The organism is Marinobacterium sp. xm-a-127 (assembly GCF_013283425.1).
Taxonomy (GTDB): Bacteria; Pseudomonadota; Gammaproteobacteria; order Pseudomonadales; family Balneatricaceae; genus Marinobacterium_E.
Genome location: NZ_WBYH01000003.1, coordinates 172802 through 230472, shown reverse-complemented (window position 1 = coordinate 230472; position 57671 = coordinate 172802). Strand labels below are relative to the sequence as shown.

Annotated in this window: 55 protein-coding genes and 4 tRNA genes (1 of these 59 cut by a window edge); 26 read left to right on the top strand and 33 right to left on the bottom strand. The window is 48.3% G+C overall.

From position 1 onward, the window contains the following. Positions 1–130 precede the first annotated feature (130 nt). The 5 genes from XMA127_RS07070 to kdsA all read left to right on the top strand — a co-directional run bounded on the left by XMA127_RS07070 (position 131) and on the right by kdsA (position 4654). Positions 131–589, top strand: a complete 459-nt coding sequence (locus XMA127_RS07070) for an Lrp/AsnC family transcriptional regulator (protein WP_173481004.1) — start codon at positions 131–133, stop codon at positions 587–589. A 47-nt stretch (positions 590–636) separates the two neighbouring features. After that, positions 637–1599 carry an MBL fold metallo-hydrolase gene (locus XMA127_RS07065; RefSeq protein WP_173481005.1) on the top strand — a complete coding sequence of 321 codons (963 nt, stop codon included), beginning with the start codon at positions 637–639 and terminating at the stop codon, positions 1597–1599. Next, positions 1596–3329: a DEAD/DEAH box helicase gene (locus XMA127_RS07060; RefSeq protein ID WP_173481006.1), complete on the top strand. Its 1734-nt coding sequence runs from the start codon at positions 1596–1598 to the stop codon at positions 3327–3329. Before XMA127_RS07065 ends, XMA127_RS07060 begins: the two co-directional genes overlap by 4 nt. A 75-nt stretch (positions 3330–3404) precedes the next feature. Next, complete coding sequence (locus tag XMA127_RS07055) at positions 3405–3611, top strand: DUF2788 domain-containing protein (protein ID WP_173481007.1); 207 nt, start codon at positions 3405–3407, stop codon at positions 3609–3611. Between the two features lie 191 nt (positions 3612–3802). Continuing rightward, complete coding sequence (gene kdsA, locus XMA127_RS07050; protein ID WP_173483998.1) at positions 3803–4654, top strand: 3-deoxy-8-phosphooctulonate synthase; 852 nt, start codon at positions 3803–3805, stop codon at positions 4652–4654. A gap of 208 nt (positions 4655–4862) precedes the next feature. Here the strand turns inward: kdsA and XMA127_RS07045 are convergent, their stop codons facing one another. From XMA127_RS07045 to XMA127_RS07035, 3 genes are all read right to left on the bottom strand, one after another. Further along, the gene (locus XMA127_RS07045) at positions 4863–5330 is read right to left on the bottom strand and encodes a tetratricopeptide repeat protein (protein WP_173483999.1); all 468 of its coding nucleotides are present in this window, start codon (positions 5328–5330) and stop codon (positions 4863–4865) included. Next, on the bottom strand, positions 5330–6235 hold the full coding sequence (locus tag XMA127_RS07040; protein ID WP_173481010.1) for a Dyp-type peroxidase: 906 nt from the start codon (positions 6233–6235) through the stop codon (positions 5330–5332). The genes XMA127_RS07045 and XMA127_RS07040 overlap by 1 nt, the downstream gene beginning before the upstream one ends. 80 nt (positions 6236–6315) lie before the next feature. Then, the gene (locus XMA127_RS07035) at positions 6316–7599 is read right to left on the bottom strand and encodes a tryptophan--tRNA ligase (protein ID WP_173481011.1); all 1284 of its coding nucleotides are present in this window, start codon (positions 7597–7599) and stop codon (positions 6316–6318) included. A gap of 136 nt (positions 7600–7735) precedes the next feature. On the opposite strand from XMA127_RS07035, the gene XMA127_RS07030 reads away from it, so the two are divergent. Both XMA127_RS07030 and yaaA read left to right on the top strand, forming a co-directional pair. Beyond that, positions 7736–8005 (top strand): hypothetical protein, encoded by a 270-nt coding sequence (locus XMA127_RS07030; protein ID WP_173481012.1) that lies wholly within the window; start codon positions 7736–7738, stop codon positions 8003–8005. Positions 8006–8053: 48 nt separating this feature from the next. Further along, positions 8054–8830: a peroxide stress protein YaaA gene (gene yaaA / locus XMA127_RS07025; RefSeq protein WP_173484001.1), complete on the top strand. Its 777-nt coding sequence runs from the start codon at positions 8054–8056 to the stop codon at positions 8828–8830. A 146-nt stretch (positions 8831–8976) separates the two neighbouring features. Here yaaA and clpX read toward each other — a convergent pair whose 3' ends face one another. The 10 genes from clpX to XMA127_RS06975 form a co-directional block, all read right to left on the bottom strand. After that, complete coding sequence (gene clpX, locus XMA127_RS07020; RefSeq protein ID WP_173481014.1) at positions 8977–10248, bottom strand: ATP-dependent Clp protease ATP-binding subunit ClpX; 1272 nt, start codon at positions 10246–10248, stop codon at positions 8977–8979. A gap of 19 nt (positions 10249–10267) precedes the next feature. Further along, the gene (locus XMA127_RS07015) at positions 10268–10933 is read right to left on the bottom strand and encodes an ATP-dependent Clp protease proteolytic subunit (protein WP_173483693.1); all 666 of its coding nucleotides are present in this window, start codon (positions 10931–10933) and stop codon (positions 10268–10270) included. 113 nt (positions 10934–11046) lie between these two features. Then, positions 11047–12351 (bottom strand): trigger factor, encoded by a 1305-nt coding sequence (gene tig / locus XMA127_RS07010; RefSeq protein ID WP_173484002.1) that lies wholly within the window; start codon positions 12349–12351, stop codon positions 11047–11049. 221 nt (positions 12352–12572) lie between these two features. Further along, positions 12573–12657, bottom strand: a tRNA-Leu gene (locus XMA127_RS07005). 54 nt (positions 12658–12711) lie between these two features. Continuing rightward, positions 12712–12796 (bottom strand) — tRNA-Leu (locus XMA127_RS07000). A gap of 25 nt (positions 12797–12821) precedes the next feature. Then, positions 12822–12897, bottom strand: a tRNA-His gene (locus tag XMA127_RS06995). Positions 12898–12924: 27 nt separating this feature from the next. Further along, positions 12925–13001, bottom strand: a tRNA-Arg gene (locus XMA127_RS06990). 421 nt (positions 13002–13422) lie between these two features. Continuing rightward, positions 13423–14808, bottom strand: coding sequence for a cysteine--tRNA ligase (gene cysS / locus XMA127_RS06985; RefSeq protein WP_173484003.1), 1386 nt, complete (start codon positions 14806–14808; stop codon positions 13423–13425). A gap of 12 nt (positions 14809–14820) precedes the next feature. Next, on the bottom strand, positions 14821–15714 hold the full coding sequence (locus XMA127_RS06980) for a hypothetical protein (RefSeq protein WP_173484004.1): 894 nt from the start codon (positions 15712–15714) through the stop codon (positions 14821–14823). Beyond that, complete coding sequence (locus XMA127_RS06975; protein ID WP_173484005.1) at positions 15715–17391, bottom strand: glutamine--tRNA ligase/YqeY domain fusion protein; 1677 nt, start codon at positions 17389–17391, stop codon at positions 15715–15717. Between the two features lie 130 nt (positions 17392–17521). Here XMA127_RS06975 and XMA127_RS06970 point away from each other — a divergent pair, with 130 nt between their 5' ends. Next, positions 17522–18016 carry a peptidylprolyl isomerase gene (locus XMA127_RS06970; protein ID WP_173483688.1) on the top strand — a complete coding sequence of 165 codons (495 nt, stop codon included), beginning with the start codon at positions 17522–17524 and terminating at the stop codon, positions 18014–18016. Positions 18017–18018: 2 nt separating this feature from the next. Continuing rightward, positions 18019–18759 (top strand): UDP-2,3-diacylglucosamine diphosphatase, encoded by a 741-nt coding sequence (locus XMA127_RS06965; protein ID WP_173484006.1) that lies wholly within the window; start codon positions 18019–18021, stop codon positions 18757–18759. Here the strand turns inward: XMA127_RS06965 and XMA127_RS06960 are convergent. After that, a complete protein-coding gene (locus XMA127_RS06960) occupies positions 18756–19370 on the bottom strand; it encodes a tRNA-(ms[2]io[6]A)-hydroxylase (RefSeq protein WP_371731436.1) in 615 nt (204 codons plus the stop codon). The genes XMA127_RS06965 and XMA127_RS06960 overlap by 4 nt on opposite strands. Positions 19371–19671: 301 nt before the next feature. On the opposite strand from XMA127_RS06960, the gene acnB reads away from it, so the two are divergent. Then, positions 19672–22269, top strand: coding sequence for a bifunctional aconitate hydratase 2/2-methylisocitrate dehydratase (gene acnB / locus XMA127_RS06955; protein ID WP_173484007.1), 2598 nt, complete (start codon positions 19672–19674; stop codon positions 22267–22269). Positions 22270–22566: 297 nt separating this feature from the next. Here acnB and XMA127_RS06950 read toward each other — a convergent pair whose 3' ends face one another. From XMA127_RS06950 to XMA127_RS06890, 13 genes are all read right to left on the bottom strand, one after another. Further along, complete coding sequence (locus XMA127_RS06950) at positions 22567–23112, bottom strand: DUF1415 domain-containing protein (RefSeq protein ID WP_173484008.1); 546 nt, start codon at positions 23110–23112, stop codon at positions 22567–22569. A gap of 354 nt (positions 23113–23466) precedes the next feature. Next, positions 23467–23745, bottom strand: a complete 279-nt coding sequence (gene yfaE, locus XMA127_RS06945) for a class I ribonucleotide reductase maintenance protein YfaE (RefSeq protein WP_173481025.1) — start codon at positions 23743–23745, stop codon at positions 23467–23469. Positions 23746–23760: 15 nt separating this feature from the next. Next, entirely contained in the window at positions 23761–24891 is a 1131-nt protein-coding gene (nrdB, locus tag XMA127_RS06940) for a class Ia ribonucleoside-diphosphate reductase subunit beta (protein WP_173483685.1), read from the bottom strand. A gap of 64 nt (positions 24892–24955) precedes the next feature. Next, complete coding sequence (nrdA, locus tag XMA127_RS06935) at positions 24956–27223, bottom strand: class 1a ribonucleoside-diphosphate reductase subunit alpha (RefSeq protein WP_173481027.1); 2268 nt, start codon at positions 27221–27223, stop codon at positions 24956–24958. 313 nt (positions 27224–27536) lie between these two features. Next, positions 27537–28490: a sensor histidine kinase gene (locus tag XMA127_RS06930; protein ID WP_173484009.1), complete on the bottom strand. Its 954-nt coding sequence runs from the start codon at positions 28488–28490 to the stop codon at positions 27537–27539. After that, the gene (locus XMA127_RS06925) at positions 28483–29025 is read right to left on the bottom strand and encodes a heme NO-binding domain-containing protein (RefSeq protein ID WP_173484010.1); all 543 of its coding nucleotides are present in this window, start codon (positions 29023–29025) and stop codon (positions 28483–28485) included. Before XMA127_RS06925 ends, XMA127_RS06930 begins: the two co-directional genes overlap by 8 nt. A 91-nt stretch (positions 29026–29116) precedes the next feature. Next, positions 29117–30466, bottom strand: a complete 1350-nt coding sequence (locus XMA127_RS06920) for a Do family serine endopeptidase (protein WP_173497999.1) — start codon at positions 30464–30466, stop codon at positions 29117–29119. 171 nt (positions 30467–30637) lie between these two features. Further along, positions 30638–31855: an FAD-dependent monooxygenase gene (locus XMA127_RS06915; RefSeq protein WP_173484012.1), complete on the bottom strand. Its 1218-nt coding sequence runs from the start codon at positions 31853–31855 to the stop codon at positions 30638–30640. A 20-nt stretch (positions 31856–31875) separates the two neighbouring features. Beyond that, positions 31876–33156, bottom strand: coding sequence for a serine--tRNA ligase (gene serS, locus XMA127_RS06910; protein WP_173481032.1), 1281 nt, complete (start codon positions 33154–33156; stop codon positions 31876–31878). A 22-nt stretch (positions 33157–33178) separates the two neighbouring features. Continuing rightward, positions 33179–33550: a fluoride efflux transporter CrcB gene (gene crcB / locus XMA127_RS06905; RefSeq protein ID WP_173481033.1), complete on the bottom strand. Its 372-nt coding sequence runs from the start codon at positions 33548–33550 to the stop codon at positions 33179–33181. Next, a complete protein-coding gene (locus tag XMA127_RS06900; RefSeq protein WP_173484013.1) occupies positions 33550–34902 on the bottom strand; it encodes a replication-associated recombination protein A in 1353 nt (450 codons plus the stop codon). Before XMA127_RS06900 ends, crcB begins: the two co-directional genes overlap by 1 nt. Then, a complete protein-coding gene (lolA, locus tag XMA127_RS06895; protein WP_173484014.1) occupies positions 34899–35534 on the bottom strand; it encodes an outer membrane lipoprotein chaperone LolA in 636 nt (211 codons plus the stop codon). The genes XMA127_RS06900 and lolA overlap by 4 nt, the downstream gene beginning before the upstream one ends. Before the next feature lie 4 nt (positions 35535–35538). Beyond that, positions 35539–38052 (bottom strand): DNA translocase FtsK, encoded by a 2514-nt coding sequence (locus tag XMA127_RS06890; protein ID WP_173484015.1) that lies wholly within the window; start codon positions 38050–38052, stop codon positions 35539–35541. 143 nt (positions 38053–38195) lie between these two features. On the opposite strand from XMA127_RS06890, the gene trxB reads away from it, so the two are divergent. The 4 genes from trxB to infA all read left to right on the top strand — a co-directional run bounded on the left by trxB (position 38196) and on the right by infA (position 40942). Further along, the gene (trxB, locus tag XMA127_RS06885) at positions 38196–39152 is read left to right on the top strand and encodes a thioredoxin-disulfide reductase (RefSeq protein WP_173481037.1); all 957 of its coding nucleotides are present in this window, start codon (positions 38196–38198) and stop codon (positions 39150–39152) included. Positions 39153–39156: 4 nt separating this feature from the next. Next, on the top strand, positions 39157–39870 hold the full coding sequence (gene aat / locus XMA127_RS06880) for a leucyl/phenylalanyl-tRNA--protein transferase (protein ID WP_173481038.1): 714 nt from the start codon (positions 39157–39159) through the stop codon (positions 39868–39870). After that, the gene (locus XMA127_RS06875) at positions 39848–40573 is read left to right on the top strand and encodes an arginyltransferase (RefSeq protein ID WP_173481039.1); all 726 of its coding nucleotides are present in this window, start codon (positions 39848–39850) and stop codon (positions 40571–40573) included. The genes aat and XMA127_RS06875 overlap by 23 nt, the downstream gene beginning before the upstream one ends. Positions 40574–40723: 150 nt before the next feature. Next, complete coding sequence (gene infA / locus XMA127_RS06870; RefSeq protein ID WP_169450742.1) at positions 40724–40942, top strand: translation initiation factor IF-1; 219 nt, start codon at positions 40724–40726, stop codon at positions 40940–40942. Positions 40943–40966: 24 nt separating this feature from the next. Here the strand turns inward: infA and clpA are convergent, their stop codons facing one another. Continuing rightward, positions 40967–43231 (bottom strand): ATP-dependent Clp protease ATP-binding subunit ClpA, encoded by a 2265-nt coding sequence (clpA, locus tag XMA127_RS06865; protein ID WP_173483680.1) that lies wholly within the window; start codon positions 43229–43231, stop codon positions 40967–40969. A gap of 11 nt (positions 43232–43242) precedes the next feature. Continuing rightward, complete coding sequence (gene clpS / locus XMA127_RS06860) at positions 43243–43599, bottom strand: ATP-dependent Clp protease adapter ClpS (RefSeq protein ID WP_217362057.1); 357 nt, start codon at positions 43597–43599, stop codon at positions 43243–43245. A 195-nt stretch (positions 43600–43794) separates the two neighbouring features. Between clpS and XMA127_RS06855 the strand changes: the two genes are divergently transcribed. Both XMA127_RS06855 and XMA127_RS06850 read left to right on the top strand, forming a co-directional pair. Further along, on the top strand, positions 43795–44004 hold the full coding sequence (locus XMA127_RS06855) for a cold shock domain-containing protein (RefSeq protein ID WP_173481041.1): 210 nt from the start codon (positions 43795–43797) through the stop codon (positions 44002–44004). A gap of 76 nt (positions 44005–44080) precedes the next feature. After that, a complete protein-coding gene (locus XMA127_RS06850) occupies positions 44081–44710 on the top strand; it encodes a pseudouridine synthase (RefSeq protein ID WP_173481042.1) in 630 nt (209 codons plus the stop codon). Here XMA127_RS06850 and XMA127_RS06845 read toward each other — a convergent pair. Continuing rightward, complete coding sequence (locus XMA127_RS06845) at positions 44670–45128, bottom strand: molybdenum cofactor biosynthesis protein MoaE (RefSeq protein ID WP_173483679.1); 459 nt, start codon at positions 45126–45128, stop codon at positions 44670–44672. The two genes, XMA127_RS06850 and XMA127_RS06845, sit on opposite strands and share 41 nt — an antisense overlap. A gap of 86 nt (positions 45129–45214) precedes the next feature. Here XMA127_RS06845 and XMA127_RS06840 point away from each other — a divergent pair, with 86 nt between their 5' ends. The 5 genes from XMA127_RS06840 to XMA127_RS06820 all read left to right on the top strand — a co-directional run bounded on the left by XMA127_RS06840 (position 45215) and on the right by XMA127_RS06820 (position 49945). After that, the gene (locus tag XMA127_RS06840; RefSeq protein WP_173481044.1) at positions 45215–45685 is read left to right on the top strand and encodes an NUDIX hydrolase; all 471 of its coding nucleotides are present in this window, start codon (positions 45215–45217) and stop codon (positions 45683–45685) included. Positions 45686–45689: 4 nt separating this feature from the next. Continuing rightward, positions 45690–46811 (top strand): tRNA 2-thiouridine(34) synthase MnmA, encoded by a 1122-nt coding sequence (gene mnmA, locus XMA127_RS06835; protein ID WP_173484016.1) that lies wholly within the window; start codon positions 45690–45692, stop codon positions 46809–46811. After that, positions 46812–47486, top strand: coding sequence for a high frequency lysogenization protein HflD (gene hflD, locus XMA127_RS06830; RefSeq protein WP_173484017.1), 675 nt, complete (start codon positions 46812–46814; stop codon positions 47484–47486). 296 nt (positions 47487–47782) lie between these two features. Further along, a complete protein-coding gene (gene purB, locus XMA127_RS06825) occupies positions 47783–49147 on the top strand; it encodes an adenylosuccinate lyase (protein ID WP_173481047.1) in 1365 nt (454 codons plus the stop codon). A 69-nt stretch (positions 49148–49216) separates the two neighbouring features. Next, positions 49217–49945, top strand: coding sequence for an RNA methyltransferase (locus XMA127_RS06820; RefSeq protein WP_173484018.1), 729 nt, complete (start codon positions 49217–49219; stop codon positions 49943–49945). A 189-nt stretch (positions 49946–50134) separates the two neighbouring features. Here XMA127_RS06820 and XMA127_RS06815 read toward each other — a convergent pair whose 3' ends face one another. The 3 genes from XMA127_RS06815 to XMA127_RS06805 are packed head-to-tail and all read right to left on the bottom strand — an operon-like array spanning position 50135 to position 52063. Further along, complete coding sequence (locus XMA127_RS06815; protein WP_173481049.1) at positions 50135–50557, bottom strand: heme-binding protein; 423 nt, start codon at positions 50555–50557, stop codon at positions 50135–50137. Positions 50558–50573: 16 nt separating this feature from the next. Further along, on the bottom strand, positions 50574–51557 hold the full coding sequence (locus XMA127_RS12065) for a VTT domain-containing protein (RefSeq protein WP_173481050.1): 984 nt from the start codon (positions 51555–51557) through the stop codon (positions 50574–50576). Continuing rightward, positions 51554–52063, bottom strand: a complete 510-nt coding sequence (locus XMA127_RS06805) for a GNAT family N-acetyltransferase (RefSeq protein WP_371731437.1) — start codon at positions 52061–52063, stop codon at positions 51554–51556. The genes XMA127_RS12065 and XMA127_RS06805 overlap by 4 nt, the downstream gene beginning before the upstream one ends. Positions 52064–52167: 104 nt before the next feature. On the opposite strand from XMA127_RS06805, the gene XMA127_RS06800 reads away from it, so the two are divergent. The 5 genes from XMA127_RS06800 to XMA127_RS06780 form a co-directional block, all read left to right on the top strand. After that, positions 52168–52524 carry a hypothetical protein gene (locus tag XMA127_RS06800; RefSeq protein ID WP_173481051.1) on the top strand — a complete coding sequence of 119 codons (357 nt, stop codon included), beginning with the start codon at positions 52168–52170 and terminating at the stop codon, positions 52522–52524. Positions 52525–52549: 25 nt separating this feature from the next. Continuing rightward, positions 52550–53680, top strand: a complete 1131-nt coding sequence (locus XMA127_RS06795; RefSeq protein ID WP_173484019.1) for a cupin domain-containing protein — start codon at positions 52550–52552, stop codon at positions 53678–53680. 451 nt (positions 53681–54131) lie between these two features. Then, positions 54132–55736 (top strand): isocitrate lyase, encoded by a 1605-nt coding sequence (locus tag XMA127_RS06790; protein ID WP_173483676.1) that lies wholly within the window; start codon positions 54132–54134, stop codon positions 55734–55736. 226 nt (positions 55737–55962) lie between these two features. Further along, entirely contained in the window at positions 55963–57039 is a 1077-nt protein-coding gene (locus XMA127_RS06785; protein WP_173484020.1) for a hypothetical protein, read from the top strand. Positions 57040–57081: 42 nt separating this feature from the next. After that, positions 57082–57671 carry the beginning of an ATP-binding protein gene (locus XMA127_RS06780; RefSeq protein ID WP_173484021.1) on the top strand. 1492 nt of this gene lie beyond the right edge of the window, so 590 of the gene's 2082 nt are visible here — the first part of the coding sequence; it begins with the start codon at positions 57082–57084; the stop codon falls past the right edge of the window.

Sequence of the window (57671 nt, the reverse complement as noted above, 5' to 3'; positions counted from 1 at the left end):
TGCACAGTTTACTGGGGTTACGGAGGTGAATGATTGCGAATTAACTAAGAAATAGATGAATTTATTATCATTAATTGCTATAAATTAATTAATTAAGCAATTTTATTCTAATTTTTTGCGGATTGTAGAAATGGATCGTTACGATAAGGCTATTCTTCAGCAGCTTCAGCTAGATGGACGCATCTCAAACCAAGAGTTAGCGGATAAGGTCGGTCTCTCACCCTCCCCCTGCTTACGCCGTGTCAGAGCCCTTGAAGAGAGCGGCATCATTAGCGGCTATCGCGCCAACTTGGATGCCAAAAAATTGGGGTTAACGCTTACCGCAATCATTATGATTTCGATGGATCGCCACACCCCAGAGCGTTTCGCCAACTTTGATAAGGTCATTAATGATCTACCAGAGGTATTAGAGTGCTTGCTGATTACCGGTCAGGATGCTGACTACCAACTCAAAGTGGTGGTGCATGACATGGAAGATTTTCAACGCTTATTGCTCGAAAAGATCACCCGCATAGAGGGCGTGACCGGCGTGCATTCGAGTTTTGTCATGCGCAATGTTAAGAGTGAATCGGCACTACCCGTTCGATAAAAGCGTGTTATATTTCTGGTCTATAAAAACAGAACAAGGTGTGTGCTATGCCGTTAAAAGCCCTCTCTTTAAGTGTGTCAATTCTCACAAGCCTAGTGTCGACCTCAGCCTTTGCTGTGACGCCCGATGATAAGTACAAAGAGTCCCTACTCTACGATAAACCCGTCAAAGTCGCCGATGATGTCTACTCGGCCATCGGGCAGTTGAAGTTTTACACCTATGAGAATGCCGGCCACAACAATAACCTTAGCTTCGTGATTGGCGATGAGTCAGTCCTGGTGGTGAATGGTTCAAGTACTTACCTATTAGCCAAAGCCCTACATGATGAGATCAAACAACTGACCGACAAACCGGTTAAATACGTCGTTGATGAAAATGGCCAATCCCATGCCGCTCTAGGAAATAACTACTGGAAAGAGCAAGGGGCAACCATTATTGCCCATGTCGATGCGGAAGAGGAGATTCAAGAACAGGGATTTCGCGGTCTAGAGATGCTCAAAGAGACACTTAAAGAGCGCATCAATGGCACCGAATTGACCGAGATCGATCAAACCTTTGAAGAGAGCATGACGCTAGATCTTGGGGGCATCACGGCCGAACTTATGCACCTTGGCCCAGCCCACTCAAAAGGGGACATCAGTGTTGTGATTCCTGAGCGCAACGTCATGATTGCCGGCGATATCGCGTTTCACCAACGCATGCTGCCCGTCTTTCCAGAGACCAATACGGCTGAATGGATAGAGACTTGGGTGAATGAGTTTACACCGATAGCACAGGATATGATCATTGTTCCGGGTCACGGGGAACCCACTAACTTTGCCGAGGTCGATCGATATACTCGCGGTTACCTTGAGTACGTTCGGGGTAAGATCGGAGAGTTGATTGATGAGGGCGGCACACTCGATGACGCCTACAAAATTGACCAAACACCCTACCTTCATCTAGAGACAGCCGATGAGCTAGCGGGCAAAAACGCGGGGCGCATCTTTGAAGCGATGGAGTGGGAGTGACACAGCGCTTTACTCTTCGCCCCTATCAACAACAGGCGGTTGATGCGACGCTGACGCACTTCCGCCAAACCTCCGAGAGCGCCGTACTGGTGCTCCCTACCGGAGCCGGTAAAAGCCTAATCATTGCCGAGCTAGCCCGCCTAGCAAAGCGTAAAATATTGGTGGTCACTCACGTTCAAGAACTGGTCGAACAGAATGCTTCCAAATATGCGGCATTAGGGCTGACACCAGGTATCTACTCGGCGGGACTAAAGCAGCGTGACACTGAACATCAAGTGGTGTTTGCCTCGATCCAATCAATCGCCAGAAATCTCGATCAGTTTGATCATCAGTACTCATTGATCATTATTGATGAGTGCCACCGTGTCTCTGATAACGACGAATCGCTCTATCAACAACTGATCAGCCAGATTAAGAAGAGTAATCCATCGCTAAAGGTATTAGGACTCACTGCCACCCCCTATCGTTTAGGCCATGGCTGGATATACCATCGGGATTACCGTGGTTTTTTCCGCCAATCAGAGAGCACCATTTTCCAACACTGCATCTATGATCTGCCGATGCGCAACCTGATCAAACAGGGGTTCTTAACGGAGCCTAAGCTGATCAATGCAGCGACCGCACACTACGACTTCTCAGCACTGACACCCTCACCTAACGGACTGTTTGCAGAGCGGGAGGTCAATGAACTGCTGGCTAAATACCCCAGAGTCACTGAAGCCATTTGTGAGCAGGTCGTGGAACTTGCTAACGATCGGCAAGGCGTCATGTTGTTTGCGGCCAGTGTTAAGCACGCAAAAGAGATATTGGACTACCTCCCTAAAGGGGAAGCGGAGCTGGTGATAGCCGATACCGATGCTAAGCAACGTACAGAGATCATCAACCGCTTTAAACAGCGGCAGTTTAAATACCTCGTTAACGTTGCGGTACTGACCACCGGTTTTGATGCACCACATGTCGATCTAATTGCGATTCTTCGCCCCACTCAATCAGTCAGTCTGTTCCAACAGATGGTCGGTCGCGGCTTACGACTGAGTGAAGGTAAAAAAGAGTGTTTAGTCATCGACTACGCCAACAACGGAATCGATCTATTCGACCCTGAAGTCGGCGTACCCAAGCCAGCACCTGATACCGAGCCGGTACAGGTGTTCTGCCCTATCTGCGACTTTGCTAACCTCTTTTGGGGAAGAACCGATCAAGATGGAGCCGTCATTGAGCACTATGGACGCCGCTGCCAAGGTCTCTCTGATGACGGGGAGCAGTGTCAGTTTCGCTTTAAGTTCAAAAGCTGCCCTCATTGCGGCGCTGAAAATGATATCGCGGCACGAAACTGCCAAGGGTGTCATGAGGCTCTGATCGACCCTGATGATCTGATCAAAAAAGCTCTATCACTGAACAGCTGCAAAGTGATTCGCTGTGCGGGACTTAGAGTCAATCAAGAGGATATGGCGATACGAGTGACCTACTATGATGAAGATGCAAACACCCTATCGGAGAAGTTCAACCTCACCAACCCCAAACAAAGGGTGCTGTTTAATCAACTCTTTGGATCACGGGTGAATAGTGGTCAATCACCCACTCTTTTCAATAGCGTGGAATCAGTACTTGAGCTGAGCAGCGCTTTACCCGTACCGGACTTTGTCGTCTCCAGAAAATCGGGTAAGTATTGGCAAGTGACCGAGCGCATCTTTGACTACCAGGGGCGCTATCGTAAAGCGAACCAGCTGTAAAAAACCCTACCTTTTACAGGGTGTTAATTCTTCTCTATTTGCTATGATGCGCGCTCAAATTGAGAGGAGAGAACTATGCGTTTAGCCGAAATGGAAGCGATCATGTTTAACGTCGGTGTCACCGTCTTCGCTCTCTTCATCTTCTTTATCATCTACGATCTTGCTAAAAAATCGAACGCCGGCAAATTCGGTACTTTTATTCTTTTCTTTGCACTCGGCCTAGGCCTTGCTGCCTTTTTAGCAAAATCGATCATCGTTGAGTTTATCGGCGGCTCGATTTAAAGCAATTGCCGGATTCACCAGTGACTGGCTTTAGCCTGTCATCTGCTTTATCAGCGTTTTCCAGAAGATTGAATGTAATTCGAAAGCGGATGACAGGCTGAAAGCCAGTCACCGTTGCTAAAGTAGTTACCTTCTACAATATACCGGCTAGTTACTTTATAATCGCGGAATCATTTTCAGAAGGAACAACAATGGAACAGCGCAGTATCAAAGTCGGTCAAATCGATGTGAATAACGATAAGCCGATGGTGCTTTTTGGTGGTATGAACGTATTGGAATCGCGTGATTTAGCAATGACCATTGCTGAGCAGTACGTTGAAGTGACGAACAAGCTGAACATTCCTTATGTTTTCAAAGCGAGCTTTGATAAGGCAAACCGTTCCTCTATCAACTCTTTCCGTGGCCCTGGCTTGGATGAGGGTTTGAAGATCCTTCAAGAGGTTAAATCGACCTTTAAGGTACCTGTTATTACCGACGTGCACGAACCCTTCCAGTGTCAGCCTGCCGCTGAAGTTTGTGATGTGATTCAGCTACCTGCATTCCTCTCTCGCCAGACTGATCTTGTGGTCGCTATGGCGAAAACCGGTGCGGTGATTAACATCAAGAAAGCACAGTTTTTAGCTCCTCATGAGATGAAGCACATCTTAACCAAGTGTGAAGAGGCCGGTAACGACCAACTGATTCTGTGTGAGCGCGGCAGCGCCTTTGGTTACAACAACCTAGTGGTCGATATGCTTGGCTTTAGCATCATGAAAGAGTTTGGTTACCCAGTTATCTTCGATGCTACCCATGCACTGCAGATGCCAGGTGGTCGTTCGGATTCAGCCGATGGACGTCGTGCACTGGTAGCACAGCTGTCACGCGCGGGTCTTTCACAGGGTATTGCCGGCCTATTCTTGGAAGCACACCCTAATCCAAATGTTGCGAAGTGCGACGGCCCATGCGCCCTGCCGCTATCCAAGCTAGAGCCTTACCTAGCACAGATGAAAGCGGTGGATGAGTTGGTTAAGTCCTTCCCCGCGTTGGATACGTCGGCGGAGTAACGCGATCCTGTAGGAACGAATTGCCGAAGGCAAACCGTGAACAATTAATTTGGCGGGTTCGTCCATTCGCGGTTTTTCACTTCGTTCAAATTCGCTCCTACAGAGTGCCGGTGACTGGCTTTCAGCCTGTCATCCGCTTTATCAGCATCTTCCAGAATCTACAATGTAATTCGAAAGCAGCTGACAGGCTGAAAGCCAGTCACTGCTGTCAAACCCCGGCATTTTGCCCAAGCTTCGCTTCCCACTGCTGAGCTCTCTCTAAATCAATCTCCCTACCCAGCTCGCCCTTGGTGTAGATATCCACCATTCGCTGAATGGCAACTGGGTGGCCCTGTTCCGCCGCAGCTTTGTAGTGTTCATAGGCTTTATCAGCCAATTTGAAAATCACTGGCGGATACCCAGACTCATAGAGCTTAGCCATTTGGTATTGTGACTTTGCATCACCGCGCTCAGCAGCAGCCTGAATATACAAAGCCCCCTGCTCTTTGCTGGCAGCATCGGCACCGCGAAAGTGCAGAAGAAACCCATAAGTAGAGAGCGCTTTGACGCTACCGCGTTGGGCCCCTACCCTGAAGAGCTTCATCGTCTTATCGTGAATCCATTTAGAGCGACGTGCGAATGGGCTTCTAAATATGGCGTAGGCACTCCAAGCCGCAAGATCTCCTAGCATTGTCATTAAAGTTGCTCCAGCCAGTTAATAGACGGTGCGAAATAGGCACTTCCAGTGACCGCGCGCGTGAAAAGCAAAAGGTTGTCGGCATCTCCATGTTCATCCCCCATTACCATCGAGGTGAGCATTTTTGTGAAGGGAACTGGGGAGGCTCCAAAAGAGATAAAGACAAGCCCTTTACGATGTGCATCCCCATACGGCATAGAGTGACGCAGTATCTCGATAGACTGTCCATTCTCATCTTTTAGTGAGGTGCGTTTAGTGTGAGCGTGTGGTGATTTATCAGCACTGGCAAACTCAACATTATCTTGCTTTGTGCGACCGTAGGTCTTCTCTTGCTCAGAAACAGGTAAACTTCCCCACGATTCGAGATCATGTTCATATCTCTGAACATGCAGGTAGGAACCTCCGGCAAATTCACCTTCAGCCACCAGTGCCACTTCGGCTCGATGATCCCCTTCTGGATTTTCAGTGCCATCGACAAATCCGGTAAGATCTCGCATATCATGATATCTAAAACCACGAATCTCCTCGATCAACGTTACGTTAGAGCCCAACGTATTTTGAACCTCAGCCATTAAATCCATATTGATATCAACAGAATCTGAACGAATAGAAACATATAGATCAGTGGGTGTTGAAGGTGCCACCCGAATGCCGTTTTCCAATGCAGGAAAAGCGGTCAGCTCTGCTGGTTGAGTGGTCGATATTTGATGCCAATAAACAGAACCTACTGCGACGGTCAAAAAAGCACCATTACCCAATGAATCCAAACGAGATTGAATCACCGGAACATTTTTTAAAAAGGCCTTAACTGAGCTAAGAGCTTCGCTATTACGCTTAACGTTATAACTTAAATAAATGGCATGTTGACTAGACTCAGCAATAATACCGGGCTGTGGAGTGGACATAAAAAAAGGACCTATTCAATTAGATCCTTTCATTTAAAAGCGCCGACTCAGATAGATCAAGCGACTAAATCAATTTTTGATTAATTGAGTAGCGACGCCCACTCAGCTTTAAGCGCTTCGAGCTCGTTTTCAGCTTTCTGCTTCGCTTTTTTCTTAAGGCCTGCAACCTCTTCTGTTTTCGCTGCAACAATCGCTTTAGCTTCTGCGGCAGGATATTCTGCATTGGCTACCTGATCCAATAGAGGCTGTGCACCACGGAGAATGGCACGACGGCGCCCCTCTTCAATGCGCGCTAACTCTTCTGCTGTAAGCTCTTTCTGCTTGGCTTTCTGCTTTTCAGCCTTAGGTGCTACATAGGTCAACGGACGAATACCGGCCGCGATACGAACCTTTTCAAGCAGTGGAGCCGCTTCTGCACGTGCTTTTTCAGCGCCTTTATGAAGCTCAGCTTCAACGGCATCAAGATTGTTCATCAGTTCATTGTAACGTGCACGTGGCGCTGACAATTTGGCATCCAGAAACTCAAACAGCTCTCGCTTTGCTTCACCCCAAGCGATGCCATTTTCAAACGCTGATCGCATTGTTGCACTTTCGTCCTTATTGGCGAACAGATTGTAGAGTTGGAAGATGGTGCTGTTATCGGCATCCTTTGGCTCACCGGGCTCACGCAGGTCGGTTTTAATCTGATTGATGAGCTTGCGTAGCTGATCAGTTGGCGCAAACAGAGGAATCGTATTGTCGTAACTCTTCGACATCTTACGACCATCCAAACCGGGGATCAGTTGAGTCTCCTCATCCACCTGAGCTTCTGGAAGTGCGAACAACTCTTCATAGGTATGGTTGAACTTACCAGCGATATCACGCGCCATTTCGATGTGTTGAATCTGATCTTTACCCACCGGAATCTTATGCGCGTTGAACATCAGAATGTCTGCCGCCATTAGAATGGGGTAGCTAAACAGGCCCATGGTGATGCCATCGTCCAGATCCTCTGACCCAGCATCACGGTTAGCATCGACTGAGGCTTTGTAAGCGTGAGCACGGTTCATCAAACCCTTAGAGCACATACAGGTAAGAATCCAAGTGAGTTCTGGAATTTCTGGTATATCGGTCTGACGATAGAAGGTCGCTTTGTCGGTATCCAACCCAAGTGCCAACCAAGTCGCCGCAATTTCGCGTGTTGATTGCGCCACGCGTTCCGGATCGTGACATTTGATCAGTGCATGGTAATCCGCCAAAAAGAAGAACGAATTGGTGTTTGGATTAAGGGTCGCTTCAATCGCAGGTTTAATCGCACCAAGGTAGTTACCAATGTGCGGAGTACCGGTGGTTGTGATACCTGTTAAAACGCGTGTATTGCTCATGGAACACTCAAGAGTCTGTGTGAAAATTAAGGTGCAGATTCTACACAGTTGTGGCTGTAACGCCCACCCCAATCCATTTGCACTTACCGGTTAATGAAGGTTTAATTTAGGAACTGTTAATTTAAGGAATCTTTTGATGGATAGCCAACTTCCGTCCTACATCACTCTGCTAGGCTTTGTAGTGCCTGCTCTAGTCTTTATCATTCGTTTAGACCGATACCAAGCAGCGACTATCGTACACGCACTGTTGATGGCTCTGCTCTGTCTATTTGTTGGCTTCCTGTTCTCTGGGGCCGCCATCAAGTTATTGAGCCTTAGCAACCCCCTACTCACCTCAGGGATGGTGGTTCTTGGATCTACAATTGCCACCCTTGCGAGATTGATCTGGATAAAACGCTTCGCGTAACAGCTATCAAACCCTCTATTTCAAGTACATTATCTGAAGACTGTATCCATGCTACTACTGATATCACCTGCTAAGACTCTCGATTATGAAACACCGGCCAGCACCCAACTGAAAAGTGAGCCGGAGTTTACCGACCGAGCTGAAACGCTGATCAACAACTTGCGTGAATATGCGCCGCAAGATATCGCTGAACTGATGAAGCTCAGCGACAAACTGGCCTCTTTGAACATAGCGCGTTACCAAAGCTGGGTGAAAGAGCATAATGAGACGAATGCTAAACAGGCGATGTTAGCCTTTAAAGGCGATGTCTATACCGGCTTGGATGCTGATTCGTTCGACGAAGCGGACTACCAATTTGCACAGAACCACCTAAGAATTCTGTCCGGCCTCTATGGTCTCCTAAAACCGATGGATCTGATGCAGCCCTACCGCTTAGAGATGGGCACAAAACTTCAAAACGATGCCGGCAAAAACCTCTACAGCTACTGGGGCTCAACAATTACCGATCGCCTCAATGACGAGTTAGCCAGTGATAAAACACCGGTCGTTGTGAATCTTGCGTCGAACGAGTACTTCAAGTCGGTGCAAGCTAAAGCACTTAATGCTCGCCTTATCAGCCCTGAGTTTAAAGACCTAAAAAACGGTCAATACAAGATCATCAGTTTTTACGCGAAAAAGGCTCGAGGTCTGATGACCCGCTACGCCATCAAGAACCGCATTGAGAATCCAGAGGATCTGAAACAGTTTGATCTAGAGGGTTATGCATTTAATGCGTCGATGAGTGAAGGAGATAATTGGGTGTTTACGCGGGATCATGCGGAGTAACGGAACAACTTGGTGACTGGCTTTAGCCTGTCATCCGCCTGATCCGCCTCTACAATTTAGTTCGAAAGCGGGTGACAGGCTGAAGCCAGTCACCTAACACGGAGTAAAAAAAGACCGCCAATAGGCGGTCTTTTTTATTGCTTAGATCAAGCGTCCGGTGACGCTTTATCGAGCTGTTGTGTCTCGTACATCAGGATCGGATCATTCTTATCTTTAATCACACCCTGATCGATCACCACTTTCGATACACCCTCTAGAGACGGTAGTTCGTACATGATCTCGAGCAGTTTAGACTCTAGGATTGAACGCAGACCACGTGCACCGGTTTTACGCTCAAGCGCCAACTCAGCCACTGCGAACAGTGCATCTTCACGGAACTCTAGATCAGCACCTTCCATCTCAAACAGCGCTTGATACTGCTTAGTCAGGCTGTTTTTAGGCTCAGTCAAAATCTGAATCAATGCCTCTTGATCCAATTCAGAGAGCGTCGCGATCATCGGTAGACGACCAATGAACTCTGGAATCAGACCAAACTTAACTAGATCTTCTGCTTCGACGTCATGAATACGATCGACACCCTTCTCGTCATCTTTACTACGAACAGTAGCACTGAAGCCGATTGAGCTTCGCTCACTGCGATCGGCAATGATCTTCTCTAGCCCAGCAAAGGCACCACCGACGATAAACAGGATGTTAGAGGTATCAACCTGTAAAAACTCCTGCTGAGGGTGTTTGCGACCACCCTGTGGCGGTACAGAGGCAACGGTACCCTCAATCAGTTTTAGAAGTGCCTGCTGTACACCCTCACCCGATACGTCACGCGTGATCGATGGGTTGTCGGACTTACGTGAGATCTTATCGATCTCATCAATGTAGATAATGCCCTGTTGTGCTTTCTCTACATCGTAGTCACATTTCTGCAGCAACTTCTGAACAATGTTCTCAACGTCTTCACCGACGTAACCCGCTTCAGTCAGCGTCGTCGCGTCAGCCATAGTGAAAGGCACATTCAACATGCGCGCTAGCGTCTGCGCCAACAGGGTCTTACCGCTACCCGTTGGGCCGATCAGAAGTATATTGGACTTACTCAGCTCAACGTCACTGTTTTTACCCGTAGCACGTAGGCGTTTGTAGTGGTTATAAACCGCTACCGCCAACACTTTCTTGGCACGCTCTTGACCGATCACATACTCATCAAGATTGTCTTTAATCTGACTCGGCGTAGGGAGCGTTTCGTCATCCTGTGACTCTTCGATCTCCGCCATCTCCTCGGTGATGATGTCGTTACACAGATCGACACACTCATCACAGATGAAGACTGAAGGACCAGCAATCAGCTTGCGTACTTCATCCTGGCTTTTGCCACAGAATGAACAAAATAGCTTGCTGTCGTTCTGATCGTTGTTCTCTTCAGACATGTTAATTCCTCTAAAAAGATTAGCCTTCTCGGCTGCTAAGCACTTTGTCAGCTAGACCAAATTCCACCGCCTGTTCGGCTGATAGGAAGGTGTCGTGTTTCATGATTTCGTACAACTCTTCGTACGACTTACCCGCTGTGTTACGTTCAGCGTAGATCTCGGTCAGACGATCGTTAAGGCGCTTAGCCTCTTCCATGTGGCGACGAGCATCTTCAAATTCAAGCTCTTGTACATGTACAGAGCCACGTGTACCAGGCGTACCTGAGCTGACACGGTGAATCATTGTACGTGATTCAGGTAGTAAGAAGCGCTTACCTTTGGCGCCGGCCATCGCAAGGAATGAGCCCATGCTAGCCGCTTGACCCAATACCATGGTGCTGACATCCGGTTTGATGAACTGCATGGTATCGTAGATCGCCATACCGGCAGTGACCGATCCACCAGGTGAGTTGATGTACAGGTGGATGTCTTTTTCTGGATTTTCCGCTTCCAAAAAGAGCATCTGTGCAACGATCAGGTTCGCCATGTGATCTTCGACAGGACCGACCATAAAGATTACTCGCTCTTTTAATAGGCGAGAGTAAATATCGTAAGCGCGCTCACCACGGGAACTCTGCTCGACAACCATTGGCACCAAGCCACTGTCTGTTACATCAAATGGGCGGCCTGAGTAGATATCTGACATCAATAGTTTTCCTTATTCACGGCACTAATAACCAAAAAACGACAGCCAGCTTTCGCTAACTGCCGTTTTTTATAAGGATCTAAACGAGGTTTAGATCCATTACTCAACAATAATTACTGCTGAGCCGGCTTAAGAGCTTCTTCGTAGCTGACTTTAACTTCCTTCACCTTAGCAGATGCAAGAAGGTGGTCAACAACTTCGTCTTCTAGAGCAAGGCTACGGATCTGATTTAGCATCTGTTCGTTGCCTTTGTAGTAGCTGATCACTTCATCAGCATCGTCGTAGCTCTCTGCGATATCCGCAAGAATCGCATCAACACGCTCGTCAGTCGCTTCAAGGTTACCCGCTTTGATCACCTCTTGTACTAGAAGACCGATCTTAACGCGACGGATTGCCTGCTCTTCGAACAGCTCTTTAGGTAGAGTGTTTGGATCGATTTGAGCCTGGCCACCAAACTGCTGAACCGCTTGCTGACGAAGTACGTTCACTTCATCATCGATCATTGCAGCTGGTGCTTCGATTTCGTTCTGAGCGATCAGTGCATCGAATACAGCGGTTTTAGTCTTAGTTTTAAGCGCGTGGTTCATTTCACGAGCCATGTTCTTTTCAACTTCCGCTTTGAATTCAGCTTCGTCTGCAGAAGAGACACCGAACTTAGCGAAGAACTCTTCGTTTAGCTCAGGAAGTTCTGGTTTAGACACTTCGTTAAGCTTCATCTTGAAGGTTGCAGCTTTACCCGCTAGCGCTTCAGACTGGTACTCTTCAGGGAAAGTGACTTCTACGTCGAACTCTTCGCCTTTCTTCTTACCGATGATGCCATCTTCGAAACCAGGGATCATGCTACCAGAACCGATTACTAGGTCTTGACCTTCTGCTTTACCGCCTTCGAACGCTTCGCCATCTACGAAACCTTCAAAGTCGATGTTAACTTGGAAGCCTTCTTTAACCATGCCGCGAGTCGCTTTAAACGTGCTCTGCTGCTTGCGAAGTGTGTCGATCATGTTCTTAACGTCAGCCGCTTTGATCGATGCTGTTGCTTTCTCAACTTCAACGCCCGCTAGATCTTTTAGTTCGATCTCTGGGTAAACGTCGAATGTCGCAATGTATGCAAAGTCTTCACCTTCTTTATCGGTTTTGAACTCGATAGAAGGAGCGCCTGCTGGCATTAGTGATTCCTGCTGAACAGCTTCGTAGAAAGTCTCTTGTACGACGCGGTTTAGTACTTCGTAACGAATCGCGTCACCGTACATACGCTTAATTACTTTTGCAGGTACTTTACCTGGACGGAAACCGTCCATACGGCGAGTGCGAGCCTGCTGTACAACCTGCTTCTCAACGTCAGTATCGATACGTTCGGCCGGAACAGTCACGGTTAGTTGGCGCTGAAGGCCTGAAGTAGTCTCTACAGAAACTTGCATGGAATTCCTCATTAATTCTTTTGAGAGTGTCAAACTCTTCTGTCATCAAAAATGACGCAGTCCGAGTCATTAAAATCAAGCGCGAAATTTTCCGGTAACTGAGCCCATTAGTCAAGTAAACATGCCAACAGAACTGAAAAAGTTACAAGGTTTAGAAAACGAAGATGAGCTTGATAATGTGAGCGATAAAAAAGAGGGAACTTCTAAGGGGTGTTTCCAGATGGTGCGGTCGGAGAGACTCGAACTCTCACACCTTGCGGCACCAGAACCTAAATCTGGCGTGTCTACCAATTCCACCACGACCGCATCTGGATTGTTGCGATTCGGCTGAGCCGAATAGTGTTGCTCGTTATAAAAGTATGGTGCGGTCGGAGAGACTCGAACTCTCACACCTTGCGGCACCAGAACCTAAATCTGGCGTGTCTACCAATTCCACCACGACCGCATACTTTTATGATGTACCCAAAAATTGGGGTGGATGATGGGGCTCGAACCCACGACCACCGGAATCACAATCCGGGGCTCTACCAACTGAGCTACACCCACCATTGTGGTACATCTGGACAGGTTGCTTGGCGCGCCCAGCAGGGCTCGAACCTGCAACCTACGGCTTAGAAGGCCGTTGCTCTATCCAATTGAGCTATGGGCGCCTAACGTGCTGCCCGACCTCACAAGTGACTGGATGGAAGTCGTCATCTGCGAGGAGGTGCGTATCCTACGACCTGACCTGCAGGTGGTCAATACCCTGTTTTACTTTTTTAAAGATTTTTTTTCGTTTTGATTAATAGTTGATCAGAAACCGGGGATTTCGGTGCTTTAGCTGGGGTTTCTGGAAGACGGTGAGGTGGCGGATGACAGGCTGAAGACCTGTCACCGGAGAATTAACCAAGCTACGGAGTGGCGGTGACTGGCTTTCAGCCTGTCACCGGAGAATTACGTTCGCGGTTTGTCGCTTCGCGCCAATTCGCTCCTACAGTCGAGCTAAGCAAAAAGAGCGTTGCGAAGTCTTACTGTAGGTGCGCTCTGCCTCTAAGGCAGACCGCGATCAAATCGCTCAAGCGGTTTGTACGTTTACCCTTCCCGATACCAGGTCGTACCCTCTGGACCATCCTTAAGAATCACACCCGCAGCAGCCAACTGATCACGAATTTCATCAGAGCGGGCAAAGTCTTTGTTCGCTCTCGCCTCTTTACGCTCAACGATCAACGCTTCCACTTCATCGCCACTGATCTCTCCGGCACCGCCCTGCTGTAGAAAATCTTTAGGGTTTTGCTGCAATAGACCGACAACTCCGGCAAGCGCCTTAATCTGACCTGCCAATTGTGAAGCCGCTGCCTCATCTTTACCTTTCAGGCGGTTTAGCTCACTGGCCATCTCAAACAGCACGGCAAACGCCATTGGGGTATTAAAGTCATCATCCATCGCGGCAAAGAATCGATCGCTGTAGTCGTTTGAGGCGATCTCGACTTCAGGTATCTCTACCCCGTCGAGTGCTTGATAGAAACGATCCAGTGCCGAACGGGCCTCTTTAAGGCTATCCAGCGAGTAATCGATCGAAGAGCGGTAATGCACACTCGATAAGAAGTAGCGAACCACCTCTGGATTATGCTCTTTAAGCACTTCACGAATCGTAAAGAAGTTACCCAACGACTTGGACATCTTCTCTTTGTTCACTCGCACAGGGCCAGCATGCATCCAATAGTTTACATAGGTCTTGCCATTAGCAGCTTCCGACTGAGCAATCTCATTTTCATGGTGCGGGAAGGGAAGATCAGGTCCGCCACCGTGAATATCAAAGGTTTCACCTAGACAGCATTTAGACATGGCTGAACACTCAATGTGCCAACCTGGACGGCCAGCTCCCCAAGGCGATTCCCAACTGGTCTCACCTGGTTTAGCCGCTTTCCAAAGTACAAAGTCGAGTGGACTCTCTTTTGCTGCCTCAACCTCGACACGAGCACCTGAACGAAGCTCGTCAATCACCTTATTGGTTAGGCGTCCATATGTCTCAAACTTCTCAACCCGGTAGTAGACATCACCGTTGGCCGCTGCATAGGCAAAACCTTTGTCGATAAGGGCTTGGACCATGTCGATAATGTCTTGAATGTGATGGGTTGCACGCGGCTCTTGATCAGGACGCAGTACGCTTAGCGAAGCCTCATCTTCATGCATCGCCGCGATCATACGCTGAGTCAGCTGATCAGGAGTCTCACCGTTCTCAGCTGCGCGCTTTAGAATCTTGTCATCGACATCGGTGATGTTTCGAACATACTCAACATCCCAACCACGCGCCCGTAGGTAACGAGTGATCACATCAAACGAGACCATTACTCGCGCATGACCTATATGACACAGATCGTAGACGGTCACCCCGCAGACATACATGCGGATTTTACCCGCTTCAATCGGGGTGAAGGGCTGCTTTGATTTTGAAAGTGTGTTGTATAGTTGAAACATACTCTATCCGTATTAATGCATTTGAGTTGGCAGCTTAACCTCTGCCAACAACGCGCCACCCAGCGGACTGGTTTCGCGTGAAATCAATAAATGACCTTGGTACCAGTGAATCGCTTCCCACTGCCCCATCTTCGCCAGTGAGTAGCGCACCGCCTGATCAAACTGTGCCTGCCCCTGATCCACTGGAACTATCCAGACAAAGGGCTGGGTGACGGCAAAGCCACTGCCATAACCTATAAGCGCTAGACGACGACTCTTTGCGTCATAATCAGCTCCGGTAATTAAACCGGCCACATTAAAGCTCTGTTGTGACCTTACCGACTGTTGATCAGAGTTTGGATCGACTATATAGAGCCGACTCTTATGATCTCGCCAATTCTTAGTAAAGAGCCAGTAGTTACCGTCTACCTCTGTCACTGCTTCACAGTCACGATTGTGGTCTTGGCGCTCGACTGCTGGCGTGACATCAGCCAATTTCACATTAATGGTATTGGCATCTACCAAGCCTTGGCTTTCGTCTAGCTGGTCCCAACTGATTGAGTGGAACTGAAACCAGATACGATCACCGCGATTATTACCGCAATCAGCAATGACCAGCGCCTCACTGGTGGTAATCAGTGACTCCCAATCAAGATTAGCCGCATTCCTTAGGGTAACCTTTTCCACCTTTGTGGCTGAGTCATCCGTTAAATCAAACCCATAAAGGAAAGGATCATTACCGCCATCATTAATGGACCACAGGGTCTGATTGTGAAGCGCCAAACCAGAGCCTTCTGGCAAATTTTCGCCTAAGGAGCGAATCGATGTTGGCATCAATCTCAGCTCTGACCACTGCGCTCGATTCACCGGTGACGATGAACAACCGATCAAGATCAGCAGTGGAAGAGCCAGAGAGATCCAGCGCATCTATTTCGCCATTTTCGCCCAAGAGTCACGAAGACCCACAGTGCGGTTAAAGACTAAGCGATCTGAGTTACTGTCTGGATCAACCGCAAAGAAACCCTGTCGCTCAAACTGATAACGGCTCTCGATTGCCGCATTAGCCATACCAACCTCTACACGTGCATTGGGGAATACCGATAGAGACTCTGGATTGATGAACTCCAAGAAATCGCGCTCTTTATCCCCATCTGGATTCGCTTCAGTAAATAGTCGATCGTAGAGACGCACTTCACAAGGAATTGAGTTGTCTGCACTGACCCAATGAATGACACCCTTGGGTTTGTAGTCGATTGGGTTTTCACCTTTAGTCGCCGGATCATAGGTCACTAATAATTCGGTTACTTCACCCTGCTCATTAGTGACCACCTCTTCACAGGTGACACAGAAAGCGCCACGCAGACGTACGGCAAACCCTGGTGCCAAACGTTTCCACTTCTTAGGCGCTTCCATCGCAAAATCTTCGCGCTCAATTAGAAGGTTCTTAGTAAACGGAATACGACGTACGCCCATCGACTCATTTTTAGGGTGAACAGGCACCTCAAACCACTCCTCTTTACCCTCTTCGTAGTTGGTAATGGTCAGTTTGATAGGATCAGTCACACACATAGCACGTGGCGATTTAGCGTCCAGATCTTCACGAATAGCCGCTTCCAGCATACCCATATCGACTGTTGAGTTAGAGCGCGTCACGCCGATCATGTCACAGAAGTTACGAATTGAATCGGGTGTGTAACCGCGACGACGCAAACCAGAGATGGTTGGCATACGCGGATCATCCCAGCCTGTTACGTGCTGCTCATCGACAAGCTGTTTCAGCTTGCGCTTAGAGGTGATGGTGTAGTTCAGATTGAGACGTGCAAATTCATACTGACGTGGTGTAGCCGGTACTGGCAGATTGGCAACAAACCAGTCGTAGAGTGGACGGTGATCTTCAAACTCGAGCGTACAGATCGAGTGTGTTATCTCCTCTATCGCATCCGATTGACCATGTGCGAAGTCGTAGCTCGGATAGATACACCACTTATCACCCGTCTGGTGATGATGTGCTTTGCGGATACGGTAGATAACTGGATCACGCATGTTCATGTTAGGCGATGCCATATCAATCTTGGCACGCAACGCCGCTTCACCCTCTTCGAAGGCACCGTCACGCATCTTTTCAAACAGCGCTAGGTTCTCTTCAGGTGAGCGATCACGGAACGGGCTGTTTTTGCCCGGCTCGGTCAAATTACCGCGGTACTGACGCATCTCTTCGCCATTCAGCTCGCAGACAAAGGCTTTGCCCTCTTGAATCAAGTGAACCGCCCACGCATAGAGTTGATCAAAGTAGTTTGAGGTGTAGCGGATGTCACCATTCCACTTGTAACCCAACCACTCAACATCGCGCGTGATTGCATCGATGTACTCTTGTGACTCTTTCTCTGGGTTGGTGTCATCAAAACGAAGATTACAGACACCTTGGTACTTCTCAGCCGTACCAAAGTTCAGACAGATCGATTTAGCATGACCAATGTGAAGAAAACCATTGGGCTCTGGTGGAAAACGGGTAACAACCTTACCCTGATGCGTGCCCTGCTCTAGATCCTTTTCAACGATCTGATGAATGAAATTGGTAACGGTAACCGCTTCGTTTTTACTCATAATTCAACTTTGACGTGACTGTAAAATAATAAGCGCGGAATTATATGCCATCCGAACACGTCAATACAGGGCGAAACCCCTATTTGATCTGATATACTTCGCACAAATTTCAACTTAAAGGGAAAAACTGATGATCGTTCTTACGACCAACTTCGGCGAAATCAAAATTGAACTCGATTTTGACAAGGCTCCAAAAACTGCGGCGAACTTCGAACAGTACGTTAAAGAGGGTTTTTACGACGGTGTGATTTTCCACCGTGTCATCAGCAACTTCATGATTCAAGGCGGTGGTTTTGAACCAGGTATGCATCAGAAAAAAACTCGCGAACCTATTGAGAACGAAGCCGATAACGGTCTAAGCAACGAGATGTACACCGTCGCAATGGCACGTACGATGGACCCACACTCAGCCTCTGCTCAGTTCTTCATCAACGTTGCGGATAACGCCTTCCTCGATCACTCTGGCAAGAACACGCAAGGCTGGGGCTACGCGGTATTTGGTAAAGTTGTTGAAGGCCAAGAGGTAGTCGACAAAATCAAACTGGTACCTACTACTATGAAAGTGGGTCACCAAGACGTACCGGTTGACGATGTCATCATTGAGAAGGCTGAAGTTCAGGCTTGATCTTGAAACGTCTATTCATTTCAGACCTTCACCTACAAGCGGAGCGACCCGAGATCACTCGGGCGCTTCGTTACTTCCTCTCACATATCGCGCCTTCTAGCGATGAACTCTACCTACTGGGTGATATTTTTGAAGCCTGGATTGGTGACGATTTTGCCGACCCTGTTCTCAAAGAGATTCAACCCTACTTCGAAGCCTTAAGCCGAACGGGTACGAGCATCTATCTCATGCACGGCAACCGTGACTTCCTGTTAGGCAAGAAAAGTGCAAGTAAACTGTCAGCCGAACTACTGCCTGAACAGATCAAGATTGAGCTACCCAAACGCGGCACCGCCCTACTGATGCACGGCGATGAACTCTGCATTGATGATGCCGCCTACCAGGCCTTTCGAAACCAGGTGAGAGACCCAAACTGGCAGCAAGGCTTTCTAGCGAAAAGTATTGAGGAACGTCTCGCCATTGCACGCCAAATTCGCGATGAAAGCCAACAGCAAAATAGCAACAAAGAAGATTACATCATGGATGTAAATGTAGGATTTTGCGAAGAATTACTTACAAAAGAAGAGTGTCAGATACTGATCCACGGACACACTCACAGACCCAGCATTCATACCAATATCAATGGTAATGATTCGCTTACCAGGGTTGTTTTAGGTGACTGGAGCTCAAGCGGGTATTATCTTCTGAGTCACAAAAAGGAGTTCACACTCTCTAAGTTTGAACCCCCAGAAGATTTCACTTAATTGAGTGTAGGCTTACCCGAATGAAAGCGGAACAGATCATCTTCTGACTCCACTAACTCTTGCTCTCTCTGGCGGAAAAGTTCAATCCGATCGGTAATTGGCTCACCCGCATAATCTTCAGCCAGTTTTAGATAGTCCTGATAGTGACGGCCCTCAGAGCGCAGCAGTGAGCGATAGAACTTAGCCAACTCTTCATCAAGGTAAGGGGCCAATGCAGCGAAGCGCTCACAGGAGCGCGCCTCAATAAACGCACCGACAATCAACGTATCGATCAATCGACCCGGCTCTTCACGTCGAACCAACTCATGCAGACCACTGGCGTAACGCGACGCAGATAGGTTGCCATATTTAAAGCCACGCCTGTCCATCAGACCCAACACCTGTTCGAAATGGATCAACTCCTCCCGAGCGAGTCGTGACATCTTATTGAGAAGTTCTGGACGATCGACGTATCGAAACATCAGTGTCATGGCCGTAGAGGCCGCTTTCTTCTCACAGTGAGCGTGGTCGGTCAGTAGCAGAGATTGATGCTTAGGATCTTTGGCGACTTGGATCCACTGATCCGGTGTCTGGCATCCTAAAAAGCTTTGAATCTCGGTTAACGCGTCCACGTCTCTCTCCATATAATCGTTGGGTGGTGCTAATTATAACGATCAGCGCACCCGTCCGGTACCCTCTTAGATATGTTGCGCTGCAGCGATATACTTTTTCTTTGTAAAACAATAAGAAAAGGTTCTATAAACAGCCGGTTACAAGCCCAAAGTATAAAGGCCTTTTAGCCTTTGGGTGATTAACAGAGAATGGCGACTCCTGTAGAATAACGGCGTTTTTTTAATAACCATTGATATCGGGAAGATATCCTCCTTTCGCCTCACAAGGGTGTTAGGTGTAGCCATTAATGAGGGCCATATCGTGCTTGAAGCTTACAGTAAACACGTTGAAGAACGTGCCGCAGAAGGCGTACCGCCAAAGCCACTAGACGCTGATCAAACCAGCGCACTGGTTGAGCTACTTAAAAACCCACCAGCAGGCGAAGAAGAGTTTCTTCTAGACCTTTTAACTAACCGTGTTCCTGCCGGTGTTGACCAAGCTGCTTATGTGAAAGCAGGTTTCTTGGCGGCGATCGCTAACGGTGAAGCTTCATCTCCTCTAATCAGCAAAGTTGCTGCGGTTGAACTTCTTGGCACAATGCTAGGTGGTTACAACATCGAGCCAATGATCAAGAGCCTAGATGACGCTGAACTAGCACCTGCTGCTGTTAAAGGCCTATCACACACACTTCTTATGTTCGATGCGTTCCACGACGTTAAAGAGAAGATGGATGCCGGTAACGCATCAGCTAAACAGGTGATGGAGTCTTGGGCTAACGCTGAGTGGTTCACTAGCAAGCCTGAAGTTGCTGAAAAAATCACAGTGACTGTATTCAAAGTACCTGGCGAAACAAACACTGACGACCTATCCCCTGCTCCAGATGCATGGTCACGCCCTGACATTCCACTGCACGCTAACGCGATGCTTAAGATGGAACGTGAAGGCATTAACCCAGAAGAACCTGGTGTTAAAGGTCCTCTAGCTCAGATCGAAGAAGTTAAAGCGAAAGGCTTCCCAGTTGCTTACGTGGGTGACGTTGTTGGTACTGGCTCTTCACGTAAGTCTGCAACGAACTCAGTTCTATGGTTCTTCGGTGATGATATCCCGAACGTGCCTAACAAACGTGCTGGCGGCTACTGTTTCGGCGGCAAAATCGCTCCTATCTTCTATAACACAATGGAAGATGCTGGCGCACTACCGATCGAGATGCCAGTTGACGACCTAAACATGGGCGACGTGATCGACGTTTACCCATACGAAGGTAAAGTATGTAAGCACGGCACTGATGAAGTGATCTGTGAATTCGGTCTAAAAACTCAGGTTCTTCTAGACGAAGTACGTGCAGGCGGTCGTATCCCACTGATCATCGGTCGTGGTCTAACGGATAAGGCACGTGAAGCACTAGGTCTAGGTCAAACGGATCTGTTCCGTAAGCCACAACAGCCTGCTGACTCTGGCAAAGGTTACACCCTAGCTCAGAAGATGGTTGGTAAAGCATGCGGCATGGATGGTGTTCGTCCAGGCATGTACTGCGAGCCTAAGATGACAACGGTTGGTTCACAGGATACCACTGGCCCAATGACGCGTGACGAGCTTAAAGACCTTGCTTGTCTTGGTTTCTCTGCTGATCTTACTATGCAGTCATTCTGTCACACAGCGGCTTACCCTAAACCAGTAGACGTTAACACTCACCACACGCTTCCTGACTTCATCATGAACCGTGGCGGTGTATCGCTTCGCCCAGGTGACGGTGTTATCCACTCTTGGTTGAACCGCATGCTTCTTCCTGACACTGTGGGTACTGGTGGCGACTCGCACACTCGTTTCCCACTCGGTATCTCTTTCCCTGCAGGTTCTGGTCTAGTTGCATTCGCTGCGGCTACAGGCGTTATGCCTCTGGATATGCCTGAGTCAGTATTGGTTCGTTTCAAAGGCAAACGTAACCCTGGCATCACGCTACGTGACCTTGTACACGCGATCCCTTACTACGCAATCAAAGAGGGTCACCTAACGGTTGCTAAAGCGGGTAAGAAGAACATCTTCTCTGGTCGCGTTCTTGAGATCGAAGGTCTTGAAGAGCTAACAGTTGAACAGGCATTCGAACTATCTGACGCATCTGCAGAGCGTTCTGCAGCAGGCTGTACTATCACTCTAGGTGAAGATTCAGTCGCAGAATACTTGAAGTCGAACATCGTCATGCTTAAGTGGATGATCGCTGAAGGCTACGGTGATGCGCGTACTATCGAACGTCGTATCAAAGGCATGGAAGAGTGGCTAGCTAACCCAAGCCTAATGCGTGCTGATTCTGACGCAGAATACGCTTGTGTCATCGAAATCGATCTAGCGGACATCAAAGAGCCAATCCTTTGTGCTCCAAACGATCCAGACGATGCTCGCCTACTTTCAACAGTACAGGGCGAGAAGATCGATGAAGTATTCATCGGTTCTTGTATGACTAACATCGGTCACTTCCGTGCTGCAGGTAAACTGCTTGAAGCATCAGGTGCCTCTATCCCAACGCGTATGTGGATCGCTCCACCAACGAAGATGGATGCGGCTCAGCTAAGTGACGAAGGTTACTACAACATCTTCGGTAAAGCCGGTGCTCGCATGGAGATGCCTGGATGTTCACTCTGTATGGGTAACCAAGCACGTGTTGCTGCGAAATCGACTGTAGTCTCTACTTCGACTCGTAACTTCCCTAACCGTCTAGGTGATGGCGCCGATGTCTTCCTAGCCTCTGCTGAACTAGCGTCAGTTGCTGCTCTAGAGGGCAAGCTGCCAACGGTTGAAGAGTACATGAGCTACGCTCAGAAGATCGACAGCATGGCAGGTGACATCTACCGTTACCTAAACTTCGATCAGATGGAAAACTACGTAGAGAAAGCCTCTTCTGTGATTCCAACGGTTCAAGCGTAATCGGTTGATTAACGCTTAAAAAACCCGGCTTTTGCCGGGTTTTTTTGTTTAATAACGAACCGCTCTGCGGTTGTTTCGCGGTTTACCACTTCGTGGTAATTCGCTCCTACAAACGGAGCATTAAATTGTAGGAGCGAATTGGCGCGCAGCGACAAACCGCGAAATTGTAGGAGCGAATTGGCGCACAGCGACAAACCGCGAAATTAAGATAGCGGATGAGAGGCTGAAAGCCAGTCACCGTCACTCCGTAGCTTGGTTAATTCTCCGGTGTCTGGCTTCAGCCTGACATCCGCCCTATCAGCGTTTTCCAGAGATCAACTCTTGAATCCCCTTCTCTCCCATCTCCCGCAACAGCTCCACATTACGTTCCGGCACCGAATCGATGTCAGGGTGTGTCTCGACGGCCCAGGCGACGCTCGCTTCGCGAAGCAGATGCATCATGGGATAAGGGGATCGATTGGTATGGTTTGCAGGGTCGATCTCTGCGACACCGTCAAACTGATAATCTGGGTGGAAGCCAGCCACTTGGAAAACGCCCGAATAACCCAGTGCGTCGATCAGTTCATCGACACCGGCCAGATAATCTAAGTAGGCATCAAAGTCTTTCGTAAAGTTGGGGTGGATCAATAGGGTCGTTTCGATACTCTTATCGTTCACTAGTCGCTCTAGCTCTTCGACCAGCAGCTGAGTAATCGACTCAATGTCGTCACCGGTGTAGACAAGATAGCGTAACTGATTTTGATCGATGCTTTTCTTGGCAAAGGGGCAGAGATTTAGCCCGACGACCATTTTATCCACCCAATGCTGGGTCGATTTGATTACTTCATTTTCAAAATCAGTCATTTACCAATACTCGTCGAAAATTAGTGGTTAGTTAATTATACCCAAGGGCGAAGTAAGACAGTATTTTGATCTCTCCCTGTCAAGACCAAAAAGTGTTTTTTTCACCGTTTTTATTACTCACAGAATCTGTGGATAACTTGGTGAATAATGTTTGGAAGAAGTGCGCTACTACCGATGAACTGGGGCGTTCAGCAAATTGGTTCAATTTTGAACCGGTAAAAATATATCCTTAAAATTCAATAACTTAAATTATTCAACAGGATTTTATAATTTTTTTAAAATATTTTTGTACTTTTTTCTTATAAAAAACTTGCACTGTGAACAAAAATTATTTTGTCTCATTTTGGTGCGGATTTAGAGGGGCTGTTCGGCGTCTGGAATTTCGATCTCTATGTGCCCTTTGGGACGACAACAGCAGGTTAAAACCTCTCCTTCTGCACAGTCCACCAGTGCATCCTGAACAGGTTCAACTTCGCCATCTAACAGACGCACCTTACAACATCCACAGTATCCACCGCGGCAGTTGTAAGGTGCAGGTATTTGTTGAGCTTCCAATGCATCAAGCAGTGAAAACTCATACTGGTAGTAGAAGGTGTGATGGTTGCTGACTTTGATGCGTGGGATACCCGACATCGTCAAACCCTCAAATTAAAGGTCAAAGCCTTCGAAATCCTCATCCCCTACTTCGTTGTCGATTTGACCGACCAGGTAGGAGCTGATTTCTGACTCTTGAGGAGCCACTTGGACGTTATCGCTGACCAACCATGAGTTCATCCAAGGCAATGGGTTAGCGCGGTTCTCGAAGATCTCTTCTAGACCCAAAGCTTTCATTCGAACGTTGGTAATGTACTCAACGTAATCACCCAGAATTCGCGCGTTTAGACCGATCATTGAGCCCTGACTAAAGAGATACTCTGCCCAAGATTTCTCTTGTTCTGCCGCATCACGGAAGAGTTTGATCACTTCCTCTTTCTGCTCAATAGCGATCTGTTTGAAATCAGGATCATCAGCACCCGAGGCCATGATGTTGATCATGTGCTGTGTGCCGGTGAGGTGCAGCGCTTCATCACGTGCAATCAGACGGATAATCTTCGCATTACCCTCCATAACTGCACGCTCTGCAAATGCAAATGAACAGGCGAAGCTAACGTAGAAACGGATCGCTTCCAAAACGTTAACAGATACCAGCGTTAAGTAGAGTTTCGTTTTGATGTTGTAGAGCGTTGCATCGACCAGATTACCGTCGATTGTGTGCTTACCTTCACCATGAATGGTGAAGACATTCACTAGCTCTATCAACTCATCGTAAAGACGCGTCACCGCTTCAGCTCGCTCAACGATCTCTGGGTTGGTCACGATGGTATCAAACACCTTAGACGGTTCAGTCACAATGTTGCGAATGATGTGCGTGTACGAACGGCTGTGAATGGTCTCACTGAACGCCCAAGTTTCAAACCAGGTCTCAAGCTCAGGGATAGAGACGATCGGCAAAAACGCGACGTTTGGCGACCGACCCTGCACTGAATCCAGCAGGGTTTGGTATTTAAGATTGCTCAAGAAGATGTGCTGTTCATGCTCTGGAAGTGCCATGAAGTCTTTACGGTCAGTACTTAGATCAACCTCTTCTGGGCGCCAGAAGAAAGAGAGCTGCTTCTCGATCAGCTTTTCAAAGATTGGATATTTCTGTTTGTCGTAACGCGCAACGTTAACACTGCGACCTAGAAACATCGGTTCGCGAGTTGCATCGTGATTACTGGTACTGAATGTAGAGTAAGACATCTGCCCTAACCTCTTCGTAAAAGTTTAAACGGCCGCCCGAAGTACTGGGCGGCGAACTACAGATTTAAAGTTTACAAGCGCCGCCTTCACAGCCACCCATGTCATCGTGCTGATCTTTAGCACCGTCACGAGTGTTGTGGTAGTAAAGTGTCTTAACACCGTACTTGTATGCGGTTAGAAGATCTTTCAACAACTGCTTCATTGGTACCTTCTCACCAGGGAACTTAGCCGGGTCATAGTTGGTGTTTGCAGAGATTGATTGGTCTACGAATTTCTGCATGATGCCGACCAACTGTAGGTAGCCTTCGTTGTCTGGGATTGACCACAAGAGTTCGTAGTTATCTTTCAGCTCTAAGTACTCAGGTACGATCTGTTTCATCACACCATCTTTACTCGACTTAACCGAAACATAACCACGTGGTGGTTCAATGCCGTTGGTTGAGTTAGTTATCTGCGAAGAGGTCTCACAGGGCATCAACGCCGTAAGGGTGCTGTTACGCAGACCAAATTCACGGATATCTTCGCGAAGTGTCTCCCAGAAGTAGTTCAATGGCTCTTCGCAGAAGGTATCAACTTCACGCTTGTAGGTGTCGATTGGCAGAATACCCTGAGCGTAGGTGGTCTCGTTGAATTTAGGACAGGCACCCAGCTCTTTTGCCAAGTTGTTTGATGCCTTCAACAGGAAGTACTGAATCGCTTCAAAGGTACGGTGTACTAGGCCATTAGCACTGCCATCGGAGTAACGAACAGAGTTCTTCGCTAGGTAGTAAGCCATGTTGGTGACACCGACACCCAGAGTACGACGACCCATGGTTGCAGTGTATGCAGCTGGAACAGGGTAATCCTGGTAGTCCAACAGACTGTCTAGTGCACGAACAATCAACTCTGATAGCTCTTCTAGCTCATCTAAGTTCTCTAGTGCGCCAAGGTTGAACGCTGACAGTGTACAGAGAGCAATTTCACCGTCCGGATCATTCACCTCTTTCAAAGGCTTAGTTGGCAGCGCAATCTCAAGGCAGAGGTTGGACTGCTTAACCGGAGCCACAGTAGGATCGAACGGACTGTGCGTATTACAGTGGTCCACGTTCTGAATGTAGATACGGCCAGTCGATGCACGCTCGGATGCAAGAATACCAAACAACTCAACCGCTTTGATCGTCTGTTTGCGGATATTTGGATCCTGTTCGTACTGCTCGTAGAGACGCTCAAACTCATCTTGGTCAGCAAAGAACGCATCGTACAAACCAGGTACTTCGTGTGGGCTGAACAAGGTGATATTGCCGCCTTTGATCAAACGCTGGTACATCATTCGGTTGATCTGGACACCGTAATCTAGGTGACGGACACGATTCTCTTCGACACCACGGTTGTTCTTAAGAACCAACAGTGACTCCACTTCCAAGTGCCAGATTGGGTAGAACAGAGTCGCAGCACCCCCTCGCACACCCCCTTGTGAACAGCTTTTAACCGCTGTTTGGAAGTGTTTGTAGAAAGGAATACATCCAGTGTGGAAAGCTTCACCCTGACGGATTGGGCTACCTAGGGCACGGATGCTACCGGCATTGATACCGATACCCGCACGCTGTGATACGTATTTAACGATCGAAGAGGCTGTCGCGTTGATTGAATCCAGACTGTCACCCGTTTCAATCAATACACAAGAGCTGAACTGACGGGTCGGTGTACGAACGCCCGCCATAATCGGCGTCGGTAGCGACAGTTTAAACAGAGAACAGGCATCGTAGAAACGTTTTACATAGCCCAAACGCGTCTCTTGTGGGTATTTAGAGAAGAGACAAGCGGCTACCAACATGTAGAGCTGCTGTGGGCTCTCGTAAATCTTACCCGTAACACGGTTTTGTAGAAGGTATTTACCCTCTAGCTGCTTAACGGCCGCGTAGCTGAAGTTCATGTCGCGATCATGAGCAAGGTAGTCATTCAGCTCATTGAATTCCGCTTCAGTGTAGTCTTCTAAAAGGTGCTTATCGTAACGACCGTCATTCACCATGGCTTGGACATGGGCAAATAGGTGGGGTGGTTCGAATTCACCGAACGCTTTCTTGCGTAAGTGGAAGATCGCAAGGCGCGCAGCAAGGTATTGGTAATCAGGCGCCTCTTCTGAAATAAGATCGGCAGCCGCTTTGATTAGGGTCTCATGGATGTCTGATGTTGAGATACCCTCAAAGAATTGCATGTTGGCACTCAGCTCTACTTGAGAGACAGACACAGTCTTTAGACCGGTTGCAGCCCAAGTCACAACTTTGTGGATCTTCTCTAGATCCAGTGACTCTTGGCTACCATCGCGTTTTGTGACCTTTAAACCCTGTTGCATAACGACATTCCACTTCTTAGTCGGTGTTATTATTCGTGCTGCCTGAGGGTGCTGATCGCTACTTCACACAACACTATATCTTGTGGTTGTCTATCCAACATAAATCACTATATATAGTTATTCGACAAACAACAGACACTAAATATAGTGATCTAGACGAACTTTGCAATAGCAAATATGCGTCAAAAATTTCTTGACTTATTGGGCAAGGGGCGAAGATTCAGCTGTGGTGCGGGCTAGAAGAAAATAGATAATTTCGTCACATTTATATGACATTTTTATGTAAAGAAATGGGTTGTTATATAAGCGGTGATTAGCGGGTTTGAATTGGCACTCTTAGCGTGAAAGTTGTGCCCTTATTTGGTGCGGAATCAACCAAAAGCTCACCCTGATGATGGCTAATAATGCCATAGGAGATGGATAGACCCAGCCCCGTACCTTTACCAATATCCTTTGTTGTGTAGAAGGGTTCAAAAATACGTTGCTGTATCTCTTTGGTCATCCCTTTACCGTTATCGGCTATCGATATCTCAACCCAGCCTTGGTTCTCTTTGGACGTGATCTCTAAGGTTGGTTCACGCTGACCCTCAAGCGCTTGTGCTGCATTAACAAGAATATTTAAAAGGACCTGATTGATCTCACCGGGGTTACAGAGCACTGGAGGAATCTCTTCAAGAGAGAGGTTGACCCGCGTGTTGGCACTGATCTGGTTGTTAATCAATTTAAGGGTACTTCGAATTCCCTCATTAAGATCGGCTTCTGTTCTAACCTGAGCATCCATTCGAGCAAAGCTTCTTAAGTTGCGAACGATCTCCTTCACCCTCTGGACACCGTCATTGGTATCAGAAACCAACTCATCTAATTCATCGGTGAAATATTCAAGATCTTCCTCTTCAAGGAACTTGAAAACACGCTCAGCAAACGCAGGTCGTTCAGATTCATCTACCGCTAGAGATTCGATCAATAGAGGATAGAGTTTAGCGATGGCGTCACTGTGCTGACCCAAGGTGTCTACATTAGAGTGAACAAACGACAGCGGGTTGTTAATCTCGTGTGCCACGCCAGAGACAAGCGTACCAAGCGTAGCCAACTTTTCAGATCGAATCAGTGCATCTTGCTGCGCTTTTAACTGAACCAAAGAGGCTTCGAGCTCCTGGTTTTTTAGAAACAGCTCACGCGAACGAGTCTCCAGCACATCTTCTGCTGCAAGACGCGCTTTACGTTCTCGTTCATACGCTTGTTTGTACAGCTCTAACTCTTCAGACATTCACTTTACTTATGCTGAGTTCGCAGTGGTCAGACTCTCTGTGCATACAGATATCGTGCTCAATATTGATAGGGGTTTGATAGTAAGTGGCCGCCCCCTGGATTAACCCCTCTGCCAAAATACAGAGTTTTCGCGGCGAACGATAGTTCATTACCAGTCGATTGTTGTCACCATTGGCGCAATCAATTGTCGGAAGGTTAGCCTCTGTGTAGAGTTTTTGTACCTCTAAGTGAATCACCGGCTCGATACTTTTCAAGAAACCAAAAAGATCGCCCTCAGCTTCAACAAACATAGGGTAACGTTCCGCCAGCTTAGCAAACATGAAATCACCAAAACTGCGAATCACATCCTCTAGGGGAATATCGAGCGCCTGTTGGACTTCATGAACAATCTTAAAGAGTTCGGCATCTTCATAGGTATCCACTGAAATATAGCTACCCTCAACGCCGGCCCTATTAAGAAGCTGTTGCCAGAGAACAACACCGCCCTTTTCCACTACCATATCCTCAAGGATATTAAACACTACACCTTTCATTAATGATTTCTCTTTAAGCCCTATATGACAATTAGGTAATTAATGTGTTCAGTGTAGAACAGTTTTGAAAAGTTGCTAGGTAATCTCAGATTTATCTTAAGACCAGATAAAACATTGAGCGGCCACGCTGAAGTTGAATCAATAACTGATTGGCACTGCCAGAGAGTTCACGCTGGAGATCCTCTAGGGTTCGAACCGAACGTCGATTGATAGAGACAACAAGATCACCAGCGACCAACCCTGCCCGAGCGGCCCGACTTCCCTCTTCAACACCTTTGACCTGAACCCCTCTGCCACTGATCACTGGCTCAAAGACGGCACCGGACAGTAACGGATGAAGAGCCCCCTGTTCTGGATCAGATTTAGGTTGTTGATAGGCGACGATCAGCTTGGCGGATCGCGGCTCAGCATTGCGCAGTAGCTCCAGCTTTAGTTGATCCCCTTCGGCTGCAAATGCTACGGCGTTAAGAATGGTAGCCGCTGAGATCAGCGCTCTACCATCCAGTGCGGTAATGATGTCGCCGACTTGAAGACCGGCACGATCAGCAGGAGAGCCCATAATCACCTCTGAAACGATCACACCGTTTTGCTGATTATCAAGCCCAAACGCCTGACGTAAATCAGCGGTTAGCGGTTGCACCGAAAGCCCTGCCCAGCCACGTGTCACGCGACCCTCTTCAATCAATTGATCAGCAACACGTCGTGCCATATTACTGGGGATTGCAAAGCCTATTCCGACATTTCCTCCGCTTGGCGCAATAATGGCAGTATTAACACCCACCAGGTCTCCACTCAAATCGACTAGAGCACCACCGGAGTTGCCGGGGTTGATAGAGGCGTCGGTCTGAATGAAGTTTTCATAACCCTCAATACCCAAACCTGAACGCCCTAACGCACTGACAACACCCGTTGTGATGGTCTGCCCAAGCCCAAAGGGGTTACCGATCGCCACAACAAAATCACCGACTCTGAGTGACGAGGAGTCGCGGATCGATAATTCACTCAATCCCGTGGCATCGATATCCAATACCGCAATGTCCACTTCAGGGTCGGCCCCAATCAAACGGGCTTTAAAACTGCGCCCATCGGTAAGACCAATCTGTACCTCGTCAGCCCCTTTAATGACGTGATAGTTGGTAATGATCGTACCCTGCTCGGCATCGACAATCACACCAGAACCGGCACTGCTCTGACTGCGGCGCTGTTGCGGAAAGGCATCTCTGGGAATGTTGAAAAAGCGTTGAAAAAAGGGATCGTTCAACAGTGGGTTGATGATTTGTCGGGTCGAGAAGGTCGAGATGTTGACGACTGCTGGATTCACCCTCTCCAACATAGGGGCAATAGAGGGCAAAGATTGCCCCTGCGAGTCACTGACCGGCAAGCCAGCCTGACTCACTGAGCTTATCAATAGAGAAAAAAACCAAACAACCGCAATCCGCATAACAGACACCTTTAATCGATATACTTAATTAATAGGAGCAGATCGTTGTTAATTCAAGCTGAAGGTGACGGATTAAAGGGGTCAGACCCCGTTTTAGCTCACTGTTGGAGCGGTCTTGAAAAGGCCGCGATCGGAAGAAAATCGCCTCATCTTCGATAAGGCTCCAACCGTTTAAAACCGATCAATCCCTGAAGCGATTCTTAGCGCTTTTACGCGTGCGGGTTTGGCAGCACCTGCAATACCTAGCATTAGATTGCGTACCAATTTGAGGGGCTTTTTCTGATTACTGAAGAGGCGATAGAAGAGATCCATCGATTGCATCATCAATAGATTAGCGTTGCGGCGTTTCTGTTCGTAGCGTTTAAGTACATCAACTGAGCTGATCGACTCATTTCGAGACAGCGCATCATGAATTACCTCTGAAAACGCAACGACATCCTGAAATCCTAAATTAACCCCCTGACCGGCTAATGGATTGATCTGGTGTGCAGCATCCCCCAGAAGAGCAACGCCCTCGTCCACATAGCGCTGGGCATGCAGACGGCGCAGCGGAAAACTGGCTCTTGCTTGAATCGATTTGATGCCACCCAATCGATTTGGGAAATTGGCTTCGATGGTCGTTTTAAGTTGATCGAACTCCATCGACATCAACTGCTGTACCCGCTCAGGCGCGTCGTACCAAACCAAGGATGCATTCGATCCTGGCAGAGGCAGTAGCGCTCTTGGGCCCGATGGGAAGAACTGCTGCCAAGTAATATCCTGTTGCGGCAACAGCGTCTCAACGTTAATGACCATGGCCATCTGCTCGTAGTCCCACTGATGTGCGCCTAATGCAGCCGCATCACGCACCATTGACTGCCCACCATCCGCGGCTATCACCAGAGGGGTCATTAACGACTTACCCGAATCGAGTTCTATGATGGTCGATGCCGCCGAGTAGTCGATCCGCTCAACCCCGTCAGTGATTAAACTGATATTACTCTGGCCACTCAATTGATCTAGTAGCGCCCGTTGAACCAGACGGTTCTCAACTATGTAGCCCAGCTCGGACATTGAGATCTCTTGGGCAGAGAATTCTGTTGCTAAATTACGTGCTGCTTGACCTGCTAGACCTGGCGCATCTTCATCCATCTCCCAAACGCGCATGCGTTGATAGGGACAAGCTCGCCAAGAGAGAATGGGCTGCCAAGCACCTAATTGATCCAACAGATCGATAGAGGCAGGACTTAAAGCAGAGACGCGCAAGTCCATAGGTTGATCAGCGCTGAAGGCCTCAGGCAGAGAGCGCTCTAGTAGAGCGATATTAAGTTGGGTATCGGCTAGAGACAGAGCCACCGCAGCACCGACCATGCCGCCGCCAACGATGACTAGATCAAATCTACCTTCCATCTCTAACCTACCCGATTCGATTAGGCGCTGAGCACCTCAGTACCACCCATGTAAGGTTTCAGTACTTCAGGAACAACTACGGAGCCATCGGCTTGTTGGTAGTTCTCAAGCACAGCGACCAGTGTACGACCGACAGCCAAACCCGAACCGTTGAGTGTGTGAAGCAGTTCTGGTTTACCTGTCTCAGGATTTCTCCAACGAGCTTGCATACGACGCGCTTGGTAGTCGGTCATATTTGAGACAGATGAGATCTCACGATACTTAGCCTGACCCGGTAACCAAACCTCGATGTCATAGGTCTTAGCGGCAGAGAAACCTAGATCACCGCCACACAGATTTACCACACGATATGGCAGGTTCAGTGCTTGCAGAATACCCTCGGCATGCCCACACATTTCTTCTAATGCGTTCCACGAAGTATCTGGCTTAACCATTTGAACCATTTCAACTTTTTCGAACTGGTGTTGGCGAATCATACCGCGTGTATCACGACCTGCTGAACCCGCTTCAGAACGGAAACATGGACTGTGACAGGCGTAAGCCATCGGCAGTGTTTCAGCGTCGACAATCTCATCACGAACTAGGTTAGTCACCGGCACTTCGGCGGTTGGAATCAGGTAGTAGTGACGTTCACCGAACGGCACTTTAAATAGATCTTCCTCAAACTTAGGCAGTTGACCGGTACCTTGCAGAGACTCACTGTTGACCATGAAAGGAACATTGATCTCGGTGTATCCGTTCTTCTCAATATGAGTGTCCAGCATAAACTGCGCCAGCGCTCGGTGCAGACGTGCTAGAGGCCCTTTGATCACCGCAAAACGAGAGCCCGTTAACTTAGCAGCTACTTCAAAATCCAGACCGCCTAAGCCCTCACCTAGAGAGACATGATCTTGAACATCAAAATCGAATGAACCAGGCTCACCCCATACACGCACTTCAACGTTATCATCTTCGCTCTCACCCGCCGGTACAGAGTCATCGGGCAGGTTCGGTGTGCTCAGCAGGATATCATCCAACTTAGCTTGTACTTCGTTTAGTTTCTCTTTGGATTGATCAAGCTTAGCGCCTAGCTCGCCGACTTCAGCCAACAGTGGTGCGATATCTTGCCCCTGTGCTTTTGCTTGGCCGATCGACTTGGAACGGGTGTTACGCTCCTGCTGAAGGTTCTCTGTCTCAACTTGAATCTGTTTACGCTCCTGCTCTAGGGCATTAAATGCCGCTAAAGGGAACTCGTAACCTTTCTTTTTAAGCTGTTCAGCAATAGCCTCTGCGTTCTCACGAACCTGGCGTGGATCTAACATCGATCAAATATCCTTACAAAATTTATAGCAGTCGAGTAAACCAAATGGCAGCAGAAAGTGCTGCGACTGATAATACGACGGACAATAGTACATAAAAGATGGCTGCCGTTACATGACCTTCGTTAATCAAGGTAACAGTTTCCAGCGAAAATGTAGAAAAAGTGGTGAAAGCCCCCAAAAAACCGGTCATTAACAGCGGGCGCATCTCAGGTGGCAACTTAGCTCGCTCCATCACCAAAACAAACAGCACCCCCATTAACAACGAACCAACAACGTTAGCCGTTAGGGTACCTACCGGTAACTTTTGATCAGCACTGTTGAGCCAACCACTCAACCAATAACGAGCCATCGCCCCCAGAGCCCCCCCTAAAGCAACACTTAATAGATGGACCATCAACTACCCTCCTTAGGGTAACGCTTAGTCGGACTGGCTTGATCAGCCGCTTGTAAGCGGCGCATCTTCTCACTCAGTTTAATCTCTAAACCACGCTCTTCAGGATGATAGTAGGAGCGATCTGCTATCTCCTGTGGCAGGTAGGATTCACCAGCTGCATAGGCGTTGGGTTCATTGTGAGCATAGCGATACCCTTCACCAAATCCCTGCTCTTTCATTAATCGAGTCGGAGCGTTACGCAAGTGTTCTGGAACCTCGTAACTTGGATCTTTAGCCACATCAGCTAAGCACTGATTAAACGCCTGATAGACAGCATTACTCTTTGGCGCCAACGCACAGTAAATAGCGGCCTGAGCAATGGCTCGCTCACCCTCGGCAGGGCCGACACGCTCAAAGGCATCCCAAGCACTCAACACCACCTGCATCGCCCTGGGATCTGCATTACCAATATCCTCCGAGGCGATGGCAACTAAGCGGCGCGCAATGTAGAGAGGATCGCAACCCGCATCCAACATACGACAGTACCAGTAGAGCGCACCATCTGAACTGGAGCCCCTCACCGACTTGTGAAAGGCTGAAATCTGGTCATAAAAGAGATCACCGCCTTTATCATAGCGGCGCACCCCAGCAGCGAGCACATCAGATAGCGCGGCGATCGACACGTACTCTTTACCCTCGACGGGTTCAGAGAGGTCCGCAGCGATTTCAAGCAGATTTAACGCGCGACGTGCATCACCATCAGCCGCCTGAGCCAGCGCTGTCAAAGCCCCTTCCTCAAAAATTAGATCACGATCTGCAAGGCCTCTTGGGCTACTGAGGGTCTGTTCTAGTAACGCCTCTAAAGTCTCTGCCGTTAACGCTTTTAACGGATAGACACGGGCGCGCGACAGCAAGGCATTATTCAATTCAAACGAGGGGTTTTCAGTTGTGGCGCCAATAAAGATCAGCGTCCCCTCCTCAACATAGGGGAGGAAAGCATCCTGCTGAGATTTATTGAAACGATGAACCTCATCAACAAAGAGGATCGACTGACGACCACTCTGCTGACGTAACATCTTGGCCCGTTCAACCGCTGCACGGACCTCTTTGACGCCATCCATAACAGCAGAGATAGAGATAAACTCAGCGTCTACATAGTATGCAATCAGTCTGGCTAACGTCGTTTTGCCAACACCTGGCGGCCCCCACAGAATCAGCGAGTGGATTGACCCCTGTTCGAGTTGGCGACGCAACGCCTTGCCCTCAGAAAAGAGGTGCTCTTGCCCTCGATACTCTTCTAGGGACCTTGGGCGCATGCGAGACGCTAACGGCTCATAAGCCGTTACTGGAGCGTCTTCGAATAGATCACTCATCCGTTTTGATCCATCAGGATCACATCAACCGATGCGGGAGGCACGAAACGAAACATCGACTGATCAAAAGCAGCCGGAAAACTCTGTTCACTCAACATAATGAGGGAACGCTGACCTAGCCCATCTTGTATCAACAGTTCGGCGAGTAGATCGCCGCTAAAGAGTAGGCGCAGGGACTGGAACTCCGCACTCCCTTCCTCTTTTGGCGTTAACTCGAAGAGACTGTTTCCGGCGCCAGCCTCAATCTGCTGAACATTAAAATAGCGATTCAACTGTTCAACATCACCACCCAATACGCGAGCCGGGGTCATCACTTCGCCCTCGCCCAATGGGCGTTGAGTCGCCTGTTCTAAATCCGGATCATAGACCCACAACCATTGGCCATCACTGATGATGGTTTGTGGAAAGGGGCTCTCTGTCTCCCAACGAAAACGATCAACCCCTTCAATCCACAAGCGGCCAGAAGCATTTTCAGACTTTAAATTATCATCACCTAGGGTGTACTGCTGAAACGCAGCAGAGAGCCTAGCGTGGGACTGAAGCAGTGCTGATAACTGATCAGCCGTTTCGGCCCAGGCCATCATCGGCAGCGACAATAGAAGGAGCAGTGCGGTTTTAGTGAATCTCAACATCTCGTTAATCCCTTGGACCTGCCGGTGCCATAACCTCTCGCTGACCGTTCGATCCTGGTGGCGAGACAACACCGGCCGCCTCCATCGTTTCGATCATTCTAGCTGCACGGTTGTAACCAATTTTTAGCTTGCGCTGTACGGACGATATAGACGCTTTACGAGTTTCTAAGACAAACGCGACCGCCTCGTCATAGAGTGGGTCGGCTTCATCATCAAATAGGCCACCGCCACCGCCAGCTGCAGCGCCACCCTCTGCCTCACCGTTTAGGATAGCATCGATAAAATCAGGTTCACCCAGAGCCTTCCAAGCTTCAACCACACGGTGTACCTCATCATCACTTACAAACGCACCGTGAACACGATTTGGCACACTGGTACCGGCAGGCAGGTAGAGCATATCGCCGTTACCCAACAGGTTCTCAGCACCCGACTGATCGAGAATGGTTCTAGAGTCAATTTTAGAGGAGACCTGAAAACCGATGCGAGTCGGGACGTTGGCTTTAATCAAGCCGGTAATAACATCAACCGATGGACGCTGGGTTGCAAGAATCAAGTGAATACCAGCAGCACGGGCTTTTTGTGCAATACGTGCAATCAACTCTTCCACTTTTTTACCGACAATCATCATCATGTCGGCGAACTCATCGATCACCACCACAATGTAAGGGAGTGTCTGCAGTTCCGGCGCAGGGTCTGTCGGTGAAAGCCCCTGCTCCATCGGATTCCATAGCGGATCCCTCAAAGGCTGACCGGCAGCGGCCGCTTCACGAACCTTATCATTGAACCCGGCTATGTTTCGCACACCCACTTTCGCCATTAGACGGTAACGATCTTCCATCTCTGCCACACACCAACGTAGACCACCGGCCGCCTCTTTCATATCGGTAATCACCGGTGTTAACAGATGTGGAATGCCATCATAGATAGAGAGTTCAAGCATCTTAGGATCGACCAGCATTAAACGCAGCTCTTCGGGTGTCGCCTTATAGAGCAGACTCAGAAGCATAGCGTTTACGCCGACCGACTTACCGGAACCGGTTGTACCTGCTACGAGCAAGTGAGGCATTTTGGCAAGGTTGGCTACAACAGGATTGCCGGCGATGTCATTACCCAGCGCCAGCGTCAATTTAGAGGCTGCACCCAGATAGGGTTTAGAGTTAAGCACCTCAGAGAGACGCACCATCTGACGAGAGTGATTAGGTATCTCAATACCCATCACCGACTTACCGGGAATCACTTCAACGACACGCACGGCACTGACGGCCATTGAACGTGCCAAATCTTTGGCCAGATTTGAAATTTTGCTGGCTTTAACACCAGGAGCTGGTTGAATCTCAAAGCGAGTGATCACTGGCCCGGGATTGACCTCAACCACTTCAGCGACGACACCAAAGTCATTCAACTTCTGCTCAAGAAGACGAGAGAGATGCTCCACCTCCTCTTCCGTATAGCCCTGATCGGTCTGTATCTCTGGTGGATCGAGCAGATCAAGACTCGGAATTTTCACCTTAGGCTTCACAGCGGCTTTGGGTTTCACCGGCTCAGCATCATCATCGCTATCTAAGGGTTTATGAGTCTCAGAGAGGGGCACGATTTTCGGTGTTCGCTTCTCAGCATCCTCGCGGTTAGCATCGTCAAAAACCGATTTCGACGCAGGCTTAACCTCCGCACCGTCTGACTTAGCCTCAGAACCCACAGTCAGATCATCCATGGTCTTGATCTCAAGCGGTTTAGAACGCGAAGAGTCAAACGAAGGCTCTCCGAAATCGACCACCGGAAGTGACTCCATGCTACCCGGCTCAACTTCAAAATCAGGCTCTACCCGTTGCATCGCTGCTCTTTTTGCAACACGAACTTCCATAGGGCGCTCAGAGACTGTCGCTTTTTGAGTCTCCTCTTCGCTCTTCGCAAAAAGACTCTGCCAGAGCGTCTCTAACCCACCACCGATAGAATCCAATACCTGACGCCAGCTTGAGTCAACATAGAGTGTTAGGCCGATTAACAGAGCAATCCACAATACGACGGTGGCACCGGCTACATTCAACCAACGAACCGCAAAATCACCCAGCGCTTGACCGGAAATCCCACCAGCGGAGAAAGGCAACCCAAGATCCGCATTGCTAATGTGAATTGAGGCTAGACAAGAGGCCGAAAGAACAAATAACAGCGCACCTAGGGTTCGCATTACCACAAAGGGCAACATATCTAGGGTGCCAATGTAGCGACGACGCAACCAACGGTAGGCAGGGACAACCAAAATAAAGGGAATAACAAACGCAACTACCCCAAACCAAGAGACCGAGTAGTCTGCAATCCATGCACCGAACCAGCCGGCCCAGTTGCTAATTTCTGATTGATACCCTTGATGTGACCAACCCGAATCACGCGTGTCGTAACTGATCAAACTCAGCATAAACAGCAGGTTTAAACCGATCAGTAACACCAGCAAGGTTTCGCGAACCACACGGTTCAACTGGGTGGTTAGCGTCAATGTTGACAGCGATTGATTACTACTCAAAAAAATACCCTTAATTCAATCAACTTTATGCTGTGGGAAAATACCATAAAGTGGTAGGTTAGGTCTTGTGATTGAAAAAAAGGGATTCACCCCCATAAACCCTTTAGACCCATTTTTATGACATCTTATTTGGAAACATTTCTATGAGTGACGTTAAACACCACAGTCTTATCATTCTTGGTTCTGGCCCTGCCGGATACACTGCTGCTGTCTACGCAGCTCGCGCCAACCTAAATCCGGTTGTTATCACGGGTATGCAAGCGGGCGGTCAGCTAACCACAACCACCGATGTCGACAACTGGCCAGGTGATGCTGAGGGTGTTCAAGGTCCTGAATTGATGCAGCGCATGCAAGCGCACGCCGAACGCTTCAACACCGAAATCATCTACGACCACATCAATAAAGCTGAATTGACGGAGCGTCCATTCCGTCTAACCGGTGATACTGGCGTCTACACTTGTGATGCTCTGATCATTGCAACCGGCGCCTCCGCTCAATACCTCGGTTTGGACTCTGAAGAGGCGTTTAAAGGCAAAGGGGTAAGCGCCTGTGCAACCTGTGACGGTTTCTTCTACCGCAATCAAAAGGTAGTGGTTGTGGGTGGTGGTAACACGGCCGTGGAAGAGGCACTCTATCTCTCGAACATTGCGAAAGAGGTGGTCCTTGTTCACCGTCGCGATACCTTGCGCTCTGAAAAGATCCTGCAAGATAAGATTTTTGAACGTGCCGAGAATGGCAACATCACTCTGATGTGGAACAATCAACTCGATGAAGTGCTGGGCGACGATATGGGTGTAACCGGAATTCGCGTGAAAAGTACCGAAACTGGTGAGACTCAAGAGATTGACGCTCAAGGTGTCTTCATTGCAATCGGCCACAAACCCAACACTGAACTCTTTGACGGCCAGCTGGATATGCAACATGGCTACCTTAAAATCAAAACAGGTCTTGAAGGTAACGCCACTCAAACCAGTATTGAAGGGGTATTCGCAGCCGGTGACGTCGCTGACCACTCATACCGTCAAGCGATCACCTCAGCTGGTTTTGGCTGTATGGCAGCCCTAGATGCAGAACGCTACCTTGACGATCTAGCTAAGTAATCCAATGATCCCCTGGCTCACTCCGGGAGAGCCCTATTTCCCAGACACCCGCCTCGCACTCGATGACCCAAACGGGTTGTTGGCTGCCGGCGGGGAGCTGAATGCAGCCTGGTTAGCTGCCGCCTACCCACAGGGGATATTCCCTTGGTTTAGCGAAGACGACCCGATTCTATGGTGGTCACCCTCCCCCCGCTGCGTGCTCTACCCAACACAATTCCATGAATCAAAATCGCTTAAAAAACGCCTCAGAAAAGAGCAATTCGCTGTCAGAATCGACTCTCAGTTCGAAGAGATTATTAGGCAGTGTGCTGCGCCCAGAGGTGAAGATGGCACCTGGATAAGCGAGCAGATTATTTCCGCCTACACCGAGCTACATCATCAAGGGATCGCCCACTCTGTAGAGGTCTACCAAGATGATCAACTTGTCGGTGGTTTATACGGCATTGCGATCGGGCGACTCTTTTTTGGCGAGTCGATGTTTTCGCGTGTACCAGACGCGTCTAAAGTGGCCACTAAAATTCTTTGTGCAGAATTAGAAAAAGCGAACTATGCTGTAATTGATTGCCAGATCTACAATCCACATCTGGCCTCACTGGGTGCAGTTGAGATCGAACGGACCGAGTTTGAGCAGCTGTTAACACATTGCAAAAGGACGCCTAGCCATAATCCTTGGGCAAAGCGAAATTGGTATCCCGATGTCGAATCTGCAAACGCTTAAGTTTTTTGTCACGCCTGATCATGACTGCAGCTATATAGAGCGAGCGACAGCCAAAACTCTGTTCGTTGACCCACAAGCCCCCCTGGATAAACCGACCTACTCGCAACTGACTCAATATGGCTTCCGACGCAGTGGCACCCACGTTTACCGCCCCCATTGCGATGGCTGTGCTGCCTGTATCTCAGCGCGCATTCCGGTCGATCGTTTTAAACGCTCAAAATCTCAACGTCGCATTTGGAATAAAAACCAAGACATCTTAGTTGAGACGATCGAACCTCGTTTCGATGAAGAGATTTACGATCTCTACGCCCGTTACATCAACGCACGCCATGATGACGGTGATATGTACCCTCCCTCACAAGATCAGTTCATCAGCTTTTTAGTGGAGAGCAACCAAAGCACGCAGTTTCACCTGTACCGTGATAGTGAGGGTGAACTGCTCGCAGTCGCTGTGACTGATCAGCTCGTTGATGGTCTATCAGCGGTCTACAGCTTTTTTAGTCCTGATCATGATCAACGCAGTCTTGGCGTGTTTGCTGTTCTCTGGCAGGTGGATTACCTGAAACAGATTAACCTTCCCTACAACTACTTAGGTTACTGGGTGAAAAACTGTAAAAAGATGGCCTACAAAACACAGTATCAACCCATTGAGATCTTGCTGGATGATGTTTGGGTTGATGCCACGGACGATATGATCAAGTGATTGTCTAGCCGACCAGAGTCTACGACCTAAACTATTTCACTTTTTTAGCAATTTAGTGCAGAATACGCGACCTTCAGGTCAAGTAACGCACAAAAGCGATCAATTCCACGCTAAGCGATACTTGGTAAAGAATTCCAAAGGTAGGTATTAATGGCTAAAGAAGACGCTTTTGAAATGGAAGGAACGGTAATCGATACCCTTCCCAACACGATGTTCCGTGTAGAACTAGAGAATGGTCACGTAGTAATCGCGCACATCTCTGGCAAAATGCGTAAAAACTACATCCGTATCCTTACGGGTGACAAGGTTAAAGTTGAATTGACTCCTTACGATTTGAACAAGGGTCGTATCACTTACCGCGCTCGTTAATCGAGACCTACAAAAAAATGGCCACTATACAGTGGCCATTTTTGTTTCTGTGCTGGTTTCAAGATCGAGTTCACCTTCAGGGTTCACTACAATCTCAACGGATCCGCCCTCTTTCGACAGTTCACCAAACAGGATCTTCTCGGCCAACGGCTTTTTGATCTTCTCTTGAATTAGGCGACGCATTGGACGCGCACCCATCTTCTCATCATAGCCATGCTCGGCCAGCCAATCGCAGGCTTCATCACTGGCATGAATACTGACCTTTTTATCGTCTAGCTGAACCTGTAGCTCCATAAGGAACTTATCAACCACACCACGCACGATCTCTCTCGTCAGCGCTTTGAACTGAACGATAGAGTCCAAACGGTTACGGAATTCAGGTGTAAAGAGTCGTTTAATCGCCTCCATACCGTCACTGCTGTGGTCTTGTTTAGCAAAACCAAAGCTGGCACGTCCCATATCCTCAGCACCGGCATTGGTGGTCATGATCAGAATCACGTTACGGAAATCAGCTTTACGACCGTTGTTGTCGGTCAAGGTACCGTTGTCCATCACCTGCAACAGTAGGTTAAAGACTTCGGGGTGAGCTTTCTCTATCTCATCAAGCAGCACAACAGCGTGCGGTGATTTAGTCACCGCCTCGGTCAACAGACCCCCCTGGTCAAAACCAACGTACCCTGGTGGCGCACCGATCAATCGGGAGACAGTATGACGCTCCATGTATTCCGACATATCAAAACGAATCAGCTCAATACCTAAAATACGAGCCAGTTGCGATGTCACCTCGGTTTTACCCACACCTGTTGGCCCGGCAAATAAGAAGCTACCGACCGGCTTGTTGGGCTCTTTAAGTCCAGCACGTGATAGCTTGATTGCCGCCGACAGGTTATCGATCGCTTCATCCTGACCCAAAACAACCATTTTCAAATTGGTATCAAGCTTAGCCAGTTGTTGCTTGTCAGAAGCTGAAACCGACTTAGGCGGGATTCGAGCGATCTTAGCGACAATCGTCTCGATTTCGGGCACATCAATCGCTTCAACTCGATCCTCTTCAGGAATGAGTCGCTGATAAGCACCCGCCTCATCGATGACATCGATCGCCTTGTCTGGAAGATGCTTCTCATTGATGTAACGATCCGCCATTTCAGCCGCCGACTTCAGGGCAGCATCGGTGTAACGTATCTCGTGATGCTCTTCAAAGCGTGATCGAAGACCTTTCAAAATTTGGTAGGTATCTTCGACACTAGGCTCTAACACGTCCACTTTTTGGAAACGGCGTGCCAAGGCGCGATCTTTCTCAAAAATGCCGCGGAACTCTTGGAAAGTCGTTGATCCAATACAGCGCAACTGACCTGAGCTTAATAGAGGCTTGAGCAGATTACTGGCATCCATAGAGCCACCCGAAGTGGCGCCGGCGCCAATAATGGTGTGAATCTCATCAATGAACAGAATCGCTTCGCGCTGATCTTTGATCTCGTTTAGCAGTGACTTAAGGCGTTTTTCAAAGTCGCCACGATACTTCGTCCCAGCAACCAGCGCACCCAAATCTAAGGAGTAGACAACTGAATTGGCAATCACATCAGGCACTTGCTCTTCAATGATTAGCTTCGCCAAACCCTCTGCAATGGCTGTCTTACCGACACCGGCCTCACCCACTAACAGCGGATTATTCTTGCGACGACGTGACAGAATCTGAACAACACGCTCAACCTCTGAGTCACGCCCCACCAGCGGGTCGATCTGACCAACCGCTGCCTGTTTGTTTAAATTGATCGCATACTTAGAGAGCGCACTCTCCTGTTTCTGCTCATCTTTCGCATCCGCTGCAGCAGACTGCTGCTCATTGTCTGACTCACTGTCCGAAACGCCATGCGATAAAAAGTTCACGACGTCCAACCGCTCTATCCCTTGCATCTTAAGGAAGTAAACAGCTTGGCTCTCTTGCTCACTGAAAATAGCAACCAGAACATTGGCGCCGGTGACCTCGGTCTTGCCCGACGACTGGACATGAAATACCGCGCGCTGAAGGACACGCTGAAAACCAAGTGTTGGCTGGGTTTCGGACGCTTCGACATTATCGGGAAGCTGAGGCGTTGTCTCTTTAAGGAAGTTGTGCAGCTGATTGACCAGTGCATCAAAGTCAGCCCCGCAGGCAGCCAGTACTTCAAACGCATGACGATTATCGATCAAGGCCAATAACAGATGTTCAACGGTCAAAAACTCGTGACGAGACGTACTGGCTGATTGAAAAGCCTGACTTAGAGTATCTTCTAACTCTCGATTCAACATAGCGAATCTCCTTATGCCTGCTCTACTTCACAGAGTAGCGGATGTTTATTGTCACGTGAATACTGATTAACTTGTGCCGCTTTTGTCTCAGCAACATCTTTAGTATAGACGCCACAGACGCCTTTGCCTTGGGTATGAACGGCCAACATCACTTGAGTGGCTTTCTCTTCGCTCATGTTAAAGAAGCCCATTAACACTTGAACCACAAACTCCATCGGCGTGTAGTCATCGTTCATGAGCAGCACTCGATAGAGCGAGGGTTGCTTCAATTCAGGTTTCGCCTCAGCCGTGGCCAATCCCGGTGGATGCTGTTGATCGTCGTCTTGATCGGACATTTCAGGCTGTGCATGACGCTTTGTAATACTCATTTTCACCAAATTAATCTAAATATAAAAAATTACCGCTTTAGAGTTTATGCATTTTTCGAAAAGCGCTTCATTACCCAGCGCCCGCTAAATACTCTTTAAGTGTAACAAACAGTCAGTGTGTTGAACCCATTACGGATCGTTCATTTAACCAGTTTACGCACTCATGTTACAGATCAGATTGCATAGGAGGATGTCATGCATAGAGGTCAGGTGAAGTGGTTCAACAACGTCAAAGGTTTTGGATTTATTCTGTGTGATCAGTTTGATCAGGAGCTTTTCGTACACTTCAGTGCTATTCAGAAAGAGGGCTATAAAACCCTTAAAGCGGGTCAAGAGGTCGTCTTTGACGCTAAACCCGTCGAGAGCGGCTACCACGCTATCAATATTCAGTTCGACGTAGCCTAAAAGGGCTCATTCTGGGACTTGGGGCTGGCAGACTTATCGCGTACACTGCGCGATACGTTTTGAGTACTCCTACCCTATGTCTACCCTCTATCTACTGAACAAACCCTTTAATGTCCTACCCACCTTTACCGATGATCAGGGTAGAGACACGCTTGCACAGTTCATTGATATCCCCAAAATCTACGCCGCAGGCCGTTTAGATTACGATTCCGAAGGACTACTGGTCTTAACCAGTGACGGCGAACTGCAGCACCGGCTCGCACATCCTAAGTTCAAACTCCCCAAAACCTACTGGGTTCAAGTAGAGGGCAGTATCACTGAACAGGCTTTGGATCAGCTAAGACAAGGGGTAGAGTTAAAAGATGGCTTAACCCGCCCCGCCAAAGCAAACATCATCCAGATCGATGAACCCTGGCCAAGAACACCACCGATTCGTGAGCGCAAAAACATACCAACCAGCTGGATTGAGCTGGTCATCAGTGAAGGGAAAAACCGCCAAGTCAGACGAATGACGGCGGCCGTCGGATTTCCAACCTTACGTTTGATTCGCTATGCCGTGGGTGAGTGGACAATCGATGATTTAGCACCAGGCGAGTGGCGAAAGTTGGACGTTAACCTAGCACCACTGCCTAAAAAGAGAACTCAACCTGCGAATAACAGGCGGACTAGCGGTCGCCCCAGCTCTTCGCGGCCTCGACGTCGCTAGCTTTCTGCTCGACCCAAACCGATCCTTTATCACTCACCTCACGCTTCCAAAACGGCGCGTCACGTTTTAGATAATCCATAATAAAGCTGGCCGCTTCAAATGCAGCATTGCGATGCGCCGAACTCACAGCCACTTGCACAACCTCTTCGGACAGCCCCATAGGACCGACTCGGTGCACAATATAGATACGTTTTAGCGGCCAACGTTCTCGTGCTTGAGTCGCTATATTGGCTAAGGCCTTTTCAGTCATGCCTGGGTAGTGCTCTAGCTCCATGAACTCTAAATCGGCATCCGGCAATTCACGCACCATGCCTGTGAATGAGACCAGTGCCCCCACCCCTTCTGGTGACTCTTTCAACCAAGTCAAACCATCTGAACTGTCAATCGGTTGCGTAACGACTTCAATGCGATCTTGCATTCTGACCTCAAAATTAAGAAACACCGCCTAGAAACGGCTTAAAATCTGATATGATAATCAGCTATTTTATTGCAGATAGTTAAACGATGCACGACTCCAAACCAAACCGCTGGTTTCCACATGCGACCGTCGCAACAATTGTTGAGAAAGAGAATCGCTTTTTACTGGTAGAAGAGATCATCAACGGCGATCAAAAGGTGCTTAACCAGCCAGCTGGCCATGTTGAAAATGGAGAAACTCTGTTTCAAGCAGCACTGCGTGAAACCGAAGAGGAGACCGCATGGAGCGTTGAACTGGATGCCCTACTGGGACTCTATGTCTACCGCGTGCCTGAATTAGATCTCACCTTCCATAGGGTGACTTTTATCGCGAATGCGCTGTCGCATAACCCTGAACAGGCATTGGATGAGGGGATTCTCCAAGCGGTCTGGATGACGCGCGATGAGGTAGCAGAGAACAAGCACCGTTTACGCAGCCACCTGGTACTGGACTGCATCGATGACTATTTGGCAGGCAAACGCTACCCACTTAATTTAATACACGATCAATTAGACTGACTTCATGAGCACAAAATCGATCACCGAGACAAAAGTTATTGTCGGCATGTCTGGCGGCGTGGACTCCTCTGTCTCTGCATACCTTTTAAAAGAACAGGGCTACCAAGTTGAAGGTCTGTTCATGAAAAACTGGGAAGAGGACGACGGTACTGAGTACTGTACCGCTCTTGAAGATCTTGCCGATGCACAAGCAGTGTGCGACAAACTTGAGATCAAGCTTCATACAGCTAACTTTGCAGCAGAGTATTGGGACAACGTCTTCGAACACTTTTTAGAAGAGTACAAAGCGGGGCGCACCCCCAACCCAGATATTCTCTGCAACCGAGAAATCAAATTCAAAGCCTTTCTTGAGTATGCCCAACTACTGGGTGCCGACATGATTGCAACCGGTCACTACACACGTCGTCGCCTGCAGGGTGAGAAGGGCGAGCTGTTAAAAGGTCTAGATCCCAACAAGGATCAGAGCTACTTCTTACACCAGGTGGGCCACCAAGAGCTGGCCATGACGCTATTCCCTGTTGGAGAGTTGGAGAAACCTAAGGTTCGTGAGATTGCAGAAAAGCTCGATTTAATTACCGCCAAGAAGAAGGACAGCACGGGTATCTGTTTCATCGGTGAACGTCGCTTTACCGATTTCTTAAAACAGTACATCCCCGCTCAACCAGGCAATATCGTCACACCCACCGGGGATGTCATCGGAAAACACCAGGGCTTGATGTACTACACCCTTGGGCAGCGTCAGGGCCTCGGAATCGGCGGCCTAGCCAACTACTCCGAAGATCCATGGTTCGTGGCGGGTAAAGATTTGAACGCTAATGAACTGATCGCAGTGCAAGGCATCGATAATGAGCTGCTCTACAGTGATTGGCTCTATGCGTCCGAGATTTTTTGGATCAACGGTGAAGAGCCTCAGCTACCGATGAGTTGCACAGCAAAAGTCCGTTACCGACAAGCGGATCAAGCCTGCCGCATTGAGAAGCATGATAAGGGCTACAAGGTCTATTTCGACCAACCTCAAAGAGCGGTTACACCGGGACAATCTCTGGTCCTCTATCAAGACGATCTCTGCCTAGGCGGTGGCGTTATTGAACAGAGTTCACGTGACCTGACTTGGGGGGATCGATAGATGTCGAGGGCAAAACAAGAACAAGCGATCGCAATGGCTGCCATCTTCCAAGCAGCTCACCTCGTCGATCAGATTGCGCGCCAAGGGAGCTGTTCAAGCAGCAGTTTCGAAGTCTCTATCGCGTCACTGTTCGAGATGAACCCAGCTACGACTGAGGATATATTTGGCGGTCGACAGCAACTCAAAATCAATCTCAATGATGGCTTTAATTCAATACAGCAAATTATTGATAAAAAAGAGAATACTTACTCACCAATGGTGATGCGCTACGCACTAAGCCTGATCACATTGGAGCGCAAACTGGCCAAGAACAGCGACTACCTGAACACCATTTCAGAGCGCCTGGATGAGCTTGCCAAAAAAGCGGACTACTTCTGGCTGAACAATCACCGTGATGACGAACCGACCGATGCCAGTCGATTCACTCACAGCTCAGTAATAGCTGGTATTGACGCTCTCTATCAAGAGACGATCAGCAACTTTAATTTCAGAATTCAGGTACAGGGTGACCCACGCAATCTGCAGAACAATGAAAATGCAGCCCGCATACGCGCCCTTCTACTGGCAGGCATTCGAGCGGCTATTCTTTGGAGACAGGTTGGCGGCCAACGCTGGCACTTGATCTTCTTTAGATCGCGCGTCGGTGACGCCCTACAAGAGCTGAAGCGTCTTTAAATAGAGATCTCTGCCAGATCCTTTCGCGGTTTCAGCTTTGCTGAATTCGCTCCTACAATTGTGCTTCGTAGAAATATAGTACGGAACTCGGATGTGGGAGCGAATTAGCGCGAAGTTGCGGTGACTGGCTTTTAGCCTGTCATCCACTGACGGGCTTCCAATGGAGGCGCTGGAAATTGCTGATAGAGCGGATGACAGGCTAAAGCCTGTCACCACAACCTTAGACACTCCCCAACCTCTGCTTTTTTCTATATAATCTCGACCCTTAAATTCACGCTATTCAAGAGACCCCATTCATGGAACTCACTGCTCTAACAGCCGTATCGCCCGTTGATGGCCGCTACGGAAGCAAAACCTCTGCCCTTCGTACTATTTTTAGCGAATTCGGATTGATCCGCTTCCGTGTTGAAGTTGAGATCCGTTGGTTGCAGCAATTAGCTTCACACCCGCAGATCACTGAAGTCCCTGCATTAAGCAGCGAAGCCAATGCACTGTTAGATACACTGGTTGCTGAATTCTCTTTAGAACAGGCTGAGCGCATCAAAGAGATCGAGCGCACAACCAACCACGATGTAAAAGCGGTTGAGTATTTCATTAAAGAGCAGATCTCTGGCAATGCAGAGCTAAACGCGATCAGCGAATTTGTTCACTTTGCTTGCACCAGTGAAGATATTAACAACCTGTCTCACGCACTGATGCTGAAAAACGGCGTCGCCGTAATGCGCACAGAGATGGAAGCGATTGAACAGGCCATTGCAAAGATCGGACAAGATTTTGCCACTCAGCCAATGCTATCGCGCACCCACGGCCAGACAGCTTCACCATCGACCTTAGGTAAAGAGATGGCTAACGTAGCTTACCGTCTGCGTCGTCAAATCAAGCAGCTAGACAGCATCGAGTACCTTGGCAAGATTAACGGTGCCGTTGGTAACTACAATGCCCACCTAAGCGCATACCCAGAGATCGACTGGGAAGAGAATGCCAAGAGCTTTATTGAAGGTCTAGGATTGAACTTCAACCCCTACACGACGCAGATTGAACCTCACGACTACATTGCTGAGTTGTTCGACCTAGTCTGTCGTTACAACACCATCCTGATCGACTTTGATCGTGACGTTTGGGGCTACATCGCCTGGGGTTACTTCAAGCAGAAAACGATTGCTGGCGAAGTGGGTTCATCAACCATGCCACATAAAGTTAACCCAATTGATTTTGAAAACTCAGAGGGCAACTTGGGCATCGCGAACGCAGTAATGGGCCACCTGACCATGAAACTGCCAATCTCTCGCTGGCAGCGCGATCTAACAGACTCAACCGTACTGCGTAACCTAGGTGTCGGGTTTGGCCACAGTCTGATTGCCTATGCATCGACACTGAAAGGCATTAGCAAACTTGAAGTGAACGCGGCACGCCTAGATGAAGATCTAGACAACAGCTGGGAAGTGCTAGCTGAGCCTATTCAGACAGTGATGCGCCGTTATGCGATTGAAGAGCCGTATGAGAAGCTAAAAGCACTGACTCGCGGTAAAGGGATGACTAAAGAGGTGATGCTCGATTTCATCGAAACACTTGAGATCCCAGAGTCCGCTAAAGCAGAGCTTCGCACACTGACACCGGGTACTTACGTCGGTAATGCAGCAGAACAAGCGTCTCGCATCTAATCGATGAAGCGCTGAATAAAACGCTCCTTATGGGGCGTTTTTATTGTTTAACACAACAGATCACCCATCATGCTGAACAACATTCGAATTGTTTTAGTCGAGACCTTCCACCCTGGAAACATTGGAGCGGCGGCTCGCGCACTGAAGAACATGGGACTGGGCCAACTCTGGCTAGTCAACCCTCGTGAGTTTCCAAGTGAAGAGGCCACTTCGCGTGCCGCTGGCGCTAAAGATTTATTGGAGAGTGCGAAGGTGGTTGCAACCCTCGAAGAGGCGATTGCAGACTGTCAGCTGGTGGTCGGCACCAGTGCTCGTGAAAGAACCTTCGACCTCCCCTTGCAAGACTTAGAGAGCGCTGCACAACAGATTCATACTGAATCACACTCCGGCGAAGTCGCGATCATCTTTGGGCGCGAGACCATGGGTTTAAACAATAAAGAGATGCTGATGTGTAATCGACACCTGTTTATTGATGCCAACCCAGACTACCCGGTTTTGAATGTTTCACAGGCGATTCAACTGGTTTGCTATGAGTTACGCCGTGCCAGTCGCCTAGCACCTGAAAAAGTTGAAGAGGCACCCTACCCGCGCCAACATGAGATGGTTCTATTCTTTGAACACCTAGAGCGCGTGCTACGTCGAGTCAGCTTTATCATCCCTCAACACGAAGGACGCGTATTGGATAAACTGAAACGCTACTTCAATCGCACCCGTCCAGAGAAAACCGAGATGGGTATGTTACGAGGCATTCTCAACGCCGTCGAAGAGACCCTGGATCGCGAAAACAAGGGAAGCTAACGCGCGAAACCGGACATCGCCTCATCTTCGATAAGGCTCCAACAACAATCCATCGAACGCATTCTCGATCGCAAATGGCCGAACCCCCGTAGGAGCGATCTCGCAGAGGTCGCGAAACCGGACATCGCCTCATCTTCGATAAGGCTCCAACAACAATCTATTGAACTCGTCTTCCCTTTCACACACGCATTAAGGCTTTTCCAAAAACGCCTCTAAACCCGCAGCAGCAACCGCATGATCCTCTGGCGCTTTAGCACCTGCTACCCCTAGCCCCCCGATGGTTTCATCGCCCAGCTTAACGGGTAGACCACCAGCGATCAGAGAGACTTTAGGATTTTGCGCTAGCCCCTGCATCACCAATGGACGCTCACCCACAATCTCCTGCCACTTAGCGGTTGGCCAGCCATAGCTCGCAGCGGTGTAAGCTTTACGCTCCGCAAACTCCAAAGAGGCATCCGGCGCCTTAGGGTTTCTGAGTACCACTAAAGGCAGACCTGAGCGATCGACGACAACCACATTCATGGCGAACCCTTGAGTATCCGCTTCAGCTTGAACGGTTTTAGCCAATTCAAGTGCCGCTTCCATTGTTAAAGAACGAACCGATTCAAACATAGCTTCCCTGGTTACCTCATACCACTCTATGACTTTGCTTGTGGTACTGATCAAAGAGCACAATGATCAGTAACAGCCCCAACAAACTTAAACTCAGGTATCCCAAGAAGCTACCTGCCATTGCAAGATTATCCCCAACGAAATACCCAAAACCAAAATAGATTAACAACCAACCAAGCCGACCTATTAGACAGTTTAGCCAGTATTTTGTTCGACCTAATGAAGAGGCACCTGCCATCAGGCTGACAACCGCACTGATGTGCGCCACCAAAGATCTCGACAGTATTAGTGTCAAAGAGCCCCAACGGTGAAAAAGATGCTCTACCCTGTGACGACTCTTCTTATTGAAACCAAATTTTGCGCCGTGCTTATCGAACCAAGCGGTATCCATTCGTCGACCCAACTCAAACAACAGAACATCACCTAAAAACGCTGCAACCACTATCCCAACAGCCGCAAAAAAAGCATCGAACAGACCTGAGAAGGCCATTAGCCCCACTATTCCGGTCATTGGACCCGCTGGTACAGGCAAACCTAAAGCACCAAGTAATACAACCGCTAGCACGATAGGAAGACCATAAAGAGCCAACCCCTCATACAAGAGCTCATTGAGCGACGCTGACCAAGAGCCATCATCACTCTGCTGCAAATCACCTGACTGGGGAACTAAAGACTGAACCTTAGCAATCAGAGTCAGTTCACTCATACCTCGACTCTCCGCAATCGATTTTAACGTTGAGCTCTTCTCTGGCAACGGCGCACCTAGCACCCCTACCAATCCCTCTAATGAAACCTGATAATGGTCAATTAAATCACTCAGTGTATCTTTAGCACGGATATCTGCAGCGGTCTCAGAACCCAACAACCTCGCATTGTTAAGCACCGTATAGGTTTTATAACTCTTATTCACATTGAACAGAGTAAATGCCGTCAATATTATGAAAACAACCAAAAAGCTCTTTTTAGAGAGCTTGGGGAGGATGATAAGAGGGATTTTCACGACAGTTTTTTCTGCCAAAAGAGGGCTTCACCCCCTAGTTCACCAAGATCGTAGCCTTTATAGCCCAACCGTTTGTAAGCAGACTGAGCAACGCCATTCTCCTCTAATACTTCCAAGGTAATTTTGCAGCAGTTCAACTCCTTAGCCACCGCTTCGATAGCAGCAAAGAGTGCATCGACAACACCCTTACCTCTCGCTTGGGGTGCCACATAAACGTCGTGAATATTGATCAATGGAGCGGCATTAAAGGTGCTAAAGCCCATAAAGGCATTAAGCAGCCCCACTGGCTGATCATTCACATAGGCAATAAAGCTATTTGCACCGTCTACCTCAGCTAATTTAGCAGGAAGAGCCTGCTTCACTTCATCACTAAGCGGAGTGTCACCCCCCAAGGGATCCAATGCATAGGCATTTAATAGAGTGACAAGATCTTTACCCTGTTGCGGGTCTAGGTAATCGACTCGTGTAATCTGTAATTCATTCATCACTGAATAATAGTAGCTCACCCAGGATCGGTCTATCTAATTCATCTATTGGTGACTGGCCTTCAGCCTGTCATCCGCAGTTAGGTTGTTGGAGCGATCTCGAAGAGGTCGCGATTAATTTTCGTATGCATCTAGCTAGTAGCGACGGTGACTGGCCTTCAGCCTGTCATCCGCAGTTAGGTTGTTGGAGCGATCTCGAAGAGGTCGCGATTAATTTTCGTATGCATCTAGCTAGTAGCGACGGTGACTGGCCTTCAGCCTGTCATCCGCAGTTAGGTTGTTGGAGCGATCTCGAAGAGGTCGCGATTAATTTTCGTATGCATCTAGCTAGTAGCGACGGTGACTGGCCTTCAGCCTGTCATCCGCAGTTAGAATTTAATACCTATCTGGAAAACACCGATAAAGCTGATGACAGGCTAAAGCCAGTCACTGGAATTCTTAACAAAGTAGATATCACCCACCGGCCCTTTAATTTAAAATGAAGCCATCATTTTTAAAGGATTGGCTATGTACACAATTAACTGGGGTGATTTAACGGTTGAGACGTTTCTGCGTGACTATTGGCAACAGAAACCAGTGTTAATTCGCAATGCATTTCCCGACCTTGAACCCGTTGTCAGCTCTGATGAATTGGCAGGCTTATCCCTCGAAGAGGAAGTCGAATCGAGACTGATTCAATTCAAACCGGACAGCTCAGAATACCAGTTGGAATGTGGTCCTCTAAATGAGGAGACCTTCGCACATCTTCCAGAATCGCACTGGACGCTTCTAGTGCAAGCCGTAGACCACTACTCCCCCGAAGCAAAAGCATTGCTAGATGCCTTCAACTTTGTCCCTAACTGGCGCATCGATGATCTGATGATCAGCTATGCAACGCCGGGTGGTGGTGTTGGACCACACTATGACAACTACGATGTCTTTTTAATTCAGGCTAAAGGGACACGTCGCTGGGAGTTGGGTGCTATCGAATCCAGCCAATCACCCCGTTTACCGGATGCGCCGGTTATGATTCTGAGTGAATTCCAATGCCTAGAGAGCTTTGATCTGGAGCCGGGCGATATGCTCTACCTCCCTCCACAAGTCGCTCATAACGGCATAGCAACCAGTGAAGATTGCGTCACCTACTCTGCAGGATTCAGAGCACCATCCGATGCCGAGATACTGCGAACCGTATCAGACAGCATCGGTGAAGCCCTGACTAGCGAACACCGGTTTAGTGATCCTAAACGAACTCTTTGCCAATCGCCGGGGGAGATCGATCAAGCGTCCATCACTCAAATCGAACAGCGCCTAAAAGCACTTTTATCCAATCGGGAACAGCTTGAAAGCGCTTTAGGGTCCTTGTTTTCAGAACCTAAGTATCCTGATCAAACTGAACAGCTTGACCCAGAGGATTACGATGATTGGATACTGGGCGCCACCGAGGACGGTATCGAGCTTCTTCCAAACAACCGCCTGCTCTATTCTGATGGTGAACAGTTCAAACTCTTCTGTAACGGCGTTCAGCTAGAGGTCGATGACGCAGAGATAGAACTTGCTAAACAGCTAGCCAATCAAGGTTACCTATCAGCTAATCAGTACAAGATTGGCGAGTCATCGCTCATCAAACAGCTCTTTACTCAGGGAGCCATTCAGTAGGTAATCGTGCCTTCACATTAAACCAGCGGTTCGCCAAAGGACAGCTTATGTCGCTTTTATACTATTTTCCACCTACAACTTCTTGCCATGCACCAAAGGTCTTATAGAAGAAATTGGTATATAAAAAGAGTATTTAATCGCTGTAAAAACAGACAATTTACGACCATTTACTATTAAACTTAAGTCGCTAAACCATAGTCTATATTAAAGTAAGTTATTGTTTTATATAAATTAAAACAAATATCACCACATTGACTGCTTGTAGTTTAACTACAAGAAATACGACCACCCCCTAACTGACACCCTCCATTCTATGCTGCTATGCACAAAAGCACTTTGACAGCAGGTGCAGCAATCCTCATGATGTCGCCATCGGTCAGGTTTGATTTTTTTGAACCGACAGAGATTTAACACAATCGGGTGCACAGGTACCCATTATTGAGGATGAGATATGTCTACATACAAACAAGAGATTGAAGCTCAACAAGCGACTTGTAACCAGTACGGCGGCACTTGGTCAGCAATCAATGCTGAATCTGCTGCACGCATGAAACTTCAGAACCGTTTCCACTCGGGTCTAGATATCGCTAAATACACTGCAGCGATCATGCGCAAAGATATGGCTGATTACGATGCTGATACATCTAAATACACTCAGTCTCTAGGTTGCTGGCACGGTTTCATCGGTCAACAGAAACTAATCTCTATCAAGAAGCACTTCGGTTCTACTGACAAGCGCTACCTTTACCTATCTGGCTGGATGGTTGCGGCTCTACGTTCAGAGTTCGGTCCACTTCCTGACCAATCAATGCACGAGAAAACGTCTGTGCCAATGCTTATCGAAGAGCTTTACACCTTCCTTAAGCAAGCGGATGCGTGGGAACTTAACCACCTTTACCGTGAGCTAGACGCTGCACGTGACGCTGGCAACAACACTAAAGAGCAAGAGATCATCGCTAAGATCGATAGCTTCGAGACTCACATCGTTCCAATCATTGCTGATATCGATGCTGGTTTCGGTAACGCTGAAGCAACTTACCTGCTAGCTAAGAAAATGATCGAAGCCGGTGCATGTTGTATCCAGCTAGAGAACCAGGTTTCTGATGAGAAACAGTGTGGTCACCAGGACGGTAAAGTTACTGTACCTCACTCTGACTTCCTAGCTAAGATCAACGCTGTACGTTACGCATTCCTTGAACTTGGCGTAGATGACGGTGTAATCGTTGCACGTACTGACTCTCTAGGTGCTGGCCTAACTAAGCAGATCGCTGTGACTAACGAGCCAGGCGACCTAGGTGACCTTTACAACAGCTTCCTAGATGGCGACGTAATCAACGGTCCTGAAGACATCAACAACGGTGATGTAGTCGTTAAAGCGAACGGCCAACTAATGAAGCCTAAGCGTCTTCAGTCTGGCCTATTCCAGTTCAAAGCGGGTTCAGGCGAAGACCGTGTTGTTCTTGACTGTATCACGTCACTACAAAACGGTGCTGACCTTCTATGGATCGAAACTGAAAAACCACACGTTCAGCAGATCGCTGGCATGGTTAACCGCATCCGTGAAGTGATTCCAAATGCGAAACTTGTTTACAACAACTCACCTTCGTTCAACTGGACTCTAAACTTCCGTCAGCAAGTGTTTGATGCTTGGACTGCTGAAGGTAAAGATGTTTCAGCCTACGATCGCGCTAAACTAATGAGTGCTGATTACGATGAAACAGATCTAGGTAAAGAAGCGGACGCTAAAATCCAGAGCTTCCAGGCTGATGCATCACGTGAAGCGGGTATTTTCCACCACCTCATCACGCTACCGACTTACCACACGGCTGCTCTATCAACTGATAACCTAGCGAAAGGTTACTTCGGTGACGAAGGCATGCTTGCATACGCAGGCGGCGTTCAGCGTAAAGAGATCCGTCAGGGTATCGCGACTGTTAAGCACCAGGACATGGCTGGTTCTAACATCGGCGACGACCACAAAGAGTACTTCGCAGGTGATGCGGCTCTTAAAGCAGGCGGTAAAGACAACACAATGAACCAGTTCGCTAACGTTTAATCGTTAGACACTGCTCACAAAAAACGCGCCTTCGGGCGCGTTTTTTTCTTATAAAAACCTAGATAAGACCAAATTGGTATAAATTCAGAGGGCCTCACTTCTTAAACTCCAACTATAATGAGTTTATAACAAACCGAAAAAGCCGAAGAGACACAGATTAGATGGCACAAAATTTGCTAAGAATAGTGTTCTTATTAACGCTTAATTACTCATAAGTATGCAGTCTATGAATTCACATCTAAGCAATCTGTTACGCCACCCAATCTACTCACTGGCTTTAGCGTTATTCGTCGGATTGGCCAGTGCTGGTTTGACCCCCATACTTTTCTTCGACGCTTCTCATCGTGTTACTTGGTTCGATATTGGACTGTTTTCACCCCTGGTGCTTGTCGCGGCCTCGGCAATAGCGTCTAAAAGCCTAATCCTGCGTAATCGCCAAATTGGGCTCTACCTTTTGGGGTATCTCCCACTCCTCTGGTATCTAACAACTGAATCACTAGAGCAAACACTTATCAAAGGGGTCATTGTTGCCATTGTGGTTACCGTCGTTGTGCACACTAGCACCCCCATTTTTGATGACTGGAAGAGAGAGAGCCGAAGCAAGCGTTTACTGGGTGTACTTTCGGTGATCATCGGATCGCTTTTCATAGCTTATCTTGATGGAAAACTGAGTTACATTAGCTTTGCTGAACAGTTCTTACCGGCCTTTATCGCGATCTTAAGTGCGCGAATCTTCATCACTTGGCTAAACATCGATAAAACAGAGAGAGAGCCTTTTCAGATCTCTCATCTCATTCCGGTTGCACTCTTCATTGGACAATTACTCTTTGTAAACTTAGCACCCGACGCGTTTTTGAGGCCGGGCATTGTCATATCCCTTGCCCTACTCGCTGCTGCCATCACTCTACCCTACAGGCTATTCTGTCTCTTTTTGCCCATTGCCTTGATACTGAACGCAGTAGAGTTCTCTATCAGCCCCTATACCCAGACAATCGTAACCGATCGAGTTCTGCTTACATTAGCCATGGTTGCCTTCGTCGCTAGCTTTATTGCACTTAAAATTAGACAGCTAAATTTTGCTAAACTGAAACTTATCCAAAACCGCTCTGAATTAGAACAAGCCGTTAACCGCTTTGAGAAAGTATCCGCTGTTTCAGAGATCGCTCTTTTCGAGCAGATGGATGCGCAAGGTTCTTTATGGAGTAACCAACAACTTAAGAGTTTGTTGGGCATTGATCAACAGACCAAGCTGACATTACAGGGACTTTTAGGAAAAATATCTTTAAACGATCAACCGGCATGACTTGAAGATCTAACACCTCTGGATGATCAACCCTTCAGATCAATGGTCAGCATTAATGACAATTCAACCACTGCCAAAAAAGTATTATTGACGGTTAATGCCGATAAACAAGGTTTTCTATTTGGTTCACTGATTGATCAAACTGATACGCTTGAACGTGGACTGATAGCTCTAAAGGCTAAGCGTCAAGCAGAGCAATTTGAGAAGATCAATACAGCATTAATGCAGACATTGGAACAGGCGGCTGAAAAGTCAGGTTTCGATCTGGCCACAGTGCACCAAGAGTCAGAGACTATCCACTTCGCTTTCAAGGGTCATAGCGTTAATTTTCCCTCTACCGATTTTGCAGTTCATCAATTAGTAGAGAGAGTAAAACCATCGCACAAAGAGGCAATTAACTATCTCTTACAGGGCAAAATTGACAGCTGCGAAATTCCATTAAACCTTTCGAAAACTGAAACCATTTGGTGGAAAATCGACCGTATTGGCGTTGACCTTGAGAACAATGACAACCTGTTTATTCAAGATATAAGCTTGGAGAAACGAAACCAAGATAGACTTTTGAAGTCTCGATCTGATGCAGAACTGGCCATTCGAAAACTCAACATCACGACAGATACAGCAGGCATTGG

Excerpts from the sequence above, each read along its gene's own strand:
- XMA127_RS07070 (WP_173481004.1), top strand. The coding sequence starts at position 131 with ATGGATCGTTACGATAAGGCTATTCTTCAGCAGCTTCAGCTAGATGGA.
- XMA127_RS07065 (WP_173481005.1), top strand. The coding sequence starts at position 637 with ATGCCGTTAAAAGCCCTCTCTTTAAGTGTGTCAATTCTCACAAGCCTA.
- XMA127_RS07055 (WP_173481007.1), top strand. The coding sequence starts at position 3,405 with ATGCGTTTAGCCGAAATGGAAGCGATCATGTTTAACGTCGGTGTCACC.
- kdsA (WP_173483998.1), top strand. The coding sequence starts at position 3,803 with ATGGAACAGCGCAGTATCAAAGTCGGTCAAATCGATGTGAATAACGAT.
- XMA127_RS07045 (WP_173483999.1), bottom strand. The coding sequence starts at position 5,330 with ATGACAATGCTAGGAGATCTTGCGGCTTGGAGTGCCTACGCCATATTT.
- XMA127_RS07040 (WP_173481010.1), bottom strand. The coding sequence starts at position 6,235 with ATGTCCACTCCACAGCCCGGTATTATTGCTGAGTCTAGTCAACATGCC.
- XMA127_RS07035 (WP_173481011.1), bottom strand. The coding sequence starts at position 7,599 with ATGAGCAATACACGCGTTTTAACAGGTATCACAACCACCGGTACTCCG.
- XMA127_RS07030 (WP_173481012.1), top strand. The coding sequence starts at position 7,736 with ATGGATAGCCAACTTCCGTCCTACATCACTCTGCTAGGCTTTGTAGTG.
- yaaA (WP_173484001.1), top strand. The coding sequence starts at position 8,054 with ATGCTACTACTGATATCACCTGCTAAGACTCTCGATTATGAAACACCG.
- clpX (WP_173481014.1), bottom strand. The coding sequence starts at position 10,248 with ATGTCTGAAGAGAACAACGATCAGAACGACAGCAAGCTATTTTGTTCA.
- XMA127_RS07015 (WP_173483693.1), bottom strand. The coding sequence starts at position 10,933 with ATGTCAGATATCTACTCAGGCCGCCCATTTGATGTAACAGACAGTGGC.
- tig (WP_173484002.1), bottom strand. The coding sequence starts at position 12,351 with ATGCAAGTTTCTGTAGAGACTACTTCAGGCCTTCAGCGCCAACTAACC.
- cysS (WP_173484003.1), bottom strand. The coding sequence starts at position 14,808 with ATGTTTCAACTATACAACACACTTTCAAAATCAAAGCAGCCCTTCACC.
- XMA127_RS06980 (WP_173484004.1), bottom strand. The coding sequence starts at position 15,714 with ATGCGCTGGATCTCTCTGGCTCTTCCACTGCTGATCTTGATCGGTTGT.
- XMA127_RS06975 (WP_173484005.1), bottom strand. The coding sequence starts at position 17,391 with ATGAGTAAAAACGAAGCGGTTACCGTTACCAATTTCATTCATCAGATC.
- XMA127_RS06970 (WP_173483688.1), top strand. The coding sequence starts at position 17,522 with ATGATCGTTCTTACGACCAACTTCGGCGAAATCAAAATTGAACTCGAT.
- XMA127_RS06950 (WP_173484008.1), bottom strand. The coding sequence starts at position 23,112 with ATGACTGATTTTGAAAATGAAGTAATCAAATCGACCCAGCATTGGGTG.
- yfaE (WP_173481025.1), bottom strand. The coding sequence starts at position 23,745 with ATGTCGGGTATCCCACGCATCAAAGTCAGCAACCATCACACCTTCTAC.
- nrdB (WP_173483685.1), bottom strand. The coding sequence starts at position 24,891 with ATGTCTTACTCTACATTCAGTACCAGTAATCACGATGCAACTCGCGAA.
- nrdA (WP_173481027.1), bottom strand. The coding sequence starts at position 27,223 with ATGCAACAGGGTTTAAAGGTCACAAAACGCGATGGTAGCCAAGAGTCA.
- XMA127_RS06930 (WP_173484009.1), bottom strand. The coding sequence starts at position 28,490 with ATGTCTGAAGAGTTAGAGCTGTACAAACAAGCGTATGAACGAGAACGT.
- XMA127_RS06925 (WP_173484010.1), bottom strand. The coding sequence starts at position 29,025 with ATGAAAGGTGTAGTGTTTAATATCCTTGAGGATATGGTAGTGGAAAAG.
- XMA127_RS06920 (WP_173497999.1), bottom strand. The coding sequence starts at position 30,466 with ATGCGGATTGCGGTTGTTTGGTTTTTTTCTCTATTGATAAGCTCAGTG.
- XMA127_RS06915 (WP_173484012.1), bottom strand. The coding sequence starts at position 31,855 with ATGGAAGGTAGATTTGATCTAGTCATCGTTGGCGGCGGCATGGTCGGT.
- serS (WP_173481032.1), bottom strand. The coding sequence starts at position 33,156 with ATGTTAGATCCACGCCAGGTTCGTGAGAACGCAGAGGCTATTGCTGAA.
- crcB (WP_173481033.1), bottom strand. The coding sequence starts at position 33,550 with ATGGTCCATCTATTAAGTGTTGCTTTAGGGGGGGCTCTGGGGGCGATG.
- XMA127_RS06900 (WP_173484013.1), bottom strand. The coding sequence starts at position 34,902 with ATGAGTGATCTATTCGAAGACGCTCCAGTAACGGCTTATGAGCCGTTA.
- lolA (WP_173484014.1), bottom strand. The coding sequence starts at position 35,534 with ATGTTGAGATTCACTAAAACCGCACTGCTCCTTCTATTGTCGCTGCCG.
- trxB (WP_173481037.1), top strand. The coding sequence starts at position 38,196 with ATGAGTGACGTTAAACACCACAGTCTTATCATTCTTGGTTCTGGCCCT.
- aat (WP_173481038.1), top strand. The coding sequence starts at position 39,157 with ATGATCCCCTGGCTCACTCCGGGAGAGCCCTATTTCCCAGACACCCGC.
- XMA127_RS06875 (WP_173481039.1), top strand. The coding sequence starts at position 39,848 with ATGTCGAATCTGCAAACGCTTAAGTTTTTTGTCACGCCTGATCATGAC.
- infA (WP_169450742.1), top strand. The coding sequence starts at position 40,724 with ATGGCTAAAGAAGACGCTTTTGAAATGGAAGGAACGGTAATCGATACC.
- clpA (WP_173483680.1), bottom strand. The coding sequence starts at position 43,231 with ATGTTGAATCGAGAGTTAGAAGATACTCTAAGTCAGGCTTTTCAATCA.
- clpS (WP_217362057.1), bottom strand. The coding sequence starts at position 43,599 with ATGAGTATTACAAAGCGTCATGCACAGCCTGAAATGTCCGATCAAGAC.
- XMA127_RS06855 (WP_173481041.1), top strand. The coding sequence starts at position 43,795 with ATGCATAGAGGTCAGGTGAAGTGGTTCAACAACGTCAAAGGTTTTGGA.
- XMA127_RS06850 (WP_173481042.1), top strand. The coding sequence starts at position 44,081 with ATGTCTACCCTCTATCTACTGAACAAACCCTTTAATGTCCTACCCACC.
- XMA127_RS06845 (WP_173483679.1), bottom strand. The coding sequence starts at position 45,128 with ATGCAAGATCGCATTGAAGTCGTTACGCAACCGATTGACAGTTCAGAT.
- XMA127_RS06840 (WP_173481044.1), top strand. The coding sequence starts at position 45,215 with ATGCACGACTCCAAACCAAACCGCTGGTTTCCACATGCGACCGTCGCA.
- mnmA (WP_173484016.1), top strand. The coding sequence starts at position 45,690 with ATGAGCACAAAATCGATCACCGAGACAAAAGTTATTGTCGGCATGTCT.
- hflD (WP_173484017.1), top strand. The coding sequence starts at position 46,812 with ATGTCGAGGGCAAAACAAGAACAAGCGATCGCAATGGCTGCCATCTTC.
- purB (WP_173481047.1), top strand. The coding sequence starts at position 47,783 with ATGGAACTCACTGCTCTAACAGCCGTATCGCCCGTTGATGGCCGCTAC.
- XMA127_RS06820 (WP_173484018.1), top strand. The coding sequence starts at position 49,217 with ATGCTGAACAACATTCGAATTGTTTTAGTCGAGACCTTCCACCCTGGA.
- XMA127_RS06815 (WP_173481049.1), bottom strand. The coding sequence starts at position 50,557 with ATGTTTGAATCGGTTCGTTCTTTAACAATGGAAGCGGCACTTGAATTG.
- XMA127_RS06800 (WP_173481051.1), top strand. The coding sequence starts at position 52,168 with ATGCATCTAGCTAGTAGCGACGGTGACTGGCCTTCAGCCTGTCATCCG.
- XMA127_RS06795 (WP_173484019.1), top strand. The coding sequence starts at position 52,550 with ATGTACACAATTAACTGGGGTGATTTAACGGTTGAGACGTTTCTGCGT.
- XMA127_RS06790 (WP_173483676.1), top strand. The coding sequence starts at position 54,132 with ATGTCTACATACAAACAAGAGATTGAAGCTCAACAAGCGACTTGTAAC.
- XMA127_RS06785 (WP_173484020.1), top strand. The coding sequence starts at position 55,963 with ATGAATTCACATCTAAGCAATCTGTTACGCCACCCAATCTACTCACTG.